Genomic DNA, 57671 nt, shown 5'->3' with positions numbered 1-57671 from the left:
CGCAACAATACCCGGCAGTCTGTAAAAGGCGATCATATAGATGAATACCAGGGCGATGCCGAGTGCACCCGCAAAAATTGTTTCCTGCAGTGCCTGTTCACCAAACTGTGCACCGACTGAAGTTGAATATACTTCGGTCAGTTCGACCGGCAGAGAACCGGAGTTCAACAGTGATGCGATATTTTGTGCCCGCTCCACACCTTCCTGTCCTTCAAACCCGCCGGAGATCATCACTTCGCTGGAGTTGATCGGTTCACTCACGGTCGGTGCGGATACGAACTTAGGATTTTCTTTCTGTGCCTCTTCAGCGAATGAGTCTTCGCCTTCGACAAAATCCATCCAGATGACCATCAGGTTTTCACCCTGCGGCCTTTCGGATATCTCTTCAGTGACTTCCCTGAACTTCTCTGCACTTTGAAGCTCCAAAGTGACCATCGCATTATTGAATTCATCAAAATTCTGCGAGGCTCCGCCTTCCACGAGGTCCGATCCGGATAACAGGACATTATCCTCTACGTCACGTATTGTCAGTTCCGCCTGTGTACTCAGGAGTTCCCTCGCTTCCGTCTGGTCTTCCACACCTGCGAGCTGCACCCTGATCCTGTTGCCTTCCTCAATCTGAATATTCGGTTCCGACACACCGAGAACATTCACTCTCGAATCCAATGTACTGGCCGTACTGCTGACGGCAGTCTCATCAATTTCGTCGCCTTCGTTCAGCGGTTCTACTTCATATAAAACTTCAAAACCGCCCTGCAGGTCGAGCCCGAGATTGACATCTTCCCCGACATCTTCCGCCGTCATGGCGACAACAGTGACGAGCCCGATACTCACAGCTAAAGCAATGATTATGTAACTTAGTTTATTCCTCAAATGTGACACCTCTATTTTTCACAACTTAACGTTCTCATTATAACGTTAATAAGTTCAAATTAAAATATAAAAGTCGACAACTAGTGTCGACTTTGTGTTATCTAACAACTTCTTTTAATGCAACTCTTTCGAATTTAAGTACGGTGCCCTGGTCATCTGTAAGTATATACATGTGTTTCTGGTCAAATGACTCTACACGGCCGTGTACGCCACCGATAGTAATGACGTCGTCTCCTTTTTGAAGACCCGCCTGCATTTCCTGGACCTGTTTCTGTTTCTTCTGAGCCGGACGGATCATCAGGAAATACATTACCAGGATGATTGCAATAAAAGGTAATAATGGCATTAGAAATTCCATTCTTTCATAGACACTCCTCTAAAAGTTTTTCGGATTGTTTACATTCAATCCATATGAGTCGAAAAACGCTTCTTTAAAATCTAACAATCTGTCATTTAAAATCGCACTTCGAACATCTTCCATCAATTTTAACAGAAAATACAGGTTATGATAAGTAGTAAGTCTGAGCCCGAGTATTTCATTCGCTTTAATCAGATGGCGAAGATAGGCTTTACTGTAATTTTTACATGTATAACAGTCACAATTCGGATCAAGCGGTGTAAAATCCCGTTCGAACTTTTTGTTTTTAACGACTACTCTGCCCTGTGATGTCATCGTCGTGCCATTTCTTGCAATCCTCGTCGGCAGCACACAGTCAAACATGTCAACGCCGCGGATGACACCTTCAATGAGCGCGTCTGGTGAGCCGATGCCCATCAGGTAACGGGGTTTATTTTCAGGCAGTAAAGGAATTGTATGCTCAAGCATCCTGTACATTACCGGTTTCGGTTCACCGACAGAAAGACCGCCGATAGAATAACCCGGAAAATCCATGCTCACAAGATCTTTGGCACTCTGGGTGCGCAGATCTTCATATTCTCCGCCCTGAACGATGCCGAACAGTGCCTGGTGTTTGTCATGACCCTTTTTGATATGATGTTCGAGCCCTCTTTCAGCCCACCTCGAAGTTCTTTCGAGTGAATCTTTGACATAGTCGTATTCTGCAGGAATCGGCGGACATTCATCAAATGACATCATGATGTCAGAACCGAGGTCGTGCTGGATGTCCATGGCGCCTTCCGGACTTAAAAACAGTTTGGAACCGTCCAGATGACTTCTGAAATGAACACCTTCTTCCTTAATCTCACGCGAATCGCTCAGACTGAATACCTGAAACCCTCCGGAATCGGTTAAAATCGGCCTGTCCCAGTTCATGAACTTGTGAAGGCCGCCGGCTTCCCTGATGATATCATTGCCGGGACGGAGCCACAGATGATACGTGTTTGACAGAATGATCTGGCTGCCGATGTCTGCGAGCTCTTCGGGAGTCATCGACTTTACGGTTGCCAGCGTACCGACAGGCATGAATATCGGGGTATCGATCACACCGTGCGGCGTATGCAGTTTACCCAGACGTGCGCCGGTCTGTTTACATGTTTTGATATGTTCATAACGAATGGCCATCATCGGCACCTCCATGAATGATCATCGCATCTCCAAAGCTGAAGAAACGATATTGGTTATTAACAGCATGCTGATAAGCATTTAAGATCATCTCTCTGGAACTAAAAGCACTGACCAGCATGACGAGTGAGGATTTAGGCAGGTGGAAATTGGTGATGAGCACATCCACCGCTTTATATTCAAATCCGGGATAGATGAAAATATCCGTAAAACCGCTGGACGCTTTGAATGTATCATATTTACCCATGATGGTTTCAAGCGTTCTTGTACTCGTCGTTCCGACACTGATGATGTTCCTGCCGTTTTCCTTTGCAGCATTAAGCACTTCGGCAGCATCTGCAGACATCATATAGTACTCCGAATGCATCTTATGGTCCTCAATCGTTTCTGCACTGACGGGACGGAAAGTACCGAGACCCACATGCAGTGTGATCGTCACGATTTTTACGCCGGCACTGCTGATTTCATCCAGCAGTTCATTCGTAAAATGAAGACCGGCAGTCGGTGCAGCGGCAGATCCTGTTTCTTTCGCATATACTGTCTGGTACCTGTCTTTGTCTTCCAGTGTTTCTTTAATATACGGCGGCAGGGGCATCTCACCAAGCTCGTCCAGTACATTTTCAAGAATACCTTCATGATGCAGTTTCATATGACGGATGCCTTCATCGAAAATGCCGGTGCATTCGGCGATAAGCTCACCATTGCCGAAAACGACTCTCGTGCCTGTTTTCACCTTTTTTGCGGGGCGGATCAGCACTTCATATCCGTTTTCCACCGGTGTCAGTAGAAGCATCTCAATCTTTGCACCGGTATCTTCCTTGACGCCGTACAAACGGGCTGGCAGCACTTTAGTATCATTCAATACGAGGACGTCACCCTCTTTAAAATATTTTAAAATATCATTGAAAGTAGTATCTTCTATTTGACCGTCAGTCTTATCGAGAGCCAGCAGACGGCTGCTTGAGCGGTCTTTAAGCGGCGTCTGCGCAATCAGTTCTTCCGGTAAATCGAAATCAAATTCCTCAAGCTTCAAAATCATTCCTCATTTCCAAAACAGATCTACTTGCCGTTATCTTTAAAGTATTCATAACTCTTCCCAGTCGCCTTGCGTCCTCTCGGTGTACGCTCAAGGAAGCCCTGCTGGATCAGAAACGGTTCATATACATCAAGCAGAGTGACCACTTCCTCACCGATAGATACAGCCACTGTTTCGAGTCCGACCGGACCGCCGCCATATGTATCGATGATCGTATTCATAATACGGTGGTCTACTGGATCCAGTCCCATCGAGTCGACTTCCAGTACGCTGAGCGCGTGATTCGTCGTTTCCATTGAGATGGATTCTTCTTCCTTGACGATTGAAAAGTCCCTGACACGGCGGAGCAGCCTGTTGGCAATCCTCGGTGTCCCTCTTGACCGTTTCGCAAGCTCCACGGCGCTGTCCGGGTCAATTTCCACATTAAATATTTCAGAAGTTCTCTCAACAATAGTAATCAGACTGTCCACATCATAGTATTCCAGTCTCAACTGCACACCAAAGCGGTCACGGAGCGGTGCGCTCAGACTGCCGAAGCGCGTCGTCGCCCCCACCAGTGTGAACGGCGGCAGGTCGATCCGGATGCTTCTCGCTTCTTCACCTTTGCCGATAATGACGTCTATGAAGAAATCTTCCATCGCTGAATATAAAATCTCTTCAACAGCACGTGGAATTCTGTGAATTTCATCGATGAATAAAACATCTCCGGGCTCAAGACTCGATAATATCGCCGCGAGATCTCCCGCTCTTTCGATTGCCGGGCCGGAAGTGGAGCGGATATTGACTTCCATTTCATTCGCAATGATATTGGATAAAGTGGTCTTACCGAGACCCGGCGGACCGTGCAGTATGACATGATCCAGAGCCTCTTCCCGGATTTTGGCAGCCTGGATGAACACTGCCAGGTTGTTCTTCATCGCATCCTGGCCGATATACTGTTTTAAATATTCCGGTCTGAGTGACATTTCAACTTCCATGTCCTCATCCATCTGATGTTCATCTAAAATTCTGTCATCATGTTCTGACATAATAACACCTCTATTGAACTAATAATTTCAATCCTGATTTCACCGCTGCGTCAACGGATTCAAAACTTTCCGTCTGCAGTTTCTTATCCACTTTTGAAAGTTCCCTCTTGCTGTAGCCGAGTGCCTCCAGCGCAAGCAGTGCCTCTTTGACATAATCGTTATCCGATGTGGATACAGCCGTTCTGCCGCTTTCGACAAGCTTGCCTTTTAAATCCAGTATGATCTGGCTGGCAGTTTTTTTGCCAATGCCCGGAAACTTGCTCATGTAGGCATGATCTTCATTTTCGACTGCAGTGATCACTTCATCCGGAGTGCTTGCCGCCGATATGGCAAGCGCACTTTTCGGACCGATGCCCTTCACCCTGAGCAGGTTTTGAAACAGCTGCTTTTCTTCCATATTTTTAAAGCCGTATAAAGTATGGCTGTCTTCTCTGACGATCAGCTCTGTATATACTTTTAATTTACTGCCTTTATCTTTTTCGAAACGAAAAGGATTCGGGACATGAATAAGATAACCCACACCTGAAACATCGACTGTAATATTGTGCGGGGACACAGTTTCAATTGTACCTTCTATATATTGATACATTTCCTCACCTATTCTACAAAATCAAATTCTCCGCCAAGTATCCTTACAGTATCTCCTGTCTCGATACCTCTTTCCCGAAGGGCATCATCAATACCCATCGAGCGCATTTGACGGGCAAATCTCCTGACTGCTGCATCTCTGTTAAAGTCCGTCATCATGAATACTCTTTCGATTGTCGGCCCGCTGACAACATATGCACCGTCATCATCACGGCTGATCTTGAATGCATCCGGATCTTTTTCATGACGGTAGACTACACGTTCTTCCGTTTCATCAAGCTCGACTTCCGCTTCATCACTTTCATCCAGGATATCCGCCACTTTATAGAGCAGCGGCTGCAGATTATCACTCGTCGCTGCAGAAACGGAAAAGATTTCCTTGTCTTCCCCGATTTCCTGTCTGAACAGGTCGATGACTTCCGTATCCTCAAGCAAATCCGTCTTGTTCAGGACGATGACTTCAGGACGTTCAAGCAGCGCCGGGTTATATTCACCGAGCTCCTGCCTGATCGTATGGTAGTCTTCGACAGCGTCACGGCCTTCGGACTCGCTGATATCCACAACGTGAACAATCACCTTTGTCCTTTCCACGTGTCTCAGGAACTGATGACCGAGTCCCGACCCTTCTGCTGCACCTTCAATCAGGCCCGGCAGATCAGCCATGACAAATGAACGGCCGTCACCGGACTGGACCACACCCAGATTGGGTGAAATCGTTGTAAAATGGTATGCACCGATTTTAGGTTTTGCTCTCGATACACTGTTCAATATGGTTGACTTGCCGACACTCGGGAAACCGACCAGACCGACGTCTGCCATCAATTTCAATTCCAGTGTCACTTCAAATTCTTCTCCCGGTTCACCGTTTTCCGCAAGGTCCGGTGCAGGGTTTCTGCTGGACGCAAAACGCGAGTTGCCCCGGCCGCCGCGGCCGCCTTTAGCAACGACAGCCTGCTGGCCGTGCGTCGTCAGATCCGCCATTGTTTCATCATCTTCCACTTTTTTTATTACAGTGCCCGGAGGCACTTTCAAAATGAGCGGTTCACTGTTTTTGCCGTGCATGTTTGAACTCATGCCGTTTTCGCCGCGCTTTGCTTTGAAATGACGCTGATAACGGAAATCCAGCAGTGTTCTCAGTCCTTCATCCACTTCGAAAATAATGCTTGCCCCGTCACCGCCGTCACCGCCTGCCGGTCCGCCCATCGGAACATACTTCTCTCTTCTGTACGCGACAAGCCCATTGCCGCCGTCACCTGATTTCAAAAATATTTTGACCTGATCTACGAACATATTTTCACCTCAATTACTTTAATATTATATCACTGATATAAAGACTATGTATCAATTTATCATCCTGGAACCCCTGCAAAATAAAAAGCACCAGCAGTAGCTGATGCTTTTAGTAACAAAATTATTTTGCTTCCTGATAAACAGAAACACGTTTTTTGTCTCGACCAAAACGTTCATATTTAACTACGCCGTCAATTTTTGCAAATAATGTATCATCGCCACCGCGACCTACATTTTCACCCGGATGAATTTTAGTACCGCGCTGACGGAATAAAATTGATCCACCTGAAACGTATTGACCATCCTGTCTCTTCGCACCTAAACGTTTTGACTCTGAGTCACGGCCGTTTCTTGTTGACCCGACCCCTTTTTTCGATGCGAAAAACTGTAAGTTTAACTTTAGCATGTTACTCACCTCACATATATTCTATTCTTATATAGTCGTTATATTCTTCTTCAATAGTTTTTAATGAAATGATCATTGCTTCCAAAAGCGTCTGCAGCTTCTCATCATTTGGATTTTCAACACTGAACTGTAAGTATCCGCCGTCATCATCCAATTTTATATCAGGATCTGCATCCGTCATGGAGATGATGGCATTGACGTTTCCAAAAACGACTGCCGAAGCTCCGGCACAAACAATGTCTTTCCCATATTCATCAAAGTCCGCATGACCGCTCATGTTGAAAGAAACAACCCGGCCATCATCATTTTCATGAATATTCACTTTAATCATTAAGCTTCAATCTTTTCAATTGTCAATTTTGTATAAGGCTGACGATGACCTTGTGTACGCTGGTAGTTCTTTCTGCGTTTGAATTTGACAACCCTGATTTTCTTGCCGCGTCCGTGTTTTTCAACTTTCGCAGAAACTGTTGCGCCTTCAACTGTCGGTGCGCCGACTTTAACGCTGTCTCCACCAACTAAAAGTACTTTGTCAAAAGTAAAATTCGCGCCTTCTTCTGCTTCTATCTTTTCGACAAAAATAGTCTGGCCTTCTTCCACTTTAACCTGCTTACCGCCTGTTTCGATGATTGCAAACATACTTACACCTCCTGATTTTAATTAAGACACGCCATCCATAGGTGGAACAAGTCACTTTGACCTATGATTGTGCGGTTGATGTCTGATAAATCATCAACTTCTAGATTATAGCAATCAGCAGGCTTTAAGTCAATGTTTTGACAGGAAGTTTTTACGTACTTTCGAACTCTTCAAAGTGAGGACGAACACAAGTACAAAAAGCAGTGCGTTGACAATCAGGCTCGGAACCGATCTGAGCGCCAGATAATCGAACACCGGCATATTCACCAGGCCGAGAATGCCGTAGATGATGTATATGTACGCATCATAAAGAAATGTCAGTGACAGGACGACAAAAGCCATCGCGACAAAGTCTTTATAAAATACCCTGAACGCAGTGTGCATGAAAAATACGAAAGCGACCATGCCAAAAGTATGCACACCGTAAACAAGACCGCTGTATACATCAATCAGTATACCGAAGACGATCGCTATGAAACTGCTGATCGAAGGATTGACGTAGATCGATAAAAGAAGTATATACATCAGAAGTAATTTAGGGACCGTATAAACTGTCAATCCGCTGATCTCAAAAGGACTGAATTCTGCAAATAAAAAATCGCCGTACATCAACAGAAGGGACGTAATGAATATCACTATGATCCTCATATCAATCTCCCATTGATTCCGGGTCCCGTTCCAGGACGAAAACGACATCGATCTCAGATGGATCACTCGCCAACTGGATATAGGCATTTTGACTCAGCCCGTGCTCATCATTTTCAACTTCCATGACTTCGCCGACAATCAGCCCTTCCGGAAAATCGCCTACAAGACCGCTTGTAAACACTTCATCCCCGGCTTCCACCTTGGCATTATTCTTTATATTATCTATGACAAGCAGTCCCCTTTCACTGTCATAGTGATCGATTGCCCCATACACCGCTTCATCCGCGTGCTGAATCTCAACCGAAAGATTGTTTTGAGAGACATTCGTCGTAATCATCTCAACAAAACTGGAATTGCCGTTGACACGTTTGACCATGCCGGCAAGACCTTCCGGTGTCATGACCGCCATACCTTCCTGTATGCCGTCATTTTCACCTTTATCGATCGTGAAATTGTTCAGCCACTGATCCTGGGAGCGGGAAATCACCCTTGAATTGATGGTGTCATATTCTCTTTTCGAACTGACTTCAAGCGCATCCCTGAGCTTCTCATTTTCCGCTTCAAGCCGCTCAATATCCGAGTACATCTGAGGTACCATTTCAAGCTGGGTCTTCAATGCTTCATTTTCATTCGAAGCCCCGAAAAGTCCTGTAAAGTTGCTGAAAATATTGGATACAAATTGAACCGGTGCACCGATGATGGACTGGGAAGCCGCAACAGTGTCGCCTGTAAATTGTTCGGCTTTGGTCGTCGATTCCCTGTCCGTCATCGAAAAGCCGATAAATAATATCAATATGATGATCCCGAATAAAATGATCAGCATTTTGTTTCTGTTAAAAAGTTTATTCACTGAGCACGCCTCCAGTAAACTGTGTATATAAAAGAATACCATATATCAATATGGTTAAGAAATATATTTATAGCGGATTTTTTACATAAAAGAGGGGCCGGATTCACCGGCCCCTGTTAAAAAGATAATAATATAATATATGATATCTAGAACGAGAGTTCTATCAAAAGGTTTTGTTAACTAAACAAGTGACCTTGTTATGTCAATGTCATTATACTTATATGTTAACCATTAAATTGACACGAATCAAGGTCATTTCCGGATATTTAGTGAACATATTACACCATCTATGCGTGGCGCATATTCCTATCCATCACCTGCATTTTAAACATCTCGGCATAAATACCATTCATATCCATCAGACTCTGATGATTCCCCTGTTCCATTATATTTCCTTCTTCCAGAATGATGATCTGATCCGCATGCTGGATGGTGGATAATCTGTGTGCGATGATGAATGTCGTACGTTTTCTGCTGACCACTTTCATCGCGTTCTGGATCATCTGCTCTGTTTCACTGTCCACATTACTCGTCGCTTCATCCAGCACAAGCACTTTCGGATCGAATGCCAGAGCCCTGGCAAAAGAAATCAGCTGGCGCTCTCCAAGTGACAACGTCGCCCCTCTTTCAGGCAGCCATGCATCCATCCCCCTGTCCAGTTTTTCCATCAGCTCTCTTCCGCCGACTTCGAGAAGTGCCGCTCTTGCCGCCTCACGTGAAATATCTTCATTGTTGAGGCGGATATTGTATAGTAGTGTGCCTGCATAGATGAACGGGTCCTGGAGTACTATCGATACATGTTTCCTTAATTCTTTTTTATTGATATGCTTCGTATCCTTTCCGGAAAACAAAACCCGTCCTTCTGTCGGATCATAGAAGCGCATGAGAAGATTGATGATCGAACTTTTCCCTGAGCCGGTATGTCCGACGAGAGCAATCGTTTCTCCCCGGCCAACACTGAGATCGATCTCTTTCAATACGAGATGCCCCTCTTTATAGAAGAAAGAGACATTCCTGAAATCGATATCTCCGTCAAAATCATCCAGAGTGCCCTTATCTTCAATTTCTTCCTCTTCATCGATCATCTCGAATACTTTAACTGACGCAACACGTGCCTGTTCAAATATTTCGATCTGACCGACGATTTCATAAAGCGGATTGAAAAAACGGGTGATATAGTCCACCAGTAAGTACATAGTCCCCACTGTCAGGGCTTCTGACGGACTTAAAAACGCCAGTGAAAATACGATGACCATGAGTGCGAAGACGAAAGACTGCATGACGCCTGCCAGATTGTCTCCGGACAAGCCGTTCAGTTTCACCAGTTTCGTGGCACTGTCCGTATATTCGTCATTCAGATCCTTGAATTCACTTTCAATCTGTTTTTCCCTGTTGAACACCTGGATCGTTGTCATGCCGTTGATCGATTCACTGATTGCTGCGTTCATATCGCTGTTCCTTTCACGCTTCATATGGTTGTAGTCATTCGAATATTTACGATAGACGATGATCCACAGTAAGATGATCGGCACAAAAATCAGCATGATGATGCCCGCATATATATTTACGATGAAAATTGCAAGTGTTATGGCCATCATCGTCAGACCGTTCACCAGAAACATCGGCAGCACATACGTAAAAAATTCAAGCATCGATTCGGTGTCATTGGTTATTCTGGCAACGACTTTGCCGGCAGGCAGATTATCAAAATACTTCACCGGCAGTTTCTGAATATGTTCAAACACCTGATGACGTATACTTTGAACGACTTTTGCCCCTGTCGACTGCAGAATAATCTGCGCAAAATATGCGACAATCGCATGGAACAGTTTGATAAGAGCATATATAATCAGCAGACGGATGACTGCTTCAACATTGATGTTGCCTTCCCCAAGACGGATGTGATCATCGAGGACTGTCATGATGATCAGCGGGCCAAGAAGTTCAAAGAACACCATCAGGACCATCATTATGCTTCCTCCGATGAACCACCACTTATAATTGAGCGAGTATTTCAACAATCTTTTAATCTCAGTCATTTTCTTCACCGCCGGTCTCATAATACTGATTCTGTCTTCTATACCAGCCATCACTCTTAACCAGTTCATCATGGCTGCCCGTCTCAGCGATTCTGCCGTCTTCAAGCACGACAATCACATCCGCATGTCTGACAGCAGACAGTCGATGTGTCACTATGATGGTTGTTTTCTCTTTTCGTTCCCTTTTGATATTATCGATGATCTGCTGTTCCGTTTTCGCATCAACGGCACTGAGCGCATCATCAAATATCAGTATTTCCGGGTCTTTGATCAGACTTCTGGCTATGGATATACGCTGCTTCTGCCCGCCGCTCAGTGCAACACCTTTTTCTCCCACCATGGTCTGAAGTCCCTTCTGCATAAGAGCAAGATCCGAATCAAGTGCACTGACTTCTATCGCCCGGTCCAGCTCATCATCCGATGCGCCTGGATTACCGAATAATATATTGTCTTTGACGGTTCTTGAAAACAGGATATTTTCCTGTGATACATAACCGATTCTCTGTCGCAGTTCTTTTTTATTCAGCCGGGTGATGTTGATGCCGTCTATGATCAGACTGCCCGTTCCTGCAGGATACATTTTTAGGAGCTGTCTGATCAGCGTCGTTTTGCCGCTGCCGGTTTTACCGACAATTCCCAAAGTGTCACCCGCTTTGAGATGGATGGTAACCCCGTCCAGATTTTGACGGCTGCTGGCGGGATAGCTGAAGGACACATGCTCAAAGTCTATTTCACTCGACTCCACAATGCTGTCGCCAGTATCAACGACATCATCTTCGGTCTGAAGCACTTCTTCAACCCGGTTCAGTGAAGCATTGCCCCGCTGCATGATATTGAACAGCATGCCCATTGCAAACATCGGCCAGATGAGCATATTCAAGTAGATATTGAAAGTGACGACTTCCCCGACGGTCATTTCGCCTTCATTCACCAAAACTGCGCCATAACCGAATGCAATGATGAAACTTAAGGAAACGACAAAGATCGTCAGAGGCTGGAATAATGCATCCAGCTTTTCCACTTTCATGAACCTGTCCAGATAATCCTTTGTCTTTCCCTTGAAACTTGCTGCTTCCGCCTCTTCCTGCACGTAACTCCGCGTCAGCCTCACCCCTTCAACCACTTCGAGTGCTGCATCATTCATTACACCGAATGATTTCTGGCTCTCAGTATGACGTTTACTGATCATACGTCCAAGATAAACTTCAATGATGATCAGAAGCGGCAATGGCAGCAGTGCATAAAATGTCAGTTCCAGATTGATGGTAAACGCCATGACGAGAATGATCGTCAGTAGAAAAGTGCTCGCATCGAGCAGGGTGATCAGTCCGAAACCCATCGCCCTGTTGATACTCCGCATATCATTGGTCGCCTTTGCCATCAGATCACCTGTCTTATTACGTTCATAAAAGCTTGGTGACAACGTTAGAAACTTCTGCATCAGTCTCATCCTCAAGATGCTTTCGATATCGTATGCACTGCCGAAGAGCATATAAAACCATGAGTACAGCAGCAGATAAGTGCTGATGATGACCGCTATGAATAACAAAAATATGAGCCACATGGTACCGATCGTCATGTCACCGGTGTTGATCAGGTCGATTGTACGGCCGATCAGCTGAGGCGGAATCACTTCCATGAAATTCGAAATTACAGCCAATACTACAATGAGTAAATATTTCATTTTATGTTCTGAAAAATACCATTTTAATTTGTAAATAAAATCAATCATGATTAACCAACTTTCTTATGTTGAATAAATTTTGCAATAAAAAGTGCACACCATTTTTGTGCGCACTTAAAATAAGGCATAAAAATAGGGGGGCATACGCCTCCCCTTTTGTATGTATATGGATTGGTCATCATTGATTAATGTGTTTAAAAACAACCATAAAGGGAGGCACTATTCGATTCTTTGTTGTGTGATTTCACTGCAATGATTTTATGCATAGCTTTTGTCCTCCTTGTGTTTGATGTTTTCAGTATATTTCATAAGAAGTAATATTTCAATATAATTTTAAAATTCCATAGGATTTTTTAAGATTGTCTGCACATATCCATGAATGAATCGTCGGACAGAGGTTTTCATTCCTTCACTTTGTCTTTATGGTATTCTTTCTCTTCCCTGTTGCTGCTGAACACCTTCTGCGTCGGATAATGTGCTTTCATGAATGAACCACCGCTCACGTCCTTCACGGAATGCACGACCGTAAATGCACCCTCATCCACCTCGTTGATCAATTTTTTCAAATAAAATACCTGCTGCTTCGGCACAGCGACATAAATCATATGTTCAATATTGCCGCTGCCTTCATCCTTACTTTCCAATATTGAAGTATGGGCATTTAAATTCTTCCGGAGAGAAGCTGAAATTTCCTCACTCTCTTCTGAAAATATATGAACAACCTTTTTAGATTCAAAACCTTCAAGTACATAGTCGGTCACTTTTTTTCCGATAAACAGCGCAACGACAGTATATAAAATCATAACCGGTCCGATAACAAATACACCGCCGGCGACGACCAATGCATCGAGCACAAAATTTGTACCTGTGAGTTCCCAGCCAAATTTATAATTCAACACTTTTGCGATGGTGGAAGTACCGCCAATCGTACTCCCTGAAAGGAATATGAATCCAAAACCGATGCCGGTCAGGACACCCGCATATACTGCTGCAAGCAAAGGGTCACCCAGTTCTGATCCCGCACCTTCCAGGATGAATAAGAAAAACGAGAAAAGCGGGATGGCAACAATCGATTTAATGATCATGGATTTCGGCAAATACCTGTATCCAATGGAAAGTACCAGAACGTTCGCTATGAAAGTGACTATGGCCGGCGACCATCCCAGCCCAAAGTATAAAAGCAGGGATAAACCAGGGATACCGCCTTCTGCCAGTGAGTTCGGCATCGCGAATATGGCGACGGAAAAAGCAAAGGAGAATACGCCGATTATCATATATAAATAGTTTTTCATACCACACATCCTTTAAAACATATCATCATCCATGCTTATATTAGCGGTCTGGGTTATTACCGTCAATGTTAGTGTATAAGTGCCCAATATTTTATATTTTTATAAAAATTTTGATTGCGTATTTTATATAAACCTAGTATTTTTAATAGAATCATATTATATGAAATTTAAAGGATGTGTGACCATGTATAAAAAAATATTAGTACCATACGATTTTGGCAACTCTTTCATCAACGTACCTGAACAATTGAAAAAGCTTACCGGCGACAACCAGCATCATATGATCACGATTTTCAACATCATTTCCGAAGGTGAACACGCCAACAGCGTCAGATATGACGGCAAACATTTCGATACGCTCGTTGAAGAAAAGAAAGAATTCATGAGACCTTTCACCGATCATCTTGAGGAACTGGGATTAAACTACCAGGTACAGTTTGAATCAGGGCTGATCATGAAAACACTTTTGAAAGAAATAAAAAATAACGATTATGATGTCGTCGTCATGAGCAACAAACGCTCTAAAAGAGACATCAAGCATGTACTCGGCCATGTAACTCATAAAATCGCAAAACGTGTCAACACACCTGTAGTCATCGTTAAATAAATATATCACCACTTATAATATGCCTTTTGACTTAATGACAAAAGGCATTAAATATTTGCGATATTTAATTATAGGGATACCGCCTTTCAATCTATTCCTTTAATATTTCAACGGTGAAATATAATCAGCAATGGGAGTGAATCTACAATGTGGCTCAATATCATACTGATCATTTTAGCTGTAGAAGGCATCTTCCTGTTCTTCTATGGACTGCAAAAACAATCCCAGCTCTTTTTCTTTCTGGGAATCACCTCATTCTTCATACCCGTTGTTTACTTTATAAACGGTTTTACATTTATGCCGCTCGTACCTGTTTTGGCACTGATCATCACTTACATAGCAAAAAGAAAAATCACCCTCTCATAAATAATAAAAACCCGCGGCCGAAATCCGCGGGTTGTACTATTTAAATATTAATTTTTCACTTCCAAAGGTACGCAATCCCTTTCAGTCTTTCAATGCATTCTTTAAGTTGTTCATCTTCGATGGCCATGGATATACGTATATAGTTTGTGCCCCTTGAACCGAATGGAATTCCCGGAGTTGCGAGTATTGATTCTTCTTTCAGCAGATACTTCACAAAACTTTCCCCGTCAAACTCATCCGGCACTTTTATCCAGCCGAATATTCCGCCTTCAATCGGCTCGATTGGAATTTCCGCTTCAGACAGTTCTTTTATGACCATGTCTTTCCGCTTCTTAAAAATATCTTTTTGAGCAGTCAGAAAATCGTCTTCCTCATTAAGCGCTGTTGTCGCCGCTTCCTGCAGCACACCCCACATGCCTGTCTGGGTGTGGTCCTGATAAATATTAATTGCTTCAATCATCTCTTTATTGCCGACTGCAAAACCCGCCCTGAAACCGGACATATTATAGCTTTTTGAAAATGAATAAATTTCCACAGCTGTCGACAATTCCGGGTCGCTTTGAAGGATGCTCGGATGTTTTTTATCAAAACCGAAACCGGCATATGCAAAGTCATGAACAATCTTTATGTCTGTATCCTTAAACCGGCTAATCGTCTCATCAAAGAACTCCTTTGATGCGACTGAACCGAGCGGATTAGAAGGATAGTTCAAGTAGATCAGCCGCGCATTATCCAGTTCTTTCTGATCGAGCGCATCATAATCGGGCAAATATTCATTCTCCTTAAGCAGCGGCAGATCATACTCAACGCCTTTAGCGAGAATCACACCTGCCGAGTAGTCCGCATACCCCGGGTTCGGGAGAAAGACGCCTTCACCCGGCTCGATGAATATCATCGGAAACTGGACGAGGGCACTTTTGGTGCCGTAAAGAATGGCGATATTTTCATCTTTCAAAGTCACTCCGTAGTGGCGGCTGTAGAAGTCCATGATTGCTTTTTTAAATGATGGATATCCGCGGAATCCGGGATATTTATGCTGCTTCGGATCTTCTACAGAAGATTTCACGGCATCTGTGACACTTTTCGGAGCGGCACCGTCCGGTATGCCGACAGCGAGATTGATCAGCGGCTTATCACCAATCTCCAAATTTTCATTCAGAGTGCTGACGCTCGCAAAATAGCTTTCGGGTACAGACTTCAACAACTCGTTCATAACTACTCCTCCTCCGGCTTATCGAATCCCTGGAATTCCTCATCGATGACCTGGTCAAAGTATTCGGACTGTGCCGCTTCGATCAAGTCTTCGGCCATTTCAGAATCCTTATCTTCCGTATTGACGACTATTCTGTTTCTGAAATATTCATTCATGCTTTCAAGTACAAGCGCATCGTCGAGATTCATATCACTGGCAAGCGCAAAGTTGCCCGGTACAAGTGACAGCCCGATCTGATCGACGCTTCTCGGCAGCTGACCGGCATCCTGGAAGACAAACTCGAGATTTTTATTATTGCTAGTAATATCTTCTTCCTGTATCGCAAACATATTCGCATCTTCACTGATGGTAACCAGCCCGGCTTCTTCCAAAGTCAGAAAACCGCGTGAAGAGTTGACAGGATCGAGCGGCAGTGCGACTTCACTTCCGTTCGATATTTCCTCAAGTGATTCAAACTCACTCGAATAAAGACCCATCGGCGCTGTCGGCACCTGAATTAGTCCATGCAGATCTGTACCGTTCTCTTCATTGAAATTGTCCATGAATGTCAGATTCTGATACAGATTCGCATCAAGGTCTCCATTATCGAGTGCATTATTTGGCTGGACGTAATCCGTATACTCGACGATTTCAACAGAATACCCCATCTCTTCAAGAGGCGGCTTCAAAGCAAAGTTGACCATATCACTGAACGGGCCGGTAGATGCACCGATCGTAATCACTTCACCTTCATCTTCATATAACAGCACACTCGAAATGATAATGACACCTAAAGTGCCCAGTAAAAATATAATAATGCCACGCATCTATTTTCCCTCCTCACGACGGCTTAAAAAGTCACCGATTAATTGTACTAGCTGAACGATGATGATCAGCAGTATGACCGTCACGGCCATTGTCAAAGTATCATAACGGTAGTAGCCGTAACGGATCGCAAGGTCACCGATACCGCCACCGCCGACGACACCCGCCGTCGCACTGAATGCGATAATCGTAATGATCGTCAGTGTAATCGCCTGGATCAGCCCTTTTTTCGCTTCAGGAATCAGCACATCTGTCACGATCATGTATAACGGTGCGCCGCCTGCGATGCTCGCTTCAATGACACCGCTGTGAATGCTGTTGAAACTCGACTCGACCAGCCTTGCAAATAAAGGCACAGCCGCAATCGACAGTGCGACACTAGCAAAGACCGGCCCGTGGGACGCGTTGACAAGCCAGGTCGCAAACGGCATGATCGCCACAATCAAAATAATGAACGGGAATGAACGGATGACGTTCACAAGTGCGCCGAGCACCTGGTTCAACGGTTTCACTTTAAAGAGTAAATGATGCTGTGTAACAAATAATAAGACTCCGAGCGGCAGTCCGATCAGTACCGCAAAAAATATGGATATAGAAACCATCAAAGTCGTTTCGAGAAACGCCTGGTACAAGAGAGGTCCCAGATTCGTTAAACTATTCATATATCTCAGCCCTTTCTATACCTGGAGTTTCAGTGATATTACGGATCAGCCTGTCAATTTCTGAAGGATCCCCCGTTACCTGAAGCATCAGAATACCAAGCGGTATGCCGTTGATATACTCGATTCTTCCATTCAATATGCTGATCGACAGATCAAACTCCCTGTACAGTTTATTCAGATAACTCTCCTCTGCACTTTCTTGCAGAAATTTGATGGTGATGATTTTATTATCTTCTGCCTGAACAATGTGGGGAGGAATCTGAAAATCATAAATATCCTGCACAAAACCTTTCGTCACTTCGTGCGACGGCTCGCTGAATATTTTGTAGACATCATCCATCTCGATAATTTCACCATTCGACATGACACCGACACGTTCGGCAAGCTCTTTGATCACTTCCATCTCATGAGTGATGACAACAATCGTAATGCCGAGCTCTTTATTGATACGCTTCAGCAGATTCAATATCGTCTTTGTCGTTTCCGGATCCAGTGCACTCGTCGCCTCATCACTGAGGAGCACATCAGGATTATTGGCGAGCGCCCTTGCAATACCGACCCTCTGTTTCTGTCCGCCGCTCAAATTTTTCGGGAAGACCGTCTTTTTCTCGGACAGACCCACCAGTTCAAGCAGCTCATCGATACGTCCGTCAATTTCAGCTTTCGGATACTTCGCTGCTCTTAGGACGAATGCGATATTATCCGCGACCGTTTTAGATTCAATCAAGTTGAACTGCTGGAAAATCATGCCGATTTTCTGGCGCTTCACCCGCAGATCCTTCTGATTCAATGCAGTCACTTCATCATCACCGACGTGGATCGTCCCTGATGATGGCGCTTCGAGCAGGTTGATAAGACGAAGGAGTGTACTCTTCCCCGCCCCGCTGAAACCGATCAGCCCGAATATTTCACCTGCGTTTATCGTCAGGTTCGTCAGTCTCAAAGCATTGATTTCCTTACCTTTATGTAAGTAAGTTTTTGAAACATCTTTAAAGACTATGCTCATATGAATCCTCCCTTTACATCTTTCTGTAATAAAAAAGCCATCTGCACTGGGCAGATGACCAAACTGATTATCGTTCAAGCATCCGCTTGTTGGAATTAGCACAGTACTCAAAATGAGTCCGCTGCTGAGACATCACAGGGCCAAGTCCCTCCGTCTGCTCTGGATAATTGGATATTGAGTTGAGATTAATCATATAGTAAATCAGTATAATTTGCAAGGCAGGTTTACACTGCGTGACACCAAACCTGTAATACATTGGTGCTGGTGTCAATTTCAGCTCTGGAATGACACGTAGACTCTTTACAGACTCTTTTCATGTCAATTTTGCCTGCTCATTGGCATGAAACACCCTTTTTTAGACATTTCATGCCACTTTTCATATAAGCTTACTTCGACAAAGCAATCTTAATGTGTTCCAGATGATGCTCTTCATGCCACGCCAACTTGGCAACCTTGGTCGCTACTGTCACTTTACCGTTATCTTCATGGACGAAATAACGGTCCAACTGATCTTCAGTCAGACTTTTACCCAGTGCAACAATTTTTCATTGATCCCTTCCAGCATTTTAATGGAACTCTCCACCGGCAGTTCAGTATCCGGCTGCACCGCCCACTCATCCTGGACAAACCCGGGTACTGTCGGTGCATCGTCGGTCAATGCAAGCTTCAGGCGCTGAAACATGTTCATCTGGGAATCTGCAATATGGTGGACGAGCTGTCTGACATTCCATGCACCTTCACGGTATGTTTTGTTCAGCTCATCTTCACTTAAGCCGTCGACCGTTTCACGCAGCCTTTTTGTAAATGTCTCAGTCTGTGCATTCCATTCACGAATATTTTCAAGCGTCACATTTTCAGGTACATCCAGTTTTCCAATGGGAAATTTAACATCCATCTTAATACTCCCTTTCCGTAATAAAGTCAGTCCTCCATTACAATATACTATAAGCACCGTCAAAGCTGAAATATATAAAGTTACAACAGTAATTTAAACCTAAAAAAAGAGACCGGATATTTCCGGTCCCTTTCACAGATAAATAATATAATATATGATATCTAGAGGACAATCAGCGTCACTCTATCGGAAGGCGTCGATGAAATCAGATAATATATTACGAAATACTTCGTTGACGTCCTTGTTATGTTATCTTCATTATATTTTAATCTGATTCTCATTTCAAGGGTTTAAACCTATTTTCTTTATTTGTAATGAGATTGTAATATTGTTTACCAAATATAATTTTGGTTTATCCCTTGCCTGGCAAGGCTTCATTCTTAAACAGCCCATTTTCAAATCGTCTATTATTTTTGGAAAACTTTTTACGGTCTACGCCCATCATGGGCATAAATCTGACTTTTTTCATTGTTATTCATTACTTTCATACAACTGCACAGTTTAACTTAACATACTGTGCAGTTAGAAATCCAGCATATATCATTCACCAATTTGAGGTGTAAAAAAGATTATATTTATTGAAATCGACAAACTTAGCATGGTAGAAATCCGATGCAGCCTGATCAATATATGAGTGATAAATTCTTCCATAATCATAAGATCCAAAAAACGGACCTGGAAAAGTCGGCAGTAAAAGATTGGCTTTTTCTCTGTTATAACGAATATCATTCAGTATCTGGTATACATCCTCGATGATCTCCTCAGTCAGTTTGACTTTGCCGCAGTTCGGAATATCAAATTTTTCTACAAAATATCCCTGCAGGGCGTTGAACTTTCTATAGTAGCTATACTCGATGACCTCGGATGTTTCTTTATCTTCTAAATATAAGTACATATCTAATCCCATAATTTACCCCTTTAATTGATGTAATTCATTTCTTTTAAACTCAAATATTTTCCGGAACCGATGATGATATGATCTAAAAAGTCTATTCCAATCAATTCTCCACATTCCTTCAATCTTTTAGTCACCTCTATATCTTCCTGAGACGGTGTCGGATCCCCACTCGGATGATTATGGGCACAGATGATCGCAGCGGCACTTCTCTTTACCGCCTCTTTGTAAATTTCCCTGGGGTGTACAATAGAAGTGTTCAAAGAACCTTTGAACAATGTATTCTGATGGATCACCATATTTTTAGTTGACAGATATAATACGACAAAATGCTCCTGCTGGTAGTAACGAAGCTTCTCCATCAGCAATAGTGAAACGTCTTCAGGACTTTTTATATACACTTCTTCCTCTAAAGAATGTGTATGCATCCTAACAGCCAGTTCCACCATCGCAAGTATACTGACCGCCTTTACTTGTCCTATCCCTTTCAGACTCGTCAGTTCCTGATATGTGATGTCTCTTAAATCTCTTATAGTCTTAAAATCTTTTATAATTCTGTTGGCCAGCGTCAGACTTGATTCATCCCTACTGCCTGAGTTGATGATTATTGCAAGAAGTTCCTGATTGTTCAATTTGTCAGGCCCGTATGTCAGCAGCCTCTCTCTCGGTTTATCTGAAGCATGCATCTCTTTAATCATCAATGTCATAAAAATCCTCCAGTATATATTAGGTGAATATCATCATATAAATAAAATACAACGAGTACTCCATTTGTTATAAATGGCACCAAAGGCACTTTATCCACCCTGTTGTTTCTATATAAGTTTATAATTAGAACAAATAATCCCCCTATTAAATATGTGAACATCACAATATAAAGGAAAAAGTTCAAAGGTGTTATAAGTGTCAGTATTGTAAATAATTTTATATCTCCGTAACCGACCGACCCGTAAAATAAAAAGTAAAATAGATGAAGTATCAGTATTACTGCCAGATCACCGGCAATCTCAATGTATTGTAAATCAGTTAAATATAAACCCGTAAATAAGAATAGTAAGTTTATATGATCAGGAATTGTAAACGTCTCGAAATCAAATATGGAAAGCGGCACCAGAAAAAGGATTATCAAATAATAAAGTGTCAGATCTTTCAGACCCAGCTCAATGAATACCGGGCACATAAATAGTAAGATCATCAAAACTTCTACGGTAAAATTTGAAACAGGAATCTTCGTTTTACAGGTAAGACATCTGCCTTTTAGAAAAATGAAGCTTAATACGGGGAATAGTTCATACCACCTTAATGGCCTCATGCAACTATTACACCGACTTCTTCTGAATAGAAAAGATGAATCTTTTGCAGATGTAAGTGCGAAAATAAATGAAGCACAAACACCTCCGAATACAATTAATATAGTCATTTAACTCCCTCCTTAAATAACTAAAATCATCATAATCCCGGCTTAAATTGTTGTAAAATCACAGCAATTCGATTTCTGTAGTAATTTCCCTTCCAAAATGGAAAAACTGTATCAAAAATGGCCGGTTTTCTAATATCTGCACGCAGTTTTATAATTTCTGTATATTTTCAAATTCTTTACAATCAGAATACTTATTAATATTGGGAAAATTCTATATAATGGCAATTGAGAGGTGATGTTAATGGGCTTTTATAAAACGAATAAGAAGGAAGTTCTTACACTGCAGTTGATTTCACAGATCCTTGGAAAAATCAAATTGAACTATGCGCCACAGGAACCCCAATGGGCGCACGTTATTTTAAACATCACGACCAGAGGTTTTTCCACAGGTACTTTAAAATGCAACGGTCTTTACTTCGAAATTGAAGCTAATTTAGCTGATAATGTCATTACAATAAGAACAACTGATAGTGAAAACAATGTCCAGCTGACCGACGGTAAGTCAGTAAGGGATTATTACTATGAAATCATTACAGTGACACAGGATCTTGGTCTGGATATCGTCATCAATAAAAAACCTCAGGAGATGGATACTAAAGCACCTTTCAACAAAGATACTGAACACCATCATTACGACAGACAGGTTGCGTCAGAGATTTTAAAATGGTTCCAATTTGCGAATGATGCAGAACAAAAATTCATTGCGCCGTTGAGAAAGCGCAAAGTCTACCCGGGTCTTTTCTGGGGTACATTTGATGTTTCCTGCATATTGATCTATAAAGAACATGAACCATTCCATGACGATACAAAAGTGATTGAAAGAGCGGCGTTTGATGAGCATATGGTGGAATTCGGGTTCTGGCTGGGTGACGACAGCTTTGAACACCCGACATTTTTCGTACTGCCCTATCCATTCGTCAGCGGACAAAAGCTTGAAGTTACAGAGGAGTTTCCAGAAGGTAGCTACTTCAGTGAACAGATGGCAGAGTATCTGATTGAAATCGAAACCGATCTGTCAGAAGTTAAGCCGGAACCGATCATACAATTCTTCGATGCGTCGTTCGTTAAATCAGCAGAATATCTTAACTGGCAAGAAACGGACTACTGTTATAAGGAATTGAAGATGGACAAAAATTATAGAAATAAGAAACATTGATAAATTAAGAAAACCCGAGCTCATTTTGAGTTCGGGTTTCATTTATTCTCCTACTGCGGAAATGCATTTCCCAGCACACTGTTCACATCATTCACGACGACAAACGCATTTTCATCATATTTCTTGATGAGCCGCTTCAATCTGACCAGTTTGGATTTATTGGTGACGACCTATTATCACAATTACATATAAATCTTAAATAATTATTAAATTCAACCACTCGGAATTTTCTTCCGGACGTATTTTAACTCACGTCACAGTAACAATATTCGTGGCATTGATTTATTTTATAATGAAAATCTAAAGATATTCTGATTACCTGCCGTGGAAACACGCTTTTGCGAAAAAACTGTATTCCATACAAGCTGGATTTGACATTTCCCAGACAGAAGACTCTGTAAATCGGACTGGGGAGATCAATGTGGATATTACATGTGGAGGTCAGATTAGTTCATCCGTAGATATCATAATCGGTGATGAAGAGAATATAGTCGTCTTCTACCTGGGATATGCAGATGAACTCGCTTCAGGTTCTGCTCAACAACGAAAAGAATGGTAAGACATTGATTGCAGAAGACAAAAGGGGAAAACCCGGCTTTTTGGTTTGTCCTCCACTATTCAACCGGGTGTGTTATCATCTGCTTTCATTCTCCGCTTTTCAACAGTCTGAGTGAATTGAGTATCACAATCAGTGCTGCACCTGTATCACTCAGTACTGCCATCCAGAGTGTCAGCCATCCGGGCACTATTAAAAGCAGTGCGACAGCTTTGATGATCAATGAAAACCATATATTCTGTTTGATGATTGTCAGAGCTTTCCTGCTTATATGCATCGTGCCGGAGAGCTTATCGAGATTATCCGCCATCAATACGATATCAGACGTTTCCATTGCCGTATCGGTCCCGGCGCCGCCCATTGCAATGCCGAGATCCGACATTGCGAGTGCAGGTGCATCATTTATGCCATCACCGACCATCGCCACTTTATGTCCCTCACTTTGAAGTTTTCGGATCGCATTGACTTTATCTTCCGGCATCAATTCTGCGAAATAGCGGTTGACGCTAGTCTGATTTGAAATCATTTTCGCCGTGCCTTCATTATCACCGGTCAGCATGACAAGTGATTTAACTCCCGCTTTTTTCAATCCATCCAATGCTTTCATAGCAGAAGGTCTCACACTGTCGGATACAGTAAGAATGCCGCTGATTTCCTCACCGGTTCCGACGATTACCACAGTTTTACCTTCACTTTGAAAATCTTCAACTCTGGAATGCCATCCGGTGTCCCCGATATTCAGGTCATCAAACAATTTCATGTTGCCCGCATAATATACTTTTCCGTCGATTTCCGCCTTGACACCATGTCCCGTAATATTATGAAACGCTTTACCGGCTATGGTTGATATATCTTTATCTTTCGCATAATCAACGACTGTTCTGGCAATCGGGTGGTTTGAATATTCTTCCAACGTTCTCGCAATGGAGAGCAATTCATCTTCAGATACTGTCAGAGCATGTACATCATCGACTTTCGGTTTGCCTTCAGTCAAAGTGCCCGTCTTATCAAACGCAATGGCGTCTATGGTGCCGGCTTTCTCCAGGAATGAGCCGCCTTTAATTAGCACACCGTTTTTCGCCGCATTTCCGATTGCCGAAACTATCGCAACAGGTGTTGAAATGACCAGAGCACACGGGCATGCAACAACCAACAGTGCAAGTCCTCTGTAAATCCATTCACCCCACGCTCCAATTCCGAAAACCGGAGGCAGCACTATGACTGCCAATGCCAATATAAAGACAATGGGTGTATAGATTGCAGCGAATTTATCGATGAAGGCTTCTGTCGGCGCTTTTTGTTCCTGAGCTTCTTCAACCATGTGGATGATTCTTGAAATGGTCGTGTCTTCAACGAGTTTAGTGACTTCCATTTCAATTGAACCATTTTCATTTATCGTACCGGCATATACATCATCACCGGATGATTTATACACAGGAATGGATTCTCCTGTAATCGGCGCCTGATTTATACTTGTTTCTCCTGAAGTGATCATACCGTCCAGCGGCACACGTTCACCTGGTTTTATGACAACAGTATCTCCGGGTGATATTGCTTCAACCAGTCTCTTCACCAATTCAGGCCCCACCTTGATCCACGCCTCGGAAGGCGCGAGATCCATCAGGTTACGTATGGAATTTCTGGTCGTCTCCAAAGAACGGTCCTGCAGCACGTTACCCAGTGCAAACAGCCATACGACCAGGGCCCCTTCAAACCATTCACCGATCAGTACAGCACCGATGGCCGCTGCCGACATCAGCACATTCATATCCAGTGAACCGCTTTTTACAGCATAGTACGCACTTTTTACAGGTTTGTATCCGCTGATCACCATTGCGGATGCATATAATAATATTGAAACCAGCTCAGGCATATTCAAAGTTGAACTGATGAACCCCGCTGCAATCAGAACACCGGTCAGTCCGATCATTCCAAATCCGTTTTTGCTGGATCTTGAAGCCGGGTTGTCATTATTTTCTGACAGAAGCGTCGCCCGGTATCCCACTTTCGAAACTTCAGAGACTATGTCATCGATACTGTTTGAGTGATCGATCTTCATTTTACCTGTGGCGAAACTGACCGAAACATTGTTTACATCAGACATTTTATTCAAATGGTTTTCAATACTCTTCGCACAGCCGCCGCAGTCCATACCGGCGATATCATACGACAGGAAAGTTCCGGAATCTGATATGGATTCAGCGTGAAAACCCAGTTTTTCGACTTCACTTTCCACATTTCTGAATTGAAGGTCACTGCTGCCTGCAACCTGAAGCTTTGCAGTATTGTAATTCACTTTTGCATCATTGATGTAATGCAGCTTCTGCAGGCTTTTTTCTATCGTTGCTGCACATGATGGACAATCCATGCCCTGTATCCGGTATTCCATACTTTCCTCTCCGGACGACTGTTTGACTTCAGGATGTTCTTCATGACTGCAGCAGTCATCCTGAATATTCCGGTTGGATGAACAGCAACTGCTATCGTGTCCCGTATCATTTTCAAGTGTCCCTGTTGTACTGCAGCATTTATCCGACATGATCAGCCTCCTTTTCATCAATATGATTTTGGCAGCCATGCACATTCTCATGTATATCTTCGAGTACTGTATCAAAATTTGTCAACAGGTCGCGTACCAGTTTATTCCTGACCCTGTAGTACATATATTTCCCTTCCTGTCTGCCGACGATCAGACCACAGCCCCTCAGACATGCAAGATGTTGGGAAATACTTGACTGGCTGATGCCAAGTTCGTCGATTATTTGCGACACGGTTTTTTCCTCTTCCTTGATACTTTCCAGAATCAAAACTCTGGATTTGTTGGAAAAACCGTGCAGAAACTTCATTTTCGTGTCTATATCTGTTATGTACATAAAGAAATCACTCCTCATATTAGATACAGCTAATGTGTACTTATGAAGTCATATTAGCACAATCTAATATGACAGACAACAGTCGATGTGAAAATTTGTCATTCATCAATTCATAGCAGTTTACGACAATGATAAGTTTAAGACAAAATTAAAAGGCATGTCTCCTGTAATTTACAGAAGACACACCTTCAAAATAATATAATCAAAGTTAGGCATTTGGGTTTTCACTATAACATCCAGATTTTTATTATCTACTGCGGGAATGCATTTCCAAGCACACTGTTCACATCATTCACGACGACAAATGCATTTTCATCATATTTTTTGATCAGCCGCTTCAATCTGACCAGTCTGGATTTGTTTATTACAACATAGAGAATATCAAACTGCTCTCTTGAGTAGAACCCCTGGCCATTCACCATCGTGACTCCACGGCCGATTTCACTGTTGATCAGCGTGCCGAGTGCTTCCGGTTTGGAGGAAACAATTGTAATAGCCTTCTTCGGATTCAGACCTTCTATGACAAAATCCATCACTTTGACAGCTGTGAACATTGCCACCATCGTGAACAGGACCTGCTGGACGGACAATACAGTGAGACTGAGCAGGATCACGAACAGGTCGACCAGTAAAATCGCGTTCGCAATTTTCATATCCAGATACTTATTGGCAATTCTGCCGATGATTGCAGAACCAGCGGTCGTTGCGCCGATTCTGATGACCAGTCCGTTACCGAGACCGATGAACAGTCCGCCGAATAGTACATTAAGAATGATTTCATCATTGGCTATCGACCATGATTCCGTAAGGCCTAGGAAAAACGACATCAGTATGACCGCAAAAATCGTATAGTACATCGCCCTTTTCGACAGGAACCTGAATCCTATGATCAGCAGAATCCCATTTAAGATCAATGTGGAAATCGCTAGAGGTATGTCAAATGCGTATAAGAAAATGATGGACAGACCTGTGACGCCGCCCTCACCCAGATTGCCGGCAATCATGAACACGTTGATACCTACCGCGAAAATGAATGAGCCGGCTATGACTGATAATATATTCAGAAGTGTCTCGGCAGTGATTCTCGGAGTCATGGACAGCTTTATCTTTTCAAAATTTATATTTTTAATACTTCTTTTCTTCTTCATTATTATCCTCCTTTTCAAACGGGGGTAATATACCGCCGATTAATGATATAGGAGAATGGGTATGAATTACAACTCTTTCTTTAATGTTCCTAATATTGAGTATTTTTAATACATTATTTCATCTGATCTTCTTGTCCAGCTTTTCCTCCATCAAAGACCACGCCTCATCATAATTTTCATCAAGTTGTACCGGTTCGAACCCAAAGTTCAAGTACATGTTGACCGCCTGCCAGCTCGTCGTCTGCGAAGTCAGGTAAAATTCATCATGCTTGCCTACCAGTATTTCCATCGCCTGACTCAGCATGGGTTTGGACAGACCTCTCCCCTGGTATTTAGGAACAACGCCGACCCAATGGATTCTTCCGCGTATCTTTCCGTCCCCTTTTAAATCTCCATACCATGCAGTGGTCGTCCCAATCGCTTCACCCTCCTCTGTTTCTATAAATAAACATCTCTCCTCCATTTCATGAATATGACTGCCGAATTCACGGTTGAACCTTTGAAGCGCATCTTTTTCGGTCTTAAATTCATCCACTCTCATTTCAATATTTGCCCACAATTGCTGATCACCGTCTTTAAACATTCTGAATCTGTATCCTTTTGGCAATTCATACATGGGTATATCCTTCGAACTTTCTCTTATCATCTGAAGTTTTATTCTTTTCATATGGCTTCCCCTACTTTAGCAAATTAATATTTTATTACTTTCATTATAGTAAATTTATTGCTTCAGTACTTTCTTTTATATTTAAACGGTTCCTTCTTTCGGTTCCTTCTTTACTAGATAAAATAATATTTCATGATAATCAAAGCTGTTCAAGTTCGTCCTCTAGTGCCCCTTCGACAAAATCTGTATAATGATAATCAACTATGAAAAGAAGAGGGGTTTATTCATGAATTCAGAGCCGCACGGACAAAGTGCGCAATTAGATGACAGGATTTGGACCAGAGATTTTGTCTTTATTTGTCTGGCTAACTTCTTTGTATTTCTCGGCTTTCAGATGACACTGCCGACACTTCCTTTATTTCTGAAAGAACTGGGCGGGAATGACCAGCTCGTTGGTCTGATCGTCGGTATATTTACATTTTCAGCACTCCTGCTCAGACCTTATGCAGGTCATGCATTGGAGTCAAAGGGCCGGGGATTTGTTTATAAGATCGGGCTCGTTGTATTTGTTCTGTCAATCGCAAGCTACAGCTTCATTTCAAGTATACTGTTTTTATTCCTTTTAAGAATCGTCCAGGGGATGGGATGGGGATTTTCAACAACTGCAGGGGGCACGATCGCAACGGATATCGTGCCGCCGAAACGCCGCGGAGAAGGGCTCGGCTATTTCGGCCTGTCGGGTAACGTGGCGCTCGCACTCGGTCCGACACTGGGCCTGACGCTGGTCGGTGTCATTTCATTTCCACAATTATTTTTAATTTGTGCAGCACTCGGATTGATCGCATTATTGTTCGCTTCACAAATCCGGTATAAAAAAGCGGAAGAAGCAGAAAAAAGAGCTTCAAAACTAAAGTTTGATATTTTTGAAAAAACAGCGGTAAAACCGTCCCTCCTGCTGTTCTTCATTACAGCGACTTTCGGCGGAATCGCCACATTCCTTCCGATTTATGCCATTGAAAAGAACATTGCCGGGATAGAGTTATACTTTCTGCTGTACGCAGCGTTTTTGATGATATCACGTACATTCGCCGGCAGAATTTATGACAGGAAAGGACATCTTTATGTATTTCTGCCGGGTGCGCTGTCAATATTCATTGCGATGCTGATGCTCGCCTGGCTGCCGAACACTGCGGTCCTGCTCATTGCAGCCTCACTTTACGGACTCGGATTCGGAAGTGTCCAGCCCGCTCTGCAGGCATGGTCGGTTGAAAATGCACCCGCCAACAGACGCGGTATGGCAAACGCAACATTTTTCTCGTTTTTCGATCTCGGTATCGGTCTCGGTGCCATACTGTTCGGGCAGATGGCTTTTATATTCGGATATGCCTCAATATATGCCGCTTCTGCCGGCTCTGTCGCGATGTCCATAATCATATATATTCTTCTGTATATACGTGCAAAGAGAATGCAGACATAATACTATGGATAAAATGAACTGCAGATTTTATACAGGCAGCGCTGATATAGAAGCGCTGCTTTTTTAATTAATTTCCTTTGACAATTCATCTTGAGGCTCTTATAATGATCAATTCATACTAATTAACTAAGGAATAGGAGAGTTCATTTGGTCAGTAATATAAATACCGTGAGTAAAACGATGGATCCGGTACATCGTCATGCGGACGCATTGAAAGATCCGCAAAAGCTGCTTATTGGCGGCGGAATTCTGGTCAGTCTGGTCTTATTTATATATTTGGTAGTCACGCAATCAATTATGCAGCCGGTGCTTATGGTTATCGGATTACTGCTCGGTTATACATTATTCCATGCACGGTTCGGTTTCACTTCCGCCTTCAGGCGTCTGATGTCTGTCGGTAACGGCGAAGCGATACGTGCACATATGGTGATGCTGGGAGCAGCAACCATATTATTCGCACCGATTCTCGCACTCGGCATCTCATTTTTCGGAGCTGAAGTTGCGGGATATGTATCACCCGTCGGTGTCAGCCTGCTCGTCGGCGCATTCCTTTTCGGCATCGGCATGCAGCTCGGCAGCGGCTGTGCCTCGGGTACGTTGTACGCCATCGGCGGCGGCCGTTCTGTCATGTTCATCACTTTGATTTTCTTCATCATCGGAACGACGGTCGGTGCAGCCCACCTGCCGTTCTGGACGGAAGAACTGCCGTCAATGGGTGAATTTTCACTCGCCACTTCGACGGGGCTCGGTTACGGCGGTGCTCTTGTAGTATCACTCCTTATATTCGGCCTGATTGCATTCATCAGTAAAATAGTAGAGAAAAAAAGAAATTCCCCTAAAATCGCGCCGTTGCCAAGCGCTAGCGGCTGGAAGAGGATATTCAGAGGTTCCTGGCCGCTGATGGCCGCTGCGGTTGCTCTTGCAGTGTTGAATGCTTTGACACTCATGACACGCGGTGAACCATGGGGCATCACTTCCGCATTTGCACTTTGGGGATCCAAAGTTGCAGAGGTGATTGGCTTCGACGTGGCCAACTGGGGCTACTGGCAGGGAGAAGCAGCTACAGCACTGAATTCATCCATATTTGCCGATTCCACTACAGTTCTTAACTTCGGTGTCATTCTCGGTGCATTTTTGGCATCCGCTGCAGGTGGATTGTTCAAATTCACAAAGATCACCAAAGGCAACTTCATGGCGTCGGTCATCGGCGGTCTGTTGATGGGCTACGGTGCACGTCTTGCATTCGGCTGTAACATCGGTGCATATTTCGGCGGCATCGCTTCATTCAGCCTGCACGGCTACATTTGGGGCATCGTAGCGATCGGCGGCACATTCCTTGCACTTTACCTGAGACCTTTATTCGGATTATCCGTACCAAAATCGAATGACTCTGTGTGTTAATAAAAACGGATTGGCTATCAAATTTGATAGCCAATCCGTTTTATTATGCTGAATCATTCTCTGATCTTTTTAGTTCTAAGGTATAGATAAATCCCGATATTGAGCAGGATAAACAATATGCCCACAACAAATACTGTAGTGGTTATACCGCTGGAATAGCCTAGAAATGGTGTCACTATTAATATGATGACAGTCGCTATTACCAACAGTGAGCCAAAGTCAAATTATACCACTGCATGAAAATACCACCTTTAAAAGATTGTTTTTATCCACTGGTTCCATTCAATTGATGCAGGTACTTCATCATAACAGATGCCTGGACGAGTTCCTGTAAAAGGTTGAAAACTCTTCGAAAACCAATGTACATTCGTATTACATGTATTCCTCTTTCGGCATATTTTAAACACAGCTGGCATATAAAAATTCCTTAAAAAACATTCGACTATATTTCCTTCCGATATACATTTTCATTTTTCAGCTAATATTACAAGCCTCCGCCACTACTTCCACAAGATGTTTAACCAAGACTTCATCACTCATGCCTTCTCTTTCCAAACCAAGCTGCATCTGTATATGACAACCCGGGTTGGATGTAATGATTAAGGTTGGTCTGGCAGTTTTGACATTCCTCATTTTCAAATCGAGTATCTGCATGGATTCATCAAAATGGACAATATTATAAACACCTGCAGAACCGCAGCATAATGACTTATCCTGCATATCAATATATTTTAAACCGGGTACATTATTGATCATATTCATCGGGTCTTTAAAAACCTGCTGTACATGTTCCAGGTGACATGAAGGCTGATACACGGCGTTCATATTTACAGGCTCAGTCATTTCCAAATGGAGCATGCTCATTATTTCAGAAATATCGCGGACTTTCTCAGTAAACTTTACGGCACGGCCATGCCATACCGAACCTTCTTCAAAAAGTTTGGGATATTCTCTCAGTGTCGCGCCACACCCGCCGATGGTGTTGACGATATAATCAAAATCATACTTCTCGTAGGCTTCGATATTTTTCATAGCCTGTACGACTGTCATATCATGCTCTCCGGCATGGTGTTGAAGTGCACCGCAGCATGTCTGTTTTTTGATATTGGTGACCTGTACATCATGCTTTTCCATTATTTTAACGGCCAGATCATTGATACGTTTGAAAAACGCATCCATGATGCAGCCCTGAAAGAAACCGACCTGAATGTCTTTCTTTCTGAACGGATTGATGTTGTTGGTGATCCTTTCACTCAAAATCACATCCGGCATCGCTTTATTCAGATCATTGTACTTCGGCAACGGTTTTAGCAGTCCTGATTTTGAAACAGTTTTACTCAGACCGCTTTTCTGATAGAAATACAATCCTTTGTTCATCATTCTGATCACTCTTTTGTTCTTTAAAGCAAGTTTAAAAGCGCCGGTTCTGATGCCTTTCTCCTTTAATGTCATATCCTTGTTTTCTTTGATGACTTCCACTGCAGACATGAGTATGTCACCGTATCTTACATTCGTCGGACATATCGTTTCACACGCACGGCAGCCGAGACATAAGTCGATGCCCTCTTCCATATCGGCTATTTCCAACTTTTCTTCAGCCACCAGTTTAACAAGATTGATTCGTCCCCTCGGTGAATGTTTTTCATTTTTGAATGCGATGTACGTCGGACACACCGGCAGACAATAACCGCATTGTACACAGTCGAAAGTTGCCTGATAATCCAGTTTATCTATCAATTGACTACTCATTACGCAACACTAACCTTTCCTCGCCGGCTATCGGGAATATTTTACCGGGATTAAGCAGGTTGTTCGGGTCTAGTGCTGTTTTGATCGCTTTCTGGAATTGAACACCGCTCTCACCCAGTTCTTTAGTCATAAACGCGCGTTTCATCGTACCGATACCATGTTCACCGGATAATGTACCGCCAAGTTGAACAGCGTAGCTGAAGATTTCTTCGACAGCATCCTCCACACGTTCAACTTCATTCTGGTCCCTCATATTTGTATTCAGTGTCGGATGTAGATTTCCATCACCAGCGTGACCAAACACGACAATATTAAGATCATGTTTCTGTTTGATCTCATCTATTTTTTTGAACATATCCGGTATTTTACTTAATGGAAGCGTGACATCTTCAGATATTTTCGTATAACCGCTTTCAACGATTGCAGGAGACACCAGCTTCCTGACTTGCCAAAGTTTATCTTCATCTTCCTTATTCTCTGCGATATCCACTTTATCTACACCGATCTGCAATAATGCCTCTTTTATCGTCTGAAGTTCTTTATCCAGGATAGTCGGATCGCCATCCACCTCCACCAGTAAAATTGCGGAAGCTTCTCTGGGCAGATCAAGTTTGGCGTAATCTTCCACCCTGTTCAGCGCATTATTATCCAGAATCTCCATTTTCGACGGCCTGACTCCCGATGTCAGTATCGTCGATATCGATTTGCCTGCGGTATATAAATCATCGAACAATATCATTGCCGTTTTTGTGGCCAATGGTTTCGGAATCAATCTTAATGTGGCTTCTGTAATGACTCCCAATGTGCCCTCCGATCCGACAATCAGCTTTGTCAGATCATATCCGGTAACATTTTTAACAGTATTTCCACCTGTTTGGATTACCTCACCCTGGGCGGTCACCACTTCCAGCCCGAGTACATAATCTTTTGTCACACCGTACTTGACCCCTCTCGGCCCGCCTGCATTTTCTGCAAGATTTCCGCCGATGGTACAGATTGAAGACGATGAGGGGTCGGGTGCATACATCAAATTATGTTCATCGGCAAGTTTATGAATATCACCTGTTATTACGCCCGGGCTTGCCTTGATTAACAAATCCTCAGGAAAAATTTCAAGATAATGATCCCATTGGGAAAAATCCATGATGATCCCTTTTTCAACAGGCAGCGGGCCGCCGGACAAGCTCGTGCTTGCCCCGCGCGGTGTAATCGGCATATTGAATTCATTGGCAATTCGAACAACGCTCTGAACTTCTTCTGTGGACTGCACCTGAACGACAAAATCCGGGATATGCTGTCCGAAAGATCCATCATAGCCATAAGAAATACAATCTTCAGTTTTATGGAACACCCTGTCTTCCAATACATTTTGCAGCTTATTCCTAATATCTTCTTTCATGAAATCACCTTATTCTTTTATCTCCTAGTTTTTTACGCATGTTGGTTAAATGTGTTTTCATGCTTCTCTCTGCTGATTCAACTTCCAATTTCTACTTTCTTTTTCAATAATGCTTTCGTTTCTACTTACCAACACTTTTTGAAAAGGCTTTCACTCATAATATAATGTTATAAGATGATAATTTAAAAATCAATCGACTTTATGATCTATATGAATAATTGCTGCCGATAATGCCAAAATATTAAAAAACTCTCAAGTCACAGATCTACATCATCTGTAACTTGAGAGTTGGTATTCATATTCAGCTTTATTTACTACATCTCTTCCCTCATCGGCATGCCGCTCTGGGCGCCGAGTTTCCTCACCGCAAGTCCTGCAGCGTCGTTGGCAAAGTATATTGCTTCTTCAACCGTCCTGCCTTCAGCGATGGCGACCGCGAATGCGGCATTGAATGTATCGCCTGCACCGGTGGTGTCTACAACATCGACGTTTTTCGGCGGGATCAATATCTCCCTGCCGTCATTGAAGTACGAAGCGCCCTGTGCGCCCTGCGTTGTGATGAGTTTTTCATAATACTCGGGCAGTCCGTCTTCCCGCATTTTGAACAATTGTGCCCGTTCATGTTCATTCGGGGTGATATAGGTCGCCGCTTCAAAGTATTCACGTTCCAGTTCTGTCACAGGTGCCGGGTTGATGATGACCGGTATCTCTTCTTTTCTGCATATATCGAGAGTATGCCTGATCGTATTCATCGGAATTTCAAACTGGAGCAGCACCATATCGCTGTTCTTGATCACTGAAGTGTAATTATCGACATGCGCCTTATCGACTTGACCGTTCGCGCCGGCGATGATAATGATGCGGTTGTCCTTGTCGGAAACGATGATGTTCGCAATGCCGGACGGTGTTTTTTCTTCAACTGCGATACCGTCAGTAACTACACCGTTGTCTTCGAAGTTTTTAATCATTTCTGCACCGAATGCATCATCGCCCACTTTGCTGATCATGGATACGTCGGCACCGAGTCTTGAAGCGGCGATGGCCTGGTTGGCGCCCTTGCCGCCGAACAGTGTCTCGAAGTGTGTGCCGGAAACTGTTTCACCGGCAGCTGCAACCTGATCGGTCACCGTAATCAGATCCATATTGATGCTGCCGACGATTGTGATTTTTGGTTTACTCATCACTCTCACCGTAAGAGACGAGTACGTCCTGGAATATATTCCAGAATGTTTCAGTATCGACGCCTGTGGCGAATTTGACATTTTCAGGCCTGCCTGTCGTCTTCAGCAGATCGACGACGGTCATGCCGTAAGTGGCTTCGCCTTTTGTCTCGATCGTGACATTGACATCTTCAAATGTGAACATCTCCGGGTTGATCAGATACATCGTCGTACATGCGTCGTGAATCGGACCGCCGGGAAAGCCGAAATGGTCCTTGTATGTTTCGGCGAAGAACACAAGCAGTTCTTTTACAAAGACCGCAATGTCGTTTTCGATTTTACCCACTCTGTCAATGACTGCAGTGTCTGCGATGACCTGATGCGTCACATCCAGGCCGAACATCGTTACTGGCAGCCCGCTTTCATAAACGACCTTCGCCGCTTCGGCATCGACATATATATTGAATTCGGCTGCAGGTGTCCAGTTGCCGAACGTCCCGCCGCCCATCAGGACGATCTCATCAATATTATCTTTGATGGAAGGTTCTTTGATCAGAGCGAGCGCAATATTCGTCAGCGGCCCCGTCGGAACAAGCGTCACTTTTCCATCGCTGTTTTTAACCTGGCCGATGATGAAATCGACGGCATGACCCGGTGTTTTCTCTTTTGCCGGATCCTTTAAAACCGGACCATCCATGCCGGTTTCGCCGTGTATTTCAGGTGCAATCTCACTTTCCCTGACAAGTGGGTGTACAGCCCCTTCCACGACAGGCACGTCCAGACCGATCAGTTCACTGACCTTCAGTGCATTTACCGTATTTTTCTCCACTTCGACATTTCCTGCGACTGTAGTAATGCCGAGTATATTCAGCGCACTTCTTTTTGAAGCACCGATGATGATGGATATCGCATCATCGTGCCCCGGATCACAGTCCAATATCACGTTTCTCATATAATCACCTTCTCAATCTTTTAAAACAATCGTAGCATAAGTGCATAAAAAAAGTCCTCTTAAACAGAGAACTCTTAACCAGATATTGTACGGTCCCTTCCGGCAAAATAGCCAAAAAATGCAATCATGAATGAAATGATTATTAAAATGACCATCGGTATATCCCATGTTCCGGCAGACTCGGCTATCATTCCGAGAAACAACGGTCCTGTAGCTGCAAGCACGTAACCGACTGATTGTGCCATGCCGGACAGCTGTGCAGACTGTTCGACAGTTTTTGAACGCAGTACAAAGAACAACATTGCAAGACTGAATGTTGTCCCGGCACCGACGCCCGTAATGATAAGGAACGGAATGATCATCCAGTGATTGGACATGAAAAAGATGCCGATCAATCCGACAGACCACATCAATCCGCTCGTCACTCCGAGACCTCTCTGCCCGGAAAATTTATATGCAATGACCGGTGCGATGAATGTCGTCGGCAGGATTCCCAGCTGATAAATTGTCATCAGCCATCCGGCAGTCGTCTGAGTGAAGCCTTTTTCAATCAATATTGCGGGCAGCCAGGCAAATAAAGTATATGGTATCAGAGACTGAAGACCCATATAGAGCGTCACTGCCCATGCAAGTTTCGAATTCCACAGTTTTTCAGACGGTACGTCATCTATTTTCTTAAATACTTTTTTACGCTCTTCCAGCGTTCTCGGCATTCTTAAAATTAAAACCAGCACTGCAATCAGCGGGAATATACCCCACATTGCAAGTCCTGTACGCCAGTCAAAATCTGCACTCGTTGCCACCGATACTGATACCCCTGCTGATAACGCACTGACGATGTTCATGGAGAAAGTATACAGACCGGTCATGATACCGACTTTGAAAGGGAATGTCGCTTTTATAAGTCCAGGAGACAGGACATTACCAACTGCAATGGACATGCCGATGATCGCCGTTCCGAAAAACAGCATGAAAATACCATCCATACCTCTGATTAAAATACCTGCTGTCAAAAATATCATTGCAATCAGCAAAGGTACTTCCATGCCATGCTTACGGGCAATTTTTGGTATGAATGGCGAGAACAGGGCAAACGCCAGTAAAGGGAGTGTGTTCAACAGTCCGACTGTAGTATTATTGATGCAGAGATCTTCACTGAAAAATGGAACCAGAGGCCCGACAGAAGAAATCGGCGAGCGCAATGAAGCACCGACGAAGATTATAACAAGTAATAATAAAGCGATGTAATAACGTTCTTTACGAACCGACATATTCTCAAGCTCCCTTCCGATAACTTCAATATCATATCATGGATGGTTATTGAGTTTGTATACTTTTGCTCAAAAAAATCAGACGGGAATATGTCCCCGGCCATTCTGGATATCGGCAAAGCAGGTCATCCCGGTTTTTATACCATTTAATCCAATATCATCTCTTCTGTCTATCTTGCTGTAAGTCCGCCGTCAATGACACATTCGGCACCGGTCGTATAGCTTGATTCGTCCGAGGCAAGGTGTAATACGAGGTTTGAAACTTCTTCTGCAGTCAATACCCTGCCGAGTGGCCGGTCGGATGCAACACTATTACCACCAGAGCTTTCTGAAAACATTCCTGTATTCACCAGGCTGGGGTGAATCGAATTCGCCCTGATCTGATACTTCCCGAGTTCCAGCGCAGCCACTTTCTTCATGCCCGTCACCGCAAACTTGGAAGCACTGTATGCCACGCTGTCCAGGCGTCCTCTTATGCCGCCGATTAATGAATCAAACCGGATACTTGTACAATTAAATAACCTTTTATTGATTTCCTGATTTATCTATTTTGGTTTGAAATTATTATTTTTAGCATTAGAAGAACAGTACATACCCACACACTCTGATTATCGTAATTTACCAAGTACACTATCAATATCATCCCATTCATAAATCAGTTCGTTTAAAATTTCTCCGCCAATTTTAATTTCGGCTGTATCGATCAGTTTTGCCCCATAATGTTCATAGAAGTAGCGGGTTTTATTATCCTCAAGGACTTCGACGAATATTTTCTCATAACCCATTTCTTTGAAATGGTTGAACAATGCTTTCAATAACATTTTACCGATGCCTTGGCCCTGATATTCTTCAAAGAGATAAATCGAGGTTAAATCACCCGAACTTTCCGCTGAGCTGCTTTCTTGTTTCCATGAATCTGCAAACCCGACAATCTGCCCGTTTTCATCCTCCGCCACAACAACATGATTATCTTCTTTTCCAATATTGTCTCTCCACAGTTCCGTGTGCTGTTCATAAGATAAATTATTCAAATGACTGCTTGATATGATATCCCTGTAAGTCGTTCTCCAGCTGTCCACGTGTACTTTTGCAATGCTTGCCGCCTCATCTATAGATGCTCTTCTGATCCTCATTTCCATACTTCCATTCGAACCTCTGTTTAAATTAAATGTATCATCAATCAACGGTTCAGTCACTTTTCACAATTCTTAATCACTGATGTTTTGTCATATCGACCTAAAAAAAGCGTTCAATCTGCAATATGCATCTTGAACGCCTGTCCACCCTGCTTGATGCAGAGTCTGTATTATCTATTGTTCATTATTATCTATCTCTGCTGTCAGACTGTCAACATCATCCACAATCTCCTCTACAGGAAATCCTTTATCCCCCTGGTCAAGTCCCGGATATGATTTTCTTATTGTACCTTCTGAATCAATTAAGTAAAAACTTGTCGCATGTGTCACCTGGTCACTGCCCTGGGGCGCAGGTGCGACAATCGTTTTGAAATTCTTTTCAGCAAAGCTGCGGATGAAATCGTGATCGTAACCTGTTACCAGGTGCCACTCTGTATCTTCCGGCACTTCATAATAGCTGATATATTGTGATAATGCTTCAGGTGTATCTCTTTCTGGATCGACACTGAAACTGAGCACGCCGTAATCGTCAATACCCTGGTCCTCAAGTTCCTGGGTCAGGTGTGTCATGTTTGCAGTCATCGGTGGACACACTGTTGCGCAGTTTGTAAATATAAAATCCAACAGCCAGACTTTGCCTTCCATATCTTCATCTGTAACCGTTTCATCATTTTGATTGGTGACTGAGTATTCCTGTATCTCATTGCCGAATTGACTCATGGTCTCCACTTCGGAATCACTGCAGGCGCTTAAAAATACTACAGAAAACAGACTAAACAATATAAACTTTTTCAATATAACACCCTCCATGTCCAACTGTTCCTAATATATCAGATAAAAAATGACTATAGTGATGCTTTTTATATTTTATTGTGAAATTATTATGTCAGCAATGCGCATTTACTGCTCATCTGCCTTTATATATTTCTGTTCCTTTAAAAAGAACGCCATGACCAGACCGATGAATGCCAGGACCGCCGATACCATAAACGACATGTTCACCCCTGCAATCTCTTCACCGACCGACGGCGTATCGCCGCCTGATGCACTGAAGGCAAATCCGGTCATCACAGTGATCAGCAGTGCTGTAAACAAAGACCCGCCGATCTGCCTCATGGTATTATTGATGGATGTCCCGTGCGGCAGCAGATGATCTTTCAGCGCGTTCATCGCAAAAGTCGTGAGCGGCATCATGGAAAGCCCTGTGCCGACAAGACGGAATGTATAGACGATTGTAATATAGGTCCATGATGTGTTTTCATCCAGCACGGACAGAAGAATCGATGTCACCAGTATGATGCCCATAGATGTGAATGTCAGCGTCTTAATGCCGTATTTGTCGAACATCACACCTGCGACCAGGCCGAATCCTCCCATCAGGACCGCTCCCGGCAGAAGTGAAAGACCGGATTCGAATGCTGTATATCCAAGCATATCCTGCATCAGTACCGGCAAGATGTTATTAGCGCTCACCATCGAAGTGAAGACGATGACGCCGATCAGCGAACTGATCAGGAAATATTTATTTTTGAATACCCTGAGCTGTAAAATCGGAATTTCGAGACGCAGCTGCCTGCGGACAAAAATTACCACGATGATTCCTCCCGCTGTGATCGGAATGAGCACTTCGGGTGATGTCCATCCGCTCATGCCTGCAACAGAAAAGCCGTACAGCATACCGCCGAAACCTAGTGTTGATAAGATGATCGAGATGTAATCCACCGGCGGGTCCGTCGTCTCGGTGACATTACGCATGAATTTAAAGGCGAAGAAAATGTTCAGTGCGGCAAACGGCGCCACAATGATGAATAATGTTCTCCACGGCCATATTTCAACTATGTAGCCTGACAGGGAAGGACCGATGGCCGGTGCAAAACCGATGATCAGTCCGAACAGCCCCATCGCACGACCCCGTTTTTCAGCCGGAAACATTTTGAGCAGGACGACCATGGTGAGCGGCATCATGATGCCGGCCGCACCCGCCTGTACAATCCTGCCTGAAAGCAGCAGTGGAAATACGGGAGATACTGCCGCGATGAGCGTACCTATGGTAAACAGCGTCATAGCGAAAATATATAATTTCCTTGTCGTAAATTTATTGATCAGAAATGCCGTGACGGGAATCATGATGCCGTTGACCAGAAAGAATCCTGTCGTCAGCCACTGCGCAGTACTGAATGGAATCTCCAGATCAGCCATGATCGAAGGCACTGCAGTGACAAGCAGTGTCTGGTTCAATATTGTTATGAACGCCCCGATGATCAGGTTGGCGACGACAAAATTCCTTTCATTAAAAAACTTTGATTGGTTGGTATTCATATTGACACTACTCTCTTAAATCAGAAATAAAATATTAAAAGTTAAACTCAGCTGTACTGATCTCATCAGTCGAAGTCACTTCCAGTATATAGTTCAATCTTTCTTTCAATTCGTTGACATGTGAAATGATGCCGATCGTCTTGCCGTTCGACTGCAGATCGATTAAAGTCGAAATCGCAATTTCAAGTGTTTCTTTATCCAGTGTACCAAATCCTTCATCGATAAACATCGTATCGAGACTGATGCCGCCCGCTTCCTGCTGGACCGCTTCACTGAGTGCGAGCGCCAGAGACAAAGACGCCTGGAACGTTTCACCGCCGGATAACGAAGAAATATGGCGTGCGGAGTTGTTGTAGTAGTCGAATACTTCTATATCGAGCCCTGTTTTCCTGCTTATTCTGGCCCGGCTCCGGACCAGTGCGTACCGGTGATTCGTCATATCAAGCAGTCTGTCATTCGCGATGTTCAATATTTTTTCCAAAAAGTACATCAGAACATAACGCTCGAGTGACACCCTGCTCTCATTATTGCCGCCGACCTTCTGAACCAGATCGCTGACCGCTTCAAAATGCTCTTTCTTCTCTTCATATTCCCCGATGTATCCAGAAACCGTCGAGAGCACCCTGTCATACTGTCTGATATTATTATTCAGTACTGCAAGCTCCCGCTGGAATCGTTCGATTTCCTCTTCTGCGGATTTTATTTTTTCCTCATCTGCCCCGGTATTATAATAATCAGTCTGCACCAGTGTTTTCTCAATTTCAGCAATCTGCTTTTCAGTTGAACGCTTCTCCTCGTGAAATGCACGGACTTCCTTTTCCTTGGATTCGATATCCGTCTGACTTAAAATTTGTCTCAGCTCATTCCGGTCGATGAAAGGTTCTTTTTGAAGGAACGCATCCACTGCCTCACTCTGTGTGACAATTTTTTCCTGATTCTCTTTTATACTGTCAGCACTGTGTTTCAGTGACTGGCTGACGACGGTGATTTCCTTATTTAAATCACTCTGTCTTTCTTCCAGCTTTTCTTTGTCCATTTTAAAATTGCGGACTGCTTCCTGCTGTTCTTTCATATGATTTTTGAAACCGTCATAGTTATCAGATGAAGTCTCCGCTTTGAATTCTTCAAGCAGTTCTTTCAGCTGTGAAAGCCTGTCATTATTCTTTTCCCGTTCAAACAAAGACTGCTGGATCTGAGTGGATTTTTTTGAAATTTCTTTATCGAGCGCTTCTTTTCTTTCAAGCGCTTTTTTCACTGATGAAATTTTGTCAGATACTTTTGCAATCTCTTCTTTCGTAACGGATAATGACCTTGAAAGTTCATCATATGAATGACGTTCCATTCCGCTTAATAATCTTTTATACAGTGTGGAATCACCCTCCAGCGATTTGCCTTCATCTTCAAGCGTCTGCAGCTGTGCATTCAGGCGGTTGATTTCCTGTTCTTCATCTTCACTCAAATATGAAATCCCGGCAGGGATGGTTTCTACGGTACTCTGGCACACAGGACACGCTTCACCGACTGTCAGATGGCCGAGCAGATGCTCAATGTGCGGCTGGTCCTCTTTTGCATATTTACTTTGGACAGATGACTTCATCTCCTTAAGAGACGATTCACACTGCTCCCGGTTTTCTTTATTCCTCTCCAAAAGGGCTTTTGTCTCTGCGAGTTTTTTATCGTATTCCATAAACTGCTTCTCGTCATCAAGTTTCCTTTTGAGCTCGTTCTGCTGAAATTCCAGTCTGTGCTTCCGCGTTGTCAGTTCATCCGCTTCATCTTTCGTGACTGTGATGTGCTGCATCTCCTGTGAGCAATTCAGATGCTCCGCTTGCAGCTGTTCTGTGGACTCCGAAAGTGTCTTCAGCCTGTCATTCACAGCGGATATTTCTTCCGGCAGTTTTTCGTATTTCTGTGTCAGAAACCGTTCATTTCTCGTTATATATTTTTCTGTTTCCAGAATTTCCGGCTCGTTTTTCTTCAGTTCATTCATCTGTTCTGCCAGCCGGTCGTATTCTTTTTGTAAATCTTCGTATCTGGTTTTCAGTTCGGCCTCTTTTTTATGAAGACCGTCGAGCGTCTCTTTCAGCTCCGCTTCCCGCCTGAGTTCAAAATCGATGGTCTTGACCCTGTTGTAGTCGGAAATCTCATCTTCCATCAATGTGATATTACTGGAACCGGCATTCAACGCCGTCTGATGCATCTTCAGCTTTTCAAGCTGACCGACTTTATCATTATGCGCGTATTTGTGCTTCAGTTCCTCCTGCAGCCCGCTGCGTTTCTCCCTTGTGGAAATGATGTGCTTCTCCAGTTCCCCGGCTTGTTTCTTCACATTCTTAATTTTCATTTTCAGAGATTCAATCTGGTGGTTGAAACTTGGGTGCGCCTCATTATCTTCCAGTGTACTCAGCTGCTCGCCGATTTTCGCCTCCAGCTGATGAAGTTCTGTCCTGTCGCTTTTTTCCAGTTCTTTCAGCCTGTTTTCAAAGTCTACAAAGCGTTCCGTCTGGAATAAAGTCCTGAGTATCTTCTGCTTATCTTCACTCGTAGAAACAAGCATCTTCTTGAACTCCCCCTGGGGCAGTATGAGTATCTGCCTGAACTGGTCGGCGGTCAGCTGGATGATATCGATCACTTTGCCGGTGACACCTGTAACAGAACTTTCGATGACACTGCCGTCCTCTCGGTAAAGTGCAGCTTTGGACGGCACTTTTGACTTCCTGCCCTCTTTGCTGAAGCTCAGTTCCCGTTCGACCGTAAAGCTATTTTTGCCGACAATAAACTCCAGACTGACTTTTGAAATGTCATTGTCGGAAGCAAACTGGCTTCTGACCGAATACTCATCCCGGTCGGTCGTCGAAGTCTGGCCGTAGAGGCTGAATGTGATGGCATCGAAGATCATCGTCTTGCCCGAACCGGTTTTCCCGCTGATCAGAAACATCTGGCCGTCCGCATGGGTAAAGTCGATCGTTTCATTTTTAAAAGGCCCGAAATATTCCATATGCAGTTTAATCGGTCTCATTATTGCCACCTCCAAAGTGCTGTTCAAATAATTCCGTTTCGATGGCCGTCGGCGGCTTCCGGCCGATCTCTTCCATGAAGGACGCATATATGTCGTAGTCGCCCGTTTCCTTCATATCGATCGTCGTCATATTGAAATCATGGTTTTCTGCCGTCACTTTCAGTTCCAAAGTGTTCGGATATATCATTTTGATTTTCGACATCGGTTCCTTTACGTGTCTCAGATCAGACAGTATGAATTTGAAATATGCTTCCTTATCGTCAAAATCAATTTTTTCATTGATGATGTCGTCGTAGCTGCCTTCATACTCGACAATGTCGTGCACCGGTGTCAGAGGAATGAATTTAACGGTATTTTCTTCGGTGTCTATCCATCTGAAACCTTTCGGCTGCTTTACTTCATTGAATGAATATTTGAGCGGTGATCCGCTGTAGAATATTTTGTCATGGCTGATCGCGAACGGATGATGCAGATGTCCGAGCAGCACATAATCGAAACTGTCGAATATTTCACTATCCACTTCTTCGGACAGGCCGATGGATAATGCCCTTTCCGATTCACTCTGCTTGCCGTCCTGGATGAACAGGTGGCCGATCAAAACGTTCTTCACTTCTGCGTCAAGCTCAATCTGCTCAACAATATGCCGGTAGACATCATGGTGGGTGCGGAGCTCTTTATTATCGAAATGATGCCTTGCCTCCAGTACATCGATATGCGGAACAAGGTAGAAGTTATGACCATTGATCATCACCGGCTCCAAAATATCGTCGAGAGAAGTATGGATATACAGATCAGACGCCTTGAACCATTCAGACCCGTAATCAAGTAGCGCTTTCGAGTCATGGTTGCCGCTGATCATAAGGACCGGCAGACCCATCTCCTTATTCATTTTATAAAGATAATGGTTCACCATGTTCAGTGCTTCTTTGGAAGGGTTGCTGCGGTCGTACAGATCTCCTGCAACCACTATGATATCAGGCTTGAGTTCCTTTATCTGTTTCATCAGCTGTTCCAGTACAAATTTCTGGTCGTCCATCAAATCTCTGCCGTTCAGTTTCTTTCCTATATGCCAGTCGGCAGTATGTAAAATTTTCATATCAACACCTCAAATCAATTATACTAAAAAAACGCCCTGATAAAAATCAGGGCGTTATATTTTGGAGTTGTCGGATAGTGATGATGAGGTCATCCAATTTTCTTTCCATACGGTGCAAGAGAAAAAAGGTGATCACTACCGGGAAACCGACGTCACTCACGAACGGTATCCAGTCCACTAGATGATGACTTGTGTATCAGTGCTGACTATTTTGGCGGAATGGACACCGATGGGTTTCCCCTGCATCGGGTCGAGTGCATCCGTGTCAATCAGTTTTTGTGCTGCTTCCAGTAATTCCGCTTCAGTGAGCGCCTCGTTCGGATTACGGAAATTCATTGTAAATCGTCTGTTCGCATCTGTATTAAAAACAACAACCAGTCTTTTATCCATTTGAAATCCTCCTTATATTAATTTATCCAATAACGTATGTTTCCAGTTTTTCAACCAGAGCATATGAATCCAATGTCAATGTTTCAAATACTTCCATAACCTGGTTGATTTCGCTGTCAGTCGATGTCACATCAATGTTCGGTACGGAACGGTAACGTAAAATCTCTTTGCCTTCTGCGTCTGTTGTCATGTAATAAAATCTTGCACTTGTCGTTTTATGCATCCTCTTCACCTCCTCACACTATATATCGTCACAAATTCGTATATGGACATATTTCTTTTTTTTAAATATAATGGTATGTGAGGTGAAGGGTATGACTGATACGTTGTTCATGTGGGGAATTACCCTGTGGATGTTCATAATGGTCGGCGCATTGTTCATAGGCGGATTTTTTATGTTCAGAAAGTTTTTAAGAAGAATGCCCAAAGAAGATGGATACAGCGAGCTCGACTGGCAGGATTATTATATAGAAAAAGGTCTGCCGCTTTGGGACGATGATACGAAAGCACTGCTGAATGAACTGGTAAGCCCGGTTCCGGAGCTGTTCAGACAGGTGGCGAAAGAAAGAATCGCCGGCAGGATCTCGAAAGTCGCTCTCGACGAAGGCGTGAAAAAGATAGAGCTCGATCAGATTATGAAGGGTTATATTATAGCAACACCGAAGAAAGATCACAGATTCATGAAGAAAAAACTGGATCAGCTGGAGATAGATTATACTCCATATGAAGCACTGTTCCAATATGCAGATGATGAGAAGGAGAAATTCTCCATATTCGAACAGACGGAAAAAGTAAAGCAGCTGGGCTAGCCCAGCTGCTTTTTAAATTGCTTAAATTTAATTAACATGGATAATCTCCATACGACAATCATGACGAATGCCAGCAGAAAGAACATGCCGCCGATTTCTCCCGGAGAAATCGACATCGATAAGATCGATTTCAAAGAAGTTCTGATGATCAATAATGCCAATAAAATACCGATGAACCACTTTGAAGGCTTGACGTAAAGCCGGTCGCCCCTCTCTTCATACTTCGTCGTGATGACAAGGAGTAAAGAGAAGATCAGGCCGATGATGAGAGCTTCCAAAATTTCTGTAACCGTCAGCCTGAAATACGGAAAGACGAACATCAATGCACCGGTAGACATCATTACAGGCGGTATCAATATCTTTTTGATTGAAAGCGGCCGTTTTGATGCCTTCTGGCGGACGAAGATGACAGCGATGCCCATGAATACCGCCATGATTGATGCCAGTGTGAATAAAAGCATTTCTATATCAATATTCAACATATCATACCTTCTTAAAATCCCTGGAAATCACCAAAGAATGGCTGCAGCCATATGATAACCTGAGTCAGTCCGTCAAAGTATAGCAGGACCCCCATCAATATCATCACAATGCCGCCGCCTTTCATGATGGCGTTCGAGTACTTGAGCATCCAGCGTGTTTTTGAAACAAAGAAGCTGAGGACAAAGAACGGCACACCGAAACCTAAACAGTATACGATCATCAGAACAAGTGCGTTGCTCGGCTCAGTCGCACTCATTGCAAAAATGGCGCCGATGATCGGACCGTTGCAAGGTGTCCATCCCGCGGCGAAAGCCATACCGATCAAAATTGATCCGATAAACCCGGACGGTCTGTTTTTAAATGAAACTTTCCTGTCTTTCATTAAAAAATTGAACTTCAGTACACCGGTAATGATGAGACCGAACACGATGATCAATATTGCGCCGACCTGCCTGATCAGGTTCCCGTATTCTATGAATACTCCACCAAAAAAGGAGGTACCGAATCCAAGTGCGATATATATTAAACTGAATCCTATCAGGAAAAATAATGTATGGAAGATTGCACGGGCATTAAATTTCTGATTTTCAACTTCGTTGTAGCTCATCCCGGTTATGTATGAAACAAAAGCCGGGAAGACGGGTAGCACACAAGGTGAAACAAAACTGAGAACACCTGCTCCGAATGCCAGTAAAAATGTCACTTCACTGCCCACATAAATACCCCCTATTCAACTGTATTTTATCAAAGAAACAGTGTTTTAGGGGGCTTTATTTAGAATAAATTATGACATTTGGATGTACTCATCCGTTTTGAAGCAGATACATCTTATGATAGATCCCTTCTGACTCCAGCAGTTCTTCATGGGTGCCTCTTTCGACGATTTCACCTTTATTCAAAACGAGAATCAAATCGGCGTCCTGTATGGTGGAAAGTCTGTGGGCGATCGCAAGCGTCGTCCGCCCTTTTCTCATCACATTGAGCGACTTCTGAATTTCCTCTTCCGTTTCAGAATCGATGTTTGCAGTCGCCTCATCGAGTATCAGTATTTTCGGTTCGACAGCTATGGTTCTGGCAAACGCGATCAGCTGCCGCTCCCCGCTTGAAAAAGTACTGCCCTTCTCCAGAACTTTGTGATGATACTCACCGGGAAGCTTTTCAATGAAACTGTCCGCCCTGACGAATTCACCCGCCGCTTTTACCTGCTCGAATGTCATCGTCGGATGATAGAGTTTAATATTGGACTCGATGGTACCGTAGAATATGAACGGGTCCTGGAGCACGAGGCCGATATTTTCCTTCAATTCATATTTCGGCATCTTCTTAATGGACTCTCCGTCGATTAAAATTTCACCGCTTTCGAATTCATAAAACCGCATGAACAGATTGATGATCGAACTTTTTCCCGAGCCGGTGTGGCCGACCAGTACGACAGTTTCTCCGGGCATGGCTGTAAAACTGATATTTTTCAGAACATCCACCTGACCGTCATAACTGAAAGTGACATTGTTGAAGTCAATACGGCCATCGGTGATTTTATTTTCACGGACAGGATTTTGAGGGGGTTCCAGAGTATCGTCATCAATCAGTCTGAACACACGGCTCGCAGCCACCAGGGCCTGCTGGAATATGCTGAGGTTCTGACTCACCTGGTTGATTGGTTCAAAGAAACGTTCCATGTACTGGATGAATGCAAAGATCAGTCCGGCTGTAATGGATGCCTCAAAGCTGAGGAGTCCGAAATAGCCGAGAATGACCGCGATGGCGAGTATCTGAATCATGCTGATGGCCGGTCTGAGCAGCAGTCCGTCAAGACGCACTGTTTTCATATTATATTCATAGTGTTCATCGTTGATATGCCTGAACTCTTCCTGTAGACGCTCTTCCTGATTGAAGACCTGGATGATCTTCATTCCTTCAATCGATTCCGAAAGCTTTGCATTCAGGTCGGACAGCAGCTGTCTTGCGTGCGAAAAGAATATTGCCGAATATTTGCGGTAGACCAGCATGATTAAAAAAATCAGCGGCATGAATATAAGCGCCATGAATGCCAGTCTCACATCCAGCACGAACATCATGACATAGCTCGATGTCATCATGAAAAATGCCATTAAAAATGTCGCAAATACGCCGATGAACATCTCGACTATCGCTTCGGTGTCATTCGTCAGACGGGACACTATGCTTCCGCCGGGCACTTTATCAAAGTACTTCATGCCGAGTTTTCCTATCTTATTGAATGCATCGATTCTGAGCTGCTGGATCACTTTGAATGCTAAATACTGAAACAGATATATATTCATATAGGTCGTAATTGCGCCGATGATCTGCACAAGAAGATATACCGCAACCAGCATGGTGATTTCCCCCTCGGGGAACACTGCCGGTGTCAGATAATCGTCGATAAAGACCATCACAAGATAAGGAATTATCATTCCCGCCACGGTGGACAAGATGAGCATGATAAATGCCAGCACGATAACCCCTTTGAAAGGGAATGTATATGTCAGTAGACGCATCAACACCTTCAGCTGATCACGGGCGGTCAGGTTAACCGTATCATTCATTTGATTCATCCCCCTTCACCAGGTCATCCAGTTCATCCGTCAAGTTTTGACGGAGTGCCTGCTGGCGGTGTGTTTCATAATACCAGCCGCCCGCATCCAACAGCTCCTCGTGGGTGCCGCGTTCAACGATGGTGCCGGCATCCATGACGATAATCAGATCCGCTTTTGAAACTGCACTGATTCTGTGGGCTGTAATGATATTCGTCTTGCCCTGTCTGACCCTCGATATATTCTCTAAAATATTGACTTCAGTCTGTGCATCCACCGCTGACAGTGAATCATCCAGTATCAATACTTCAGGATCTGTAATCAGAGCCCTTGCAATCGAAATACGCTGTTTCTGTCCGCCGGATAATGAGACCCCGCGTTCTCCCACAACGGTTTCATATCCATCCGTAAATGCAAGTATATCCTCATGAATATTGCTCAGCCTGCTCGCTTCATGAATGATTTCATCATCGAGCACAGGATTGCTGAACGCAATGTTTTCCCTGATTGTCGTCGAGAACAGGAAATGGTCCTGTGGCACATAGCCGAACTGTGCACGCAGATTGCTGATATTATAATCCCGGAGACTCACGTCACCGTATGTTATATCTTTCGGGTTGTTCGCATCGAATTCTCGCAGCAGCAGTCTGATGACAGCGCTTTTACCCGATCCTGTTCTGCCGACTATGCCGACAGTCTGACCTTTTCTTATATCAAAGTTGACATCACGGAGCGCCACTTCATCGTCGCCGGGAAAATTGAATGCCCCGATATTCAGGCTGATATCCCCGTCCGGCGCATCTTCGATTCTGTAATCGTGGCCGATATCGTTTTCCGTGTTCATAATCTCCTCAATCCGTTCATAAGACGCACGTCCGCGCTGGACAAGGTTGAAAAACATCCCCAGCGCAAGCAGCGGCCAGACCATCATGCCGAGATAGGTAGTAAACGTAATCAGCTGCCCCAAAGTGATTTCATCGGATAAAACCATCTCTGCACCAAAGATGATGGCAAGAAAATAACTCATTCCGATGACAAGCATGATCGTCGGATCGAACAATGCATCAATCTTTGAGACCTTCAGATTCTTTTCAACAACATCATCACTGAGCGCTTTGAAGTCTTTCTGGTCACTCTCTTCATAGCCGAACGTCTTTGTCACTTTGATGCCCGCGATACTTTCCTGTGTCTTATCATTCAATTCACTGAAAGCAGCCTGCGCTTTTCTGAATCCCCTGTTCAGAAGTTTCCCATAGTAGCTGGTCAAAATGACCATGAAAGGCAGTGGAATCATCGTTATCAAAGTCAGCTTCGGACTGACGGTGACCGCCATCGTTATCAACACAGCCCCGCCGGTAATAATCGAATCCGCAATCGTTAAAATACCCGGCCCCGCAGTATTTTGCACAGCACGTATATCATTCGTCGCGTGCGCCATCAGGTCGCCGGTCCGCCGTTCCTGATAAAAATATGGACTCATCCGGGAAAACTTGCCGAACATTCTCGTCCGCAATATTTTTCCCAGCCGGTGGCTCGCCCCGAAAATTAAAATCCTCCAGTAATATCTGAATATGTATGTAAAAATTGCCGTAACCAGCAGAACAACTATAAATATTGTCAAACTTCGCGGTGTCAACGTCCCTTGAGTGATGCTGTCTATTACACGCCCGATGATCTGAGGCGGAATCAATTCCATCAATGCCACAAGAATCAGCATTATAACACCAAATATATAGCTGTTTTTCTCCCTTTTGAAAAACCACCATAATTTTTTAAAGACCTTCATTTTGTATCCCCCATCATAATTCCCCCTACGTCTTTCCCACTAAAATTTTACCATATATTTCGATTTATGAAATACTTATAAAGTTGTAATCAATAAAAAAAGCATGCTGCAGATTTCACAGCATGCTTGGAATTTATTTTACTCAGGAAATGTCACTTTATCGAATCTGACACCGCCTGTCGGATCCAGTTCAACTCCGCTGACATTGTCCGAATTCACACCTAGAGCAAAGTTCGTATGGAACAGATAGGCTGTCGGCACTTCCTCGCCGAGAATTTCCTGTGCCTCCTGATAAATATCGTACCTTGCATCCTCATCCGATTCTGAACGTCCCGCATCAAGCAGGTCGCTCAATTCCTGGTTTTCGTAAAATGAACGGTTACCCGGTTCACCGATATTATCCTGATGATAAAGGGCATATAACCCGTAGTCCGCGTCAGCCGTCACCGTCGTCCAGCCGAGGATGAACATATCATGGTCGCCGTTCGCCAAAGTTTCAAGGTAGGCGCCCCATTCAAACTGCTCAATCGTCACATTGATGCCGAGCTCCGACAGGCTCTCCTGGATATAAACCGCCGTATCCACAATCTGTGGATCATTGTCCACCCAGATTGTCGTATCAAAACCGTCGGCTACATCCGTTTCTGAGAGCAGTTCCCGGGCCCGCTCAATATCGTACTCCGCACCTTCCAAATCTTCATTATAGCCCCATACATCCGGAGCAAGCGGTCCTTCAGCGGCAATTCCCATTTCATCATACACGCCTGAAATGATTGAATCCCGGTCGATGGCATGAGAGATTGCCTGACGCACATTGAGGTCGTCAAACGGCTCCTGCTGTGTGTTGAAGCCGAGATAGCTCATACGTACGGATTCCTGTTCCAAGAGCTCCGTCGATTCGCCCGATTCTATTCTGTCAACACTCGATGAATCAATATCTATCGCCACATCAATACCGCCGGTTTCCAATTCTGCCATCCTGGCACCATTCTCAGGAATCACTCTAAATGTCACATTGTTAAAGTTCCTTTCGCCGCCTTGAAAATTGTCGAACTTCGCCAGTGTTACTGACTCTCCCGCAGAACGCGACTCAAGCTGAAGATGGTTGGTGCCATCAGTTTCAGAACCTATTACGCCGCCCAGGTCTTCGGAAATCTGTTCAGCAACCTCTTCATATTCAGAACCGCCTTCCTCACGCAGTTCATAGAATTCATCCGCCGTCATATCTACTTCCGCTGCATCAAGCGCAGCCTGATAATCAGAATCGATCAGCTCTTTGCTCATGATGCCGCCGGTTGTATGTGCCAGATGGCTCGGCAGTGGTGCAAAAGGATATTCTGTATGAAGATTCACTTCATAATCTCCGACCACTTCTACTTCTGTAATCATTTCAAATAAAAATAGCACTTGCGAAGCAACAGCCTCATCCCGTACACGGTCCAAAGTCGCCTTTACATCTTCTGCAGTGAATTCAGATCCGTTATGGAACGTCGTTCCTTCCCTGAGCTTCAGATTGAACACCGTATCTTCCACCTGCTCCCATTCAGTTGCAAGACCCGGTTCAAGTTCCATATCAACATTCTGATAGATCAACGTTTCGTAAATATTCCTTCTGACCTGCGACGAAGCAGAATCATTTGAACCATGCAGATCCAGCGTGACCATTTCATCCATCATACCGATTGTCAGATCCCCTGATGCACCGGAGTCTTCTGCTGCTCCTTCGTCCCCTTCCGCAGTCTCTTCCTCGACATTTGAATCGTTTGCACATGCCGCAATGAAGATTGACATGATGACCAGTAAAAACAGTAAGTAATGTTTCTTCCCCATCGTTTTTCCCCCTTATATAATGTATGTTTATTGTATACATGATCATTTTCAATATCAATGTAATTTTTAAATAAACTGGAACATTGTTTATTTTCGGGAAGTGCTGATTTATAAATATTACACCGTATAAACAGCCGATACTTATCAATCCAAGTTTTGACCACGTTTGTCAGTACCCGTTCGAATAAGTCGTAGAAATGTACGAGGTTGTTAGAATACCGATATCCAAAACGCAAAAAACCGCCGATCTTCATCCAAAGACCGGCGGTTCATAAATATTATTTTTTAGCGCGCTCTTTCTGGGAGCCTGCGTTTTTATTCATCATACTCATCATCTGATTCACTTTTTTCTGCGACGGTTTCTGACCCATCTGCATCATCATCATGCGTAGCATATCTTCATTAATCGGCGGGTTTTTCTCCAAGTAATCCATCATATACTTTCTCGCAAGAAAGAATCCTAAAGCTAAACCACCTACAAGTGCAACGATGACGATGAGTATCCAAATCCATGTAGCCAAGCGACTTCACCTCTTTCTCCGTACATAAACCATTATATAGTTTATCTTAAAATCATTAATTTTTCAACAAACTATTTTTCCAAAACGGTTCTCATCACTTGTTCTACCGTGAAACCATATTTTTCAACGACGATGTCTCCCGGCGCACTTGCACCGAATGTATCGATAGTCAATAATTTGCCGTCGATGCCGGTAAATTTATGCCAGCCGAGACTCGCAGCCATTTCTACAGCTGTTCTGTTCGCAATATCCTTGTTCAGAACACTGTCGATATAATCCTGATCCTGATTCAGGAATGCCTGCATGTTAGGAATTGAAGCGACTTTGATGTTCACGCCCTGCTCCTCTAATTTTTTCGCTGCATTCACTGCTAGAGACACTTCACTTCCTGAAGCGAAGATGATTGCGTCATCACCTTTATCGAAGATGATATAGCCGCCGCGTTTAACACCTTCATCCACAGTTTCATAATCCACATCGGTCACTTCCACATCCTGACGTGTCAGAACCAATGCTGTCGGTGTTTCCGTTGCTTCAACGGCCACTTTCCATGCAGCTCTTGTTTCATTGCCGTCTGCAGGACGGATTGTATTCAAGTTCGGAATTGCACGAAGGCCGGCGAGCTGTTCGACAGGTTCATGCGTCGGGCCGTCCTCGCCCACTGCGATTGAATCATGCGTTAATACATAAGTTACCGGGAGTTTCATCAGTGCACTCAGGCGGATTGCCGGTTTCAAGTAGTCACTGAAGACAAAGAACGTTCCGCCGTAAGGCTTTATGCCGCCGTGTGCTGACATACCGTTCAATGCTGCCGCCATTGCAAATTCACGCACACCGAACCATATATTTTTACCGGCATAGTTGTCTTTGCTGAAGTCTTCCTGTCCGCTGACGGAAGTTTTGTTACTTCCCGCAAGGTCAGCTGCACCGCCGAACAATGAAGGAACGGACTTGGACAGTGCCTGGATCATATCCCCTGAAGTACCGCGCGTCGCTTTTTTAGTGCCCGCTTCATATTTTGGAAGGTCGGCATCATAGTCTGCCGGTACTTCTTCATTGATGGCCGCGATGAACTCTGCATGCTTTTCAGGTTCAGACTTGCCGTATTCCTGGACAAGCTTGACCCATGCTTCCTCGGCTTCGTTGCCACGCTTGTTTAAAGTTTCATTGAATCGTTTATATACTTCATCTTCCACATGGAAAGTCTTTTCAGGGTCCAATCCATAATACTCGAATGCAGCCTGACGCTCTTCACTGCCAAGCGGCGCACCGTGTGCATCACTCTTACCTGATTTATTCGGCGCACCATATCCGATAACAGTTTTAACTTCGATCATTGCAGGCTTATCCGCTTTTTTTGCATTGTTTATCGCCTGGTCGATTTCATCAAGATCATTGCCGTCTTTTACGAGCTGGTAATCCCAGCCGTATGCTTCAAATCTCTTCTTAATATCTTCGGAGAAGCTTTTATCCAAGTCGCCATCAAGTGAAATATCATTGGAATCGTAAAGAACAATCAGATTATCCAATTTCAGATGACCGGCGAATGAAGCTGTTTCGTGTGAGATACCTTCCATCAGATCACCATCACTTACGAGTGCATAAGTGTAATGATCTACCACTTTATATTTTTCAGTATTATACTTAGCAGCGAGATGTTTCTCAGCCATAGCCATACCGATACTCATAGCAAAGCCCTGTCCCAGAGGTCCTGTTGTAATTTCAACACCTTCAGTGTGTTTAAACTCAGGATGCCCGGGTGTCTTGGACTCATACTGTCTGAAGTTTTTAATCTCTTCAAGCTCCAGTCCGCCTGATAAATGAAGCAGGCTGTAGATCAGCATTGATCCATGTCCGGCACTGAGCACAAAGCGGTCACGGTTGAACCAGTCCATTGAGTTTGGATTGAAGTTCAAATGTTTGCTCCATAGTGTATATGCCATAGGTGCAGCACCCATCGGCAGGCCAGGGTGACCAGAATTCGCTTTTTCAATTGCATCAATTGAAAGTGTACGGATAGTATTAATTGCTAATTGATCAGTCTTATCAAAAGCCATCGTAAATATCTCCTCTATTTTCTAATATTTTTCTCTCGTTGAATTGATTTTAACTTTTCCGGAGTCACGTCACTGCCCTCGGGATCGATAACTTTAGTCTGTTCCACCTGGGCTTTGAATGATTTGCGGAAAGTTTTCAAGTACTCTTGTCTTAATTCCTGCTGTTCAGCTGCTTCCGTCTTCGTCAGAGTACCCTCTTTCTTCTTCTTCGCAAGTTCATTGATGCGATCGAGTTTTTTCTTTTCAAGCATAAAATTCAATCCTTTCTTATATAATTTAACACAAAAAAAAGTATGAGTACATTCTCATACTTAAATAATTATTTTCCCATTGTGACGGACTTGAGATCACTGTCACTTTCTTCTGTTGAAAGTATCTTTTCCTCTATTATTTCATCGATTGCGTTCGTATCCTGTTCGATTGCCATTGTTTCATTGTGTACTTCCTGTGTGTATATATTATCAGAATATGCGTTCTTGCCATTATTGCTAGAATAGATATATATCGTACCGATCATCACAACTGCTAGGAATAATAAAGAAAAACCTTTGATTTCTTTAAGCATTGGGAATCCTCCTCGAACGTTTGTTTGTAACTTCATAGTAACAGAACGCCTGTTCTCAGTCAATACTTTTACGAACAAACGTTTGTAAGATGGCCAGACTTATGCTATCATTATAATTAATAAAGGGCTGGAGGTCTTACTATGAAAGAAATCAGTGACAGACAAAAACAGATCTATCAATTTATAAAAAGAACAGTTCAGGAAAAAGGCTATCCGCCGAGTGTCAGGGAAATTGGAAATGCCGTGGGTCTGCAGTCCAGTTCCACCGTTCATGGACACCTGGCAAAATTGGAGGATAAGGGCTATATAAAAAGAGATCCGACAAAACCGAGGGCGATTGAAATTGTTCAGACGGAAAATCAGTCATACACTCCAGTAATTCAAGTGCCGGTTTTGGGTAAGGTCACTGCAGGCCTCCCTATTACAGCAGTTGAAAATGTTGATGAGTACTTCCCTTTACCGGAACATTTCACAGCAAACCATAACAGTGAAATATTCCTGCTCAATGTAGCCGGGGACAGTATGATCGATGCCGGCATCTTTGATGGGGACCGTGTCATTGTACGTAAACAGAACATCGCACATAATGGCGATATCATCGTAGCGATGACAGACGAGGATGAAGCAACTGTAAAACGGTTTTATAAGGAAAAAGGTTATTATCGCCTGCAGCCTGAAAATCCCGCACTTGAGCCGATCTACCTCGACAGTGTGACTGTACTTGGAAAAGTTGTCGGCCTGTTCAGGGAATTTTAAATTGAAAAAGAATATCTAAAACGAAAATAGATTCGTCCGGATAGTCCGGGCGAATCTATTTTTTAATATAATTCTCAGTATAATATGGTACCTCTTCAGCATTATATTCCACACCGATTCCCATATGTGTATATGAATCATTCAAAGTATTCACTCTGTGTTCTTTCGAATTCATCAGACTGTGATGAGAAAATATCGGCGATGTATGTCCCGTCGCTATATTTTCACCTGCAAGTCTGTATGAAATGTCCAATGATTCAATTCGGTCCTTTAAAGTGCTTCCGTCGGGTGCATTGTGCGAAAAGTAGTCATTGGCCGCCATATCCCTGCTGTGCTCTCCTGCTGCTTTGCTGGCTTTTGGATCATGATCCAAAGGTGCAACTCCATATTTTTCTCTCGTCGCATTGATCAGATGAAAATTCAGTCTTTCATTATCTTCTTCGGACGGATGATTATACATGCTGTCACTGTGTCTCATTTCTGATTTCTTCACTGTAAGCAGGCCGTTTACCTCATCTTCTTCATGTACATCATAAAAGAAGTAGACATACTTATCATTGATATCAAAAACATCATACTGCTCATGCTCGACAATCAGATGTTTCCCGCCCTTATCAACTGTTTTCACGGGACGATCGTATATTTCCCTTATACTGTCACGATCCATCCCCTGAATGTTGATCGAGTCGATGGAGACTTCGTCATTGTTTGTATAGAGACCGGTCACTTCTCCTTCGTTCACCAAAAGGATGTGAAAGATGCCGTCCTCATAAATAATATTGAACTCCCCGGCAAACTCACTGTCTATTACAGCTTCTACATCTTCAGCTTCCGCTT

General features: G+C 43.6%; 59 protein-coding genes, 2 pseudogenes, 1 riboswitch and 1 other annotated feature (2 of these 63 running past the window's edge). Of the genes and pseudogenes, 9 read left to right on the top strand and 52 right to left on the bottom strand.

The window, feature by feature from the left end; genetic code table 11:
• From secDF to BLR15_RS01325, 15 genes are all read right to left on the bottom strand, one after another.
• Nucleotides 1–873, bottom strand: the beginning of a protein-coding gene (gene secDF, locus BLR15_RS01395) for a protein translocase subunit SecDF (protein ID WP_092983905.1). The gene continues 1407 nt to the left of window position 1, outside the view; the window shows 873 of its 2280 coding nt (coding positions 1–873); its start codon is at nucleotides 871–873; its stop codon lies off the left edge, out of view.
• A 97-nt stretch (nucleotides 874–970) separates the two neighbouring features.
• Nucleotides 971–1231 carry a preprotein translocase subunit YajC gene (yajC, locus tag BLR15_RS01390; RefSeq protein WP_052256491.1) on the bottom strand — a complete coding sequence of 87 codons (261 nt, stop codon included), beginning with the start codon at nucleotides 1229–1231 and terminating at the stop codon, nucleotides 971–973.
• Between the two features lie 18 nt (nucleotides 1232–1249).
• The gene (tgt, locus tag BLR15_RS01385) at nucleotides 1250–2398 is read right to left on the bottom strand and encodes a tRNA guanosine(34) transglycosylase Tgt (protein WP_092983903.1); all 1149 of its coding nucleotides are present in this window, start codon (nucleotides 2396–2398) and stop codon (nucleotides 1250–1252) included.
• Nucleotides 2379–3428, bottom strand: coding sequence for a tRNA preQ1(34) S-adenosylmethionine ribosyltransferase-isomerase QueA (queA, locus tag BLR15_RS01380; RefSeq protein WP_092983976.1), 1050 nt, complete (start codon nucleotides 3426–3428; stop codon nucleotides 2379–2381). The genes tgt and queA overlap by 20 nt, the downstream gene beginning before the upstream one ends.
• Nucleotides 3429–3454: 26 nt before the next feature.
• Nucleotides 3455–4459: a Holliday junction branch migration DNA helicase RuvB gene (gene ruvB, locus BLR15_RS01375; protein WP_092983901.1), complete on the bottom strand. Its 1005-nt coding sequence runs from the start codon at nucleotides 4457–4459 to the stop codon at nucleotides 3455–3457.
• 10 nt (nucleotides 4460–4469) lie between these two features.
• Nucleotides 4470–5048, bottom strand: a complete 579-nt coding sequence (ruvA, locus tag BLR15_RS01370) for a Holliday junction branch migration protein RuvA (protein WP_092983899.1) — start codon at nucleotides 5046–5048, stop codon at nucleotides 4470–4472.
• Between the two features lie 8 nt (nucleotides 5049–5056).
• Nucleotides 5057–6337: a GTPase ObgE gene (obgE, locus tag BLR15_RS01365; RefSeq protein ID WP_092983897.1), complete on the bottom strand. Its 1281-nt coding sequence runs from the start codon at nucleotides 6335–6337 to the stop codon at nucleotides 5057–5059.
• Between the two features lie 121 nt (nucleotides 6338–6458).
• Complete coding sequence (gene rpmA / locus BLR15_RS01360; RefSeq protein ID WP_052256496.1) at nucleotides 6459–6743, bottom strand: 50S ribosomal protein L27; 285 nt, start codon at nucleotides 6741–6743, stop codon at nucleotides 6459–6461.
• A gap of 10 nt (nucleotides 6744–6753) precedes the next feature.
• Nucleotides 6754–7074, bottom strand: coding sequence for a ribosomal-processing cysteine protease Prp (locus BLR15_RS01355; RefSeq protein ID WP_092983895.1), 321 nt, complete (start codon nucleotides 7072–7074; stop codon nucleotides 6754–6756).
• On the bottom strand, nucleotides 7074–7382 hold the full coding sequence (rplU, locus tag BLR15_RS01350) for a 50S ribosomal protein L21 (RefSeq protein WP_092983893.1): 309 nt from the start codon (nucleotides 7380–7382) through the stop codon (nucleotides 7074–7076). The genes BLR15_RS01355 and rplU overlap by 1 nt, the downstream gene beginning before the upstream one ends.
• A 14-nt stretch (nucleotides 7383–7396) precedes the next feature.
• Nucleotides 7397–7469, bottom strand: a sequence feature (ribosomal protein L21 leader region).
• Between the two features lie 42 nt (nucleotides 7470–7511).
• A complete protein-coding gene (mreD, locus tag BLR15_RS01345) occupies nucleotides 7512–8030 on the bottom strand; it encodes a rod shape-determining protein MreD (RefSeq protein WP_092983891.1) in 519 nt (172 codons plus the stop codon).
• A gap of 1 nt (nucleotide 8031) precedes the next feature.
• Entirely contained in the window at nucleotides 8032–8880 is an 849-nt protein-coding gene (gene mreC, locus BLR15_RS01340) for a rod shape-determining protein MreC (protein ID WP_092983889.1), read from the bottom strand.
• A 287-nt stretch (nucleotides 8881–9167) separates the two neighbouring features.
• Nucleotides 9168–10991 carry an ABC transporter ATP-binding protein gene (locus BLR15_RS01335; protein WP_245696456.1) on the bottom strand — a complete coding sequence of 608 codons (1824 nt, stop codon included), beginning with the start codon at nucleotides 10989–10991 and terminating at the stop codon, nucleotides 9168–9170.
• Nucleotides 10912–12651, bottom strand: a complete 1740-nt coding sequence (locus tag BLR15_RS01330) for an ABC transporter ATP-binding protein (RefSeq protein ID WP_092983885.1) — start codon at nucleotides 12649–12651, stop codon at nucleotides 10912–10914. Before BLR15_RS01330 ends, BLR15_RS01335 begins: the two co-directional genes overlap by 80 nt.
• A 353-nt stretch (nucleotides 12652–13004) precedes the next feature.
• On the bottom strand, nucleotides 13005–13895 hold the full coding sequence (locus tag BLR15_RS01325; RefSeq protein WP_092983883.1) for a YitT family protein: 891 nt from the start codon (nucleotides 13893–13895) through the stop codon (nucleotides 13005–13007).
• A gap of 184 nt (nucleotides 13896–14079) precedes the next feature.
• Between BLR15_RS01325 and BLR15_RS01320 the strand changes: the two genes are divergently transcribed.
• Together BLR15_RS01320 and BLR15_RS01315 are read left to right on the top strand one after the other, a co-directional pair.
• Entirely contained in the window at nucleotides 14080–14502 is a 423-nt protein-coding gene (locus BLR15_RS01320; protein ID WP_092983881.1) for a universal stress protein, read from the top strand.
• Between the two features lie 147 nt (nucleotides 14503–14649).
• Nucleotides 14650–14868, top strand: coding sequence for a hypothetical protein (locus BLR15_RS01315; protein ID WP_092983879.1), 219 nt, complete (start codon nucleotides 14650–14652; stop codon nucleotides 14866–14868).
• A gap of 55 nt (nucleotides 14869–14923) precedes the next feature.
• Here BLR15_RS01315 and BLR15_RS01310 read toward each other — a convergent pair whose 3' ends face one another.
• The 8 genes and pseudogenes from BLR15_RS01310 to BLR15_RS01275 all read right to left on the bottom strand — a co-directional run bounded on the left by BLR15_RS01310 (nucleotide 14924) and on the right by BLR15_RS01275 (nucleotide 21763).
• The gene (locus tag BLR15_RS01310; protein WP_092983877.1) at nucleotides 14924–16081 is read right to left on the bottom strand and encodes an aminotransferase class I/II-fold pyridoxal phosphate-dependent enzyme; all 1158 of its coding nucleotides are present in this window, start codon (nucleotides 16079–16081) and stop codon (nucleotides 14924–14926) included.
• 2 nt (nucleotides 16082–16083) lie between these two features.
• Nucleotides 16084–16887: a MetQ/NlpA family ABC transporter substrate-binding protein gene (locus BLR15_RS01305; RefSeq protein WP_092983875.1), complete on the bottom strand. Its 804-nt coding sequence runs from the start codon at nucleotides 16885–16887 to the stop codon at nucleotides 16084–16086.
• Complete coding sequence (locus tag BLR15_RS01300; protein ID WP_092983873.1) at nucleotides 16888–17547, bottom strand: methionine ABC transporter permease; 660 nt, start codon at nucleotides 17545–17547, stop codon at nucleotides 16888–16890.
• Nucleotides 17540–18553: a methionine ABC transporter ATP-binding protein gene (locus tag BLR15_RS01295; RefSeq protein ID WP_092983871.1), complete on the bottom strand. Its 1014-nt coding sequence runs from the start codon at nucleotides 18551–18553 to the stop codon at nucleotides 17540–17542. The genes BLR15_RS01300 and BLR15_RS01295 overlap by 8 nt, the downstream gene beginning before the upstream one ends.
• Nucleotides 18554–18617: 64 nt before the next feature.
• Nucleotides 18618–18723, bottom strand: a riboswitch (SAM riboswitch).
• A 216-nt stretch (nucleotides 18724–18939) separates the two neighbouring features.
• Nucleotides 18940–19448, bottom strand: a pseudogene (locus BLR15_RS01290) (YfiT family bacillithiol transferase).
• Between the two features lie 544 nt (nucleotides 19449–19992).
• A complete protein-coding gene (locus BLR15_RS01285) occupies nucleotides 19993–20343 on the bottom strand; it encodes a hypothetical protein (RefSeq protein WP_245696454.1) in 351 nt (116 codons plus the stop codon).
• A 23-nt stretch (nucleotides 20344–20366) separates the two neighbouring features.
• Nucleotides 20367–21050, bottom strand: a complete 684-nt coding sequence (radC, locus tag BLR15_RS01280) for a RadC family protein (RefSeq protein WP_092983867.1) — start codon at nucleotides 21048–21050, stop codon at nucleotides 20367–20369.
• Nucleotides 21047–21763 (bottom strand): prepilin peptidase, encoded by a 717-nt coding sequence (locus BLR15_RS01275; protein ID WP_092983865.1) that lies wholly within the window; start codon nucleotides 21761–21763, stop codon nucleotides 21047–21049. Before BLR15_RS01275 ends, radC begins: the two co-directional genes overlap by 4 nt.
• A gap of 241 nt (nucleotides 21764–22004) precedes the next feature.
• Between BLR15_RS01275 and BLR15_RS01270 the strand changes: the two genes are divergently transcribed.
• A complete protein-coding gene (locus BLR15_RS01270; protein ID WP_092983863.1) occupies nucleotides 22005–22919 on the top strand; it encodes a DUF5996 family protein in 915 nt (304 codons plus the stop codon).
• Nucleotides 22920–22969: 50 nt separating this feature from the next.
• Here BLR15_RS01270 and BLR15_RS01265 read toward each other — a convergent pair.
• Nucleotides 22970–23077 (bottom strand): annotated as a pseudogene (locus BLR15_RS01265) (DUF2179 domain-containing protein); the annotation flags it as partial.
• Nucleotides 23078–23340: 263 nt separating this feature from the next.
• Here BLR15_RS01265 and BLR15_RS13935 point away from each other — a divergent pair.
• Entirely contained in the window at nucleotides 23341–23478 is a 138-nt protein-coding gene (locus BLR15_RS13935) for a hypothetical protein (RefSeq protein WP_176754011.1), read from the top strand.
• A gap of 85 nt (nucleotides 23479–23563) precedes the next feature.
• Here the strand turns inward: BLR15_RS13935 and BLR15_RS01260 are convergent, their stop codons facing one another.
• Both BLR15_RS01260 and BLR15_RS01255 read right to left on the bottom strand, forming a co-directional pair.
• Nucleotides 23564–26014, bottom strand: coding sequence for a heavy metal translocating P-type ATPase (locus BLR15_RS01260; protein ID WP_092983859.1), 2451 nt, complete (start codon nucleotides 26012–26014; stop codon nucleotides 23564–23566).
• Complete coding sequence (locus tag BLR15_RS01255) at nucleotides 26004–26348, bottom strand: ArsR/SmtB family transcription factor (RefSeq protein WP_092983857.1); 345 nt, start codon at nucleotides 26346–26348, stop codon at nucleotides 26004–26006. Before BLR15_RS01255 ends, BLR15_RS01260 begins: the two co-directional genes overlap by 11 nt.
• Nucleotides 26349–26448: 100 nt before the next feature.
• On the opposite strand from BLR15_RS01255, the gene BLR15_RS14460 reads away from it, so the two are divergent.
• Nucleotides 26449–26550, top strand: coding sequence for an IS3 family transposase (locus BLR15_RS14460; protein WP_407927507.1), 102 nt, complete (start codon nucleotides 26449–26451; stop codon nucleotides 26548–26550).
• Between the two features lie 49 nt (nucleotides 26551–26599).
• Here BLR15_RS14460 and BLR15_RS01250 read toward each other — a convergent pair whose 3' ends face one another.
• Complete coding sequence (locus BLR15_RS01250) at nucleotides 26600–27496, bottom strand: YitT family protein (RefSeq protein WP_092983855.1); 897 nt, start codon at nucleotides 27494–27496, stop codon at nucleotides 26600–26602.
• 118 nt (nucleotides 27497–27614) lie between these two features.
• Complete coding sequence (locus BLR15_RS01245; protein ID WP_092983853.1) at nucleotides 27615–28163, bottom strand: GNAT family N-acetyltransferase; 549 nt, start codon at nucleotides 28161–28163, stop codon at nucleotides 27615–27617.
• A 226-nt stretch (nucleotides 28164–28389) separates the two neighbouring features.
• Here BLR15_RS01245 and BLR15_RS01240 point away from each other — a divergent pair, with 226 nt between their 5' ends.
• A complete protein-coding gene (locus tag BLR15_RS01240; RefSeq protein ID WP_092983850.1) occupies nucleotides 28390–29580 on the top strand; it encodes an MFS transporter in 1191 nt (396 codons plus the stop codon).
• Nucleotides 29581–29760: 180 nt separating this feature from the next.
• Nucleotides 29761–30981 (top strand): YeeE/YedE family protein, encoded by a 1221-nt coding sequence (locus BLR15_RS01235; RefSeq protein WP_092983974.1) that lies wholly within the window; start codon nucleotides 29761–29763, stop codon nucleotides 30979–30981.
• A gap of 474 nt (nucleotides 30982–31455) precedes the next feature.
• On the opposite strand, the gene BLR15_RS01230 is transcribed toward BLR15_RS01235, so the two are convergent.
• The 14 genes from BLR15_RS01230 to BLR15_RS01165 form a co-directional block, all read right to left on the bottom strand.
• Nucleotides 31456–32730, bottom strand: a complete 1275-nt coding sequence (locus BLR15_RS01230) for a (Fe-S)-binding protein (RefSeq protein ID WP_092983848.1) — start codon at nucleotides 32728–32730, stop codon at nucleotides 31456–31458.
• Nucleotides 32723–34129, bottom strand: coding sequence for an FAD-binding oxidoreductase (locus BLR15_RS01225; protein ID WP_092983846.1), 1407 nt, complete (start codon nucleotides 34127–34129; stop codon nucleotides 32723–32725). The genes BLR15_RS01230 and BLR15_RS01225 overlap by 8 nt, the downstream gene beginning before the upstream one ends.
• Before the next feature lie 314 nt (nucleotides 34130–34443).
• Nucleotides 34444–35310 (bottom strand): ribokinase, encoded by an 867-nt coding sequence (rbsK, locus tag BLR15_RS01220; protein ID WP_092983844.1) that lies wholly within the window; start codon nucleotides 35308–35310, stop codon nucleotides 34444–34446.
• Nucleotides 35303–36241: a nucleoside hydrolase gene (locus BLR15_RS01215; protein WP_092983842.1), complete on the bottom strand. Its 939-nt coding sequence runs from the start codon at nucleotides 36239–36241 to the stop codon at nucleotides 35303–35305. The genes rbsK and BLR15_RS01215 overlap by 8 nt, the downstream gene beginning before the upstream one ends.
• Nucleotides 36242–36315: 74 nt before the next feature.
• Nucleotides 36316–37512 (bottom strand): CynX/NimT family MFS transporter, encoded by a 1197-nt coding sequence (locus BLR15_RS01210; RefSeq protein WP_092983840.1) that lies wholly within the window; start codon nucleotides 37510–37512, stop codon nucleotides 36316–36318.
• Nucleotides 37513–37682: 170 nt separating this feature from the next.
• On the bottom strand, nucleotides 37683–37967 hold the full coding sequence (locus BLR15_RS01205; protein ID WP_245696453.1) for an SDR family oxidoreductase: 285 nt from the start codon (nucleotides 37965–37967) through the stop codon (nucleotides 37683–37685).
• 153 nt (nucleotides 37968–38120) lie between these two features.
• A complete protein-coding gene (locus BLR15_RS01200; RefSeq protein ID WP_092983972.1) occupies nucleotides 38121–38645 on the bottom strand; it encodes a GNAT family N-acetyltransferase in 525 nt (174 codons plus the stop codon).
• Between the two features lie 177 nt (nucleotides 38646–38822).
• Nucleotides 38823–39443: an SCO family protein gene (locus BLR15_RS01195; protein WP_245696452.1), complete on the bottom strand. Its 621-nt coding sequence runs from the start codon at nucleotides 39441–39443 to the stop codon at nucleotides 38823–38825.
• Between the two features lie 105 nt (nucleotides 39444–39548).
• Complete coding sequence (locus BLR15_RS01190) at nucleotides 39549–40967, bottom strand: MDR family MFS transporter (RefSeq protein WP_092983836.1); 1419 nt, start codon at nucleotides 40965–40967, stop codon at nucleotides 39549–39551.
• A 34-nt stretch (nucleotides 40968–41001) separates the two neighbouring features.
• Complete coding sequence (locus BLR15_RS01185; protein WP_176754010.1) at nucleotides 41002–43986, bottom strand: AAA family ATPase; 2985 nt, start codon at nucleotides 43984–43986, stop codon at nucleotides 41002–41004.
• On the bottom strand, nucleotides 43973–45082 hold the full coding sequence (locus BLR15_RS01180; protein WP_092983832.1) for a metallophosphoesterase family protein: 1110 nt from the start codon (nucleotides 45080–45082) through the stop codon (nucleotides 43973–43975). The genes BLR15_RS01185 and BLR15_RS01180 overlap by 14 nt, the downstream gene beginning before the upstream one ends.
• Before the next feature lie 46 nt (nucleotides 45083–45128).
• On the bottom strand, nucleotides 45129–45242 hold the full coding sequence (locus BLR15_RS01175) for a YvrJ family protein (RefSeq protein WP_331465662.1): 114 nt from the start codon (nucleotides 45240–45242) through the stop codon (nucleotides 45129–45131).
• A 17-nt stretch (nucleotides 45243–45259) separates the two neighbouring features.
• Nucleotides 45260–45472, bottom strand: coding sequence for a DUF2922 domain-containing protein (locus BLR15_RS01170; RefSeq protein WP_092983828.1), 213 nt, complete (start codon nucleotides 45470–45472; stop codon nucleotides 45260–45262).
• 22 nt (nucleotides 45473–45494) lie between these two features.
• Complete coding sequence (locus BLR15_RS01165) at nucleotides 45495–45695, bottom strand: DUF1659 domain-containing protein (protein ID WP_092983826.1); 201 nt, start codon at nucleotides 45693–45695, stop codon at nucleotides 45495–45497.
• A gap of 91 nt (nucleotides 45696–45786) precedes the next feature.
• On the opposite strand from BLR15_RS01165, the gene BLR15_RS01160 reads away from it, so the two are divergent.
• Nucleotides 45787–46281, top strand: a complete 495-nt coding sequence (locus BLR15_RS01160) for a DUF2621 family protein (RefSeq protein ID WP_092983824.1) — start codon at nucleotides 45787–45789, stop codon at nucleotides 46279–46281.
• On the opposite strand, the gene BLR15_RS01155 is transcribed toward BLR15_RS01160, so the two are convergent.
• The 9 genes from BLR15_RS01155 to BLR15_RS01115 form a co-directional block, all read right to left on the bottom strand.
• Nucleotides 46278–46742: a CcdC family protein gene (locus BLR15_RS01155; protein ID WP_092983970.1), complete on the bottom strand. Its 465-nt coding sequence runs from the start codon at nucleotides 46740–46742 to the stop codon at nucleotides 46278–46280. The genes BLR15_RS01160 and BLR15_RS01155 overlap by 4 nt on opposite strands.
• Before the next feature lie 32 nt (nucleotides 46743–46774).
• Entirely contained in the window at nucleotides 46775–47479 is a 705-nt protein-coding gene (locus tag BLR15_RS01150; RefSeq protein WP_092983822.1) for a cytochrome c biogenesis CcdA family protein, read from the bottom strand.
• A gap of 88 nt (nucleotides 47480–47567) precedes the next feature.
• Nucleotides 47568–49331, bottom strand: coding sequence for an ABC transporter ATP-binding protein (locus BLR15_RS01145; RefSeq protein ID WP_092983820.1), 1764 nt, complete (start codon nucleotides 49329–49331; stop codon nucleotides 47568–47570).
• Nucleotides 49324–51105 carry an ABC transporter ATP-binding protein gene (locus BLR15_RS01140; RefSeq protein WP_092983818.1) on the bottom strand — a complete coding sequence of 594 codons (1782 nt, stop codon included), beginning with the start codon at nucleotides 51103–51105 and terminating at the stop codon, nucleotides 49324–49326. The genes BLR15_RS01145 and BLR15_RS01140 overlap by 8 nt, the downstream gene beginning before the upstream one ends.
• A gap of 138 nt (nucleotides 51106–51243) precedes the next feature.
• Nucleotides 51244–52935 (bottom strand): glutathione ABC transporter substrate-binding protein, encoded by a 1692-nt coding sequence (locus BLR15_RS01135; protein WP_092983816.1) that lies wholly within the window; start codon nucleotides 52933–52935, stop codon nucleotides 51244–51246.
• Between the two features lie 278 nt (nucleotides 52936–53213).
• Nucleotides 53214–53456: a YneF family protein gene (locus tag BLR15_RS01130; RefSeq protein ID WP_052256561.1), complete on the bottom strand. Its 243-nt coding sequence runs from the start codon at nucleotides 53454–53456 to the stop codon at nucleotides 53214–53216.
• A gap of 71 nt (nucleotides 53457–53527) precedes the next feature.
• On the bottom strand, nucleotides 53528–55513 hold the full coding sequence (tkt, locus tag BLR15_RS01125) for a transketolase (RefSeq protein ID WP_092983814.1): 1986 nt from the start codon (nucleotides 55511–55513) through the stop codon (nucleotides 53528–53530).
• 14 nt (nucleotides 55514–55527) lie between these two features.
• Nucleotides 55528–55764, bottom strand: coding sequence for a DUF896 domain-containing protein (locus tag BLR15_RS01120; RefSeq protein ID WP_092983812.1), 237 nt, complete (start codon nucleotides 55762–55764; stop codon nucleotides 55528–55530).
• 68 nt (nucleotides 55765–55832) lie between these two features.
• Entirely contained in the window at nucleotides 55833–56078 is a 246-nt protein-coding gene (locus tag BLR15_RS01115) for a hypothetical protein (RefSeq protein WP_092983809.1), read from the bottom strand.
• 141 nt (nucleotides 56079–56219) lie between these two features.
• Here BLR15_RS01115 and lexA point away from each other — a divergent pair, with 141 nt between their 5' ends.
• Nucleotides 56220–56834 (top strand): transcriptional repressor LexA, encoded by a 615-nt coding sequence (gene lexA / locus BLR15_RS01110; RefSeq protein ID WP_092983807.1) that lies wholly within the window; start codon nucleotides 56220–56222, stop codon nucleotides 56832–56834.
• A 55-nt stretch (nucleotides 56835–56889) separates the two neighbouring features.
• Here the strand turns inward: lexA and BLR15_RS01105 are convergent, their stop codons facing one another.
• Nucleotides 56890–57671, bottom strand: partial view of a CAP domain-containing protein gene (locus tag BLR15_RS01105; protein ID WP_245696451.1) — the 3' portion only. The gene runs 217 nt beyond the window's last position; only the last 782 of its 999 coding nucleotides appear in the window; its start codon lies off the right edge, out of view; the stop codon is at nucleotides 56890–56892.

The organism is Lacicoccus qingdaonensis (assembly GCF_900101075.1).
GTDB lineage: Bacteria > Bacillota > Bacilli > Staphylococcales > Salinicoccaceae > Lacicoccus > Lacicoccus qingdaonensis.
Note: the sequence above shows the minus strand (reverse complement) of the source record. Positions and strands in the feature narration are given on the sequence as shown.

Coding starts and splice junctions, on each gene's coding strand:
- yajC (WP_052256491.1), bottom strand. CDS start 1,231: ATGGAATTTCTAATGCCATTATTACCTTTTATTGCAATCATCCTGGTA.
- tgt (WP_092983903.1), bottom strand. CDS start 2,398: ATGATGGCCATTCGTTATGAACATATCAAAACATGTAAACAGACCGGC.
- ruvB (WP_092983901.1), bottom strand. CDS start 4,459: ATGTCAGAACATGATGACAGAATTTTAGATGAACATCAGATGGATGAG.
- ruvA (WP_092983899.1), bottom strand. CDS start 5,048: ATGTATCAATATATAGAAGGTACAATTGAAACTGTGTCCCCGCACAAT.
- obgE (WP_092983897.1), bottom strand. CDS start 6,337: ATGTTCGTAGATCAGGTCAAAATATTTTTGAAATCAGGTGACGGCGGC.
- rpmA (WP_052256496.1), bottom strand. CDS start 6,743: ATGCTAAAGTTAAACTTACAGTTTTTCGCATCGAAAAAAGGGGTCGGG.
- BLR15_RS01355 (WP_092983895.1), bottom strand. CDS start 7,074: ATGATTAAAGTGAATATTCATGAAAATGATGATGGCCGGGTTGTTTCT.
- rplU (WP_092983893.1), bottom strand. CDS start 7,382: ATGTTTGCAATCATCGAAACAGGCGGTAAGCAGGTTAAAGTGGAAGAA.
- mreD (WP_092983891.1), bottom strand. CDS start 8,030: ATGAGGATCATAGTGATATTCATTACGTCCCTTCTGTTGATGTACGGC.
- BLR15_RS01335 (WP_245696456.1), bottom strand. CDS start 10,991: ATGATGAACTGGTTAAGAGTGATGGCTGGTATAGAAGACAGAATCAGT.
- BLR15_RS01330 (WP_092983885.1), bottom strand. CDS start 12,651: ATGATTGATTTTATTTACAAATTAAAATGGTATTTTTCAGAACATAAA.
- BLR15_RS01325 (WP_092983883.1), bottom strand. CDS start 13,895: ATGAAAAACTATTTATATATGATAATCGGCGTATTCTCCTTTGCTTTT.
- BLR15_RS01320 (WP_092983881.1), top strand. CDS start 14,080: ATGTATAAAAAAATATTAGTACCATACGATTTTGGCAACTCTTTCATC.
- BLR15_RS01315 (WP_092983879.1), top strand. CDS start 14,650: ATGTGGCTCAATATCATACTGATCATTTTAGCTGTAGAAGGCATCTTC.
- BLR15_RS01310 (WP_092983877.1), bottom strand. CDS start 16,081: ATGAACGAGTTGTTGAAGTCTGTACCCGAAAGCTATTTTGCGAGCGTC.
- BLR15_RS01305 (WP_092983875.1), bottom strand. CDS start 16,887: ATGCGTGGCATTATTATATTTTTACTGGGCACTTTAGGTGTCATTATC.
- BLR15_RS01300 (WP_092983873.1), bottom strand. CDS start 17,547: ATGAATAGTTTAACGAATCTGGGACCTCTCTTGTACCAGGCGTTTCTC.
- BLR15_RS01295 (WP_092983871.1), bottom strand. CDS start 18,553: ATGAGCATAGTCTTTAAAGATGTTTCAAAAACTTACTTACATAAAGGT.
- BLR15_RS01285 (WP_245696454.1), bottom strand. CDS start 20,343: ATGTACTTATATTTAGAAGATAAAGAAACATCCGAGGTCATCGAGTAT.
- radC (WP_092983867.1), bottom strand. CDS start 21,050: ATGACATTGATGATTAAAGAGATGCATGCTTCAGATAAACCGAGAGAG.
- BLR15_RS01275 (WP_092983865.1), bottom strand. CDS start 21,763: ATGACTATATTAATTGTATTCGGAGGTGTTTGTGCTTCATTTATTTTC.
- BLR15_RS01270 (WP_092983863.1), top strand. CDS start 22,005: ATGGGCTTTTATAAAACGAATAAGAAGGAAGTTCTTACACTGCAGTTG.
- BLR15_RS01260 (WP_092983859.1), bottom strand. CDS start 26,014: ATGTCGGATAAATGCTGCAGTACAACAGGGACACTTGAAAATGATACG.
- BLR15_RS01255 (WP_092983857.1), bottom strand. CDS start 26,348: ATGTACATAACAGATATAGACACGAAAATGAAGTTTCTGCACGGTTTT.
- BLR15_RS01250 (WP_092983855.1), bottom strand. CDS start 27,496: ATGAAGAAGAAAAGAAGTATTAAAAATATAAATTTTGAAAAGATAAAG.
- BLR15_RS01245 (WP_092983853.1), bottom strand. CDS start 28,163: ATGAAAAGAATAAAACTTCAGATGATAAGAGAAAGTTCGAAGGATATA.
- BLR15_RS01240 (WP_092983850.1), top strand. CDS start 28,390: ATGAATTCAGAGCCGCACGGACAAAGTGCGCAATTAGATGACAGGATT.
- BLR15_RS01235 (WP_092983974.1), top strand. CDS start 29,761: ATGGATCCGGTACATCGTCATGCGGACGCATTGAAAGATCCGCAAAAG.
- BLR15_RS01230 (WP_092983848.1), bottom strand. CDS start 32,730: ATGAGTAGTCAATTGATAGATAAACTGGATTATCAGGCAACTTTCGAC.
- BLR15_RS01225 (WP_092983846.1), bottom strand. CDS start 34,129: ATGAAAGAAGATATTAGGAATAAGCTGCAAAATGTATTGGAAGACAGG.
- rbsK (WP_092983844.1), bottom strand. CDS start 35,310: ATGAGTAAACCAAAAATCACAATCGTCGGCAGCATCAATATGGATCTG.
- BLR15_RS01215 (WP_092983842.1), bottom strand. CDS start 36,241: ATGAGAAACGTGATATTGGACTGTGATCCGGGGCACGATGATGCGATA.
- BLR15_RS01210 (WP_092983840.1), bottom strand. CDS start 37,512: ATGTCGGTTCGTAAAGAACGTTATTACATCGCTTTATTATTACTTGTT.
- BLR15_RS01200 (WP_092983972.1), bottom strand. CDS start 38,645: ATGAGGATCAGAAGAGCATCTATAGATGAGGCGGCAAGCATTGCAAAA.
- BLR15_RS01190 (WP_092983836.1), bottom strand. CDS start 40,967: ATGAATACCAACCAATCAAAGTTTTTTAATGAAAGGAATTTTGTCGTC.
- BLR15_RS01185 (WP_176754010.1), bottom strand. CDS start 43,986: ATGAGACCGATTAAACTGCATATGGAATATTTCGGGCCTTTTAAAAAT.
- BLR15_RS01180 (WP_092983832.1), bottom strand. CDS start 45,082: ATGAAAATTTTACATACTGCCGACTGGCATATAGGAAAGAAACTGAAC.
- BLR15_RS01170 (WP_092983828.1), bottom strand. CDS start 45,472: ATGGATAAAAGACTGGTTGTTGTTTTTAATACAGATGCGAACAGACGA.
- BLR15_RS01165 (WP_092983826.1), bottom strand. CDS start 45,695: ATGCATAAAACGACAAGTGCAAGATTTTATTACATGACAACAGACGCA.
- BLR15_RS01160 (WP_092983824.1), top strand. CDS start 45,787: ATGACTGATACGTTGTTCATGTGGGGAATTACCCTGTGGATGTTCATA.
- BLR15_RS01155 (WP_092983970.1), bottom strand. CDS start 46,742: ATGCTTTTATTCACACTGGCATCAATCATGGCGGTATTCATGGGCATC.
- BLR15_RS01145 (WP_092983820.1), bottom strand. CDS start 49,331: ATGAATGATACGGTTAACCTGACCGCCCGTGATCAGCTGAAGGTGTTG.
- BLR15_RS01140 (WP_092983818.1), bottom strand. CDS start 51,105: ATGAAGGTCTTTAAAAAATTATGGTGGTTTTTCAAAAGGGAGAAAAAC.
- BLR15_RS01135 (WP_092983816.1), bottom strand. CDS start 52,935: ATGGGGAAGAAACATTACTTACTGTTTTTACTGGTCATCATGTCAATC.
- tkt (WP_092983814.1), bottom strand. CDS start 55,513: ATGGCTTTTGATAAGACTGATCAATTAGCAATTAATACTATCCGTACA.
- BLR15_RS01120 (WP_092983812.1), bottom strand. CDS start 55,764: ATGCTTGAAAAGAAAAAACTCGATCGCATCAATGAACTTGCGAAGAAG.
- BLR15_RS01115 (WP_092983809.1), bottom strand. CDS start 56,078: ATGCTTAAAGAAATCAAAGGTTTTTCTTTATTATTCCTAGCAGTTGTG.
- lexA (WP_092983807.1), top strand. CDS start 56,220: ATGAAAGAAATCAGTGACAGACAAAAACAGATCTATCAATTTATAAAA.